The organism is Allorhizobium sp. Av2 (assembly GCF_021462805.2).
Taxonomy (GTDB): domain Bacteria; phylum Pseudomonadota; class Alphaproteobacteria; order Rhizobiales; family Rhizobiaceae; genus Allorhizobium; species Allorhizobium vitis_G.
In genome coordinates, this window is record NZ_CP192698.1 from 229,835 (window position 1) to 287,505 (window position 57,671).

The following is a 57,671-nucleotide window of genomic DNA, read 5'->3' on the forward strand; positions in this document are numbered from 1 at the left end:
GCCGCCGCGCCGGTCTGTCCGGTAAAGGTGAAGACGCCCCCAGTATCACGTCCAAACTTGTCTCGGAGTAGAAGCTATGCCCTTATCCAAGCCAGCCATTGAAAAGCAGCAAACCATCACGCTGTCCAAGGTTCGCAAGAGCTATGGCAATTACGAGGTGCTAAAAGGCATTGATGCCCATGTCAACCGGGGCGAGGTTGTGGTGATTTGCGGGCCGTCTGGATCGGGCAAATCAACGCTGATCCGCACCATAAATCGCCTTGAAGAAATCAGCAGCGGCTCGATCTCCTTCGAGGGGCAGGAAGTGCATGTGCCGATGCGCACAAAGCAGCTCAATGCTTTGCGTAGCCAGATTGGCTTTGTGTTCCAAAGCTTTAACCTGTTTCCACACCTGTCCGTTGTCGATAACGTCGCCATGTCACCCGTGCGGGTCAAAGGCGTGGCCCCGGATGTGGCCCATGATAAGGCCATTCGGTTGCTGGACCGGGTTGGCCTTGCCGACAAAGCAAATGCCTATCCGGCGCAATTGTCTGGTGGCCAGCAGCAGCGCGTGGCCATTGCCCGCGCGCTTGCCATGGAGCCGCCGGTGATGCTGTTTGATGAGCCAACCAGCGCGCTGGACCCGGAAATGGTCGGCGAAGTCTTGGCGGTGATGAAAAGCCTTGCCGCCGACGGCATGACCATGATGTGCGTGACCCATGAAATGGGCTTTGCCCGCGATGTGGCCGACCACATCTGGTTTATCGATGCCGGGCAAATTCTGGAAATGGCCCCGCCGGAAACCTTCTTCACCAATCCAACCCATCCTCGCGCCCAGCGTTTTCTCTCAGAACTGCGCCACTAAGACGTGATCTCGGAAACGGGCAAACAGGACCAAATCACCACAATAATAACCAAGGAGAACAGCAATGAACATGAAATGCATCACTCTAGGTCTGGCGCTTGTCGCCACCACCGCCATTGCAGCCCCAGCAAGCGCCGATCAGCTGGCCGATATCATGGCCGCCAAGACCCTGCGTTGCGCCACCTTCGCGGATGTTCCTCCCTTTGCCTCTCCAGACCCAAAAACCCGCGAAATGGCTGGCTTTGACGTTGATCTGTGCAACGCCATTGCAGCCAAACTGGGCGTGAAGGCCGAAATCAAGCCGGTATCAGTCGAAGCCCGCGTGCCAGAAGTCAAGCTTGGCCGCGTAGACATTACCGTTGCCAATCTCGCTTACACCCTGAGCCGCGCCGAGCAGATTCAATTCAGCGATCCTTACTACCTTGCCAAGGAAATGCTGATTGTTCCTGCTGACACTGCCGGCAAGACCAAGGCCGATTTCTCCGGCAAGCGTTTGGCCTCCACCAAGGGTTCTACATCCGAGATGTCGATCAAGCTCAACAAGTCCGACCCGTTGACGTTTCAGGATACGGCATCGGCCTATCTCGCCGTTCAGCAGGGCAAGGCTGAAGGCATGGTTGCCAACACCATGACCACCACAAAATTCGTCAACGAATCCCAGACCAAGGGCAAGAAGATGCGGATGATCGATGATCCGATGCTCTATCAGCCCATCGGTGTTGGCATGAAAAAGGACGAGCCAGCCCTGACCGCCAAGATCAACGATACGCTGCGCGCACTTGATGCGGATGGCGAAATCAACAAAATCTGGAACAAATGGCTTGGCCCGGACACCGAATATAAAATGACCCGCACCGACAAGGTTGTGAAACTGAGCGAATTGAAGTTCGATCCAATTCCATAACCAATAACCTTAAACTTGATTGGGGATATAGTTCTCATTCACCGGCATGACGAATGTCATGCCGGTGAATGATCACCGTAAAGTTAACCTGTCGGCTATCAGATGAGCAGGAGTGCTATACGGCGGAATTGCTATCAAATCCGCCGTAACTCTCTTTGGTTGATAAGGGCCGCGCATGATTTCAGACTATTGTTGTTCCAACCCCATGGAGCTCCATCCCTGGCTTTTGACTTTCAGCGAAGAGGGCCAATGGCGGTTTCGACCACATTCAAAACCTTGCGCTCGGTGACCATGGCAAAGGCTGGTTTGATCTGCTTTTGCATATAGCCATCTCCGTCCTGTAGCGGGATGACGGCGGCCAGCGCATCATAAAGTGGTTGTGTGCCACGTCCGAGCTTGAAGCTGCCCAGTGCATGGCGGGTGAGGAAAATTGCCTTGGTGGCCAACAGGCATTCAACGCCAATAATTTTCGGCAGGTTATCCAACACCTGCTGCGCCTTGCGGCACGACCATGCGGCCATGGAGACATGGTCTTCCTGACTGCTTTTGGTGGGAATGGTATCGGCGACAGATGGGAAGGCTAAGGTCTTGTTTTCTGAAGCGACAGCGGCGGCGGCTGTGGAGATAATTCCGTATCCATAGTTAAGCCCGATGGGCTTTCCAGCCAGGTTTGGCGGCAGACCATAATTCAGCGTGGTGTCACACAGGGCAAACAGGCGACGCTCGGAAATATTGCCGATTTCAATCAGTGCGATGGCGAGAAGATCCATGGCAAAGGCAATCGGCTCGCAATGGAAATTGCCGCCAGAGAGGAATTCCAAGGCACCGTTTTCATTCCAGAACACCAGTGGATTGTCGGTGGCGGCATTCAACTCACGCGTCAGCACTGTTTTGGCATGTTCAAGCTGGTCACGGCAACTGCCGTGCACTTGCGGCAAGCAGCGGAAGGAATATTGGTCCTGCACGCGCGGGTGATAGGTCGGGTGCAGGATATCATCTTCGAGATGAACGGCACGGGCTGACTCTGAGGCCCGGCGAGAACCCTCAACCATGCGGCGGATGTTTTCAGCCGTCAGTATTTGGCCCGGCTGCTTACGAACTTCGTGAATACGGGCATCAAACGCCGCCTGTTCACCACGGATGGCTTCAAGGCTGAGTGCGCCGATGGCATCTGCGGTTTTCATCAGTTCTTCGGCATCATTCAGTGTCAATGCGCCCATGCCCGCGCAAAGGCTGTTGCCGTTGATGAGCGCCAAACAATCCTTGGCCTTCAGCTCAAAAGATACCGGGCTGATGCCTGCCAGTTCAAGCGCCTTGGGGGCAGACATGCGTTCACCCTTGTAGATTGCTTCCGCATCCTCATAACCGATCAGCACAGACACCATATGGGCAAGCGGTGCCAAGTCACCGGAGGCCCCAACAGAGCCTTGGATCGGCACCACCGGATGAACGCCGCTGTTGAGCATCTGTACAAGCCGATCAACCACCTCAATGCGCAGGCCCGACACGCCAACACAAAAGGCGTTGATCCGCACGGCCATCATGGCGCGAACGATTTCCTCAGATGCCGGTTCGCCAATGCCGGAGCAATGGGACAGCACGATGTTGAGCTGAAACTGCTCATTATCGGCCTGATTGATCTTGTAATCCTTGAGTTTGCCGACGCCGGTGTTGAAGCCATAGGTGGGTGGCGCATTTTCCGTCAGCCAGTTTTCTTCGATGTAGGCGCGCTTTTTGACGATTTCGGCCCTTGCAGCGGCTCCAATCTCGACCTGTGCATTTTCTCGTGCAATCTGCACCGTTTGCTTGATGGTGAGGCTGTCGCCGTCCAGTATGATCGTTGTCATAGGTCAGTCCTTCATTTGAAAATAGGCATTGATCTGGCACCGCAGCGTCAGAGGTTAAGGCGTGTTGCTATCCAGATGGACAAGGGCGCGAACGAGCACATCGGCGGCAAGCGCGATGGCTTCGTTATCCGTCCACTCATCTGGGGTGTGGCTTTTGCCATCGCGCGACGGCACAAAGATCATTGCGGATTTGGTGATCTGGGCCATAAACGCCGCATCATGGCCTGCACCAGAGGCAAGAGACAGGGTTGGCAAATTGAGATCGCTGGCAGCGCTTTCCAAAATGCTTCTGAGCGAGGGATCGCAGGCAACGGCCCGCGTCTTGCTCAAGCGCTCAAACAGTGCAACCTGGCATTTTTCATCAGTAGCCGCCTTGCTGGCCAGCCCTTCCAGCGCCTCGATGAACCTATCCATCATGCCATCATCCTCGGCACGGATATCAACGATGGCCTCGGATGCGCCCGGCACCACATTGGCCCCGCCCGGTTCAATGGTGAGCACGCCGATGGTGGCGGTAAAATGCCCTTTGTCCTGCACGGCACAAGCTGCATCCCGAACGGAGAGCGCAAACCGCGCCATGGCCAAAGCCGCATCAGCCCGCATATCCATGGGCGAGGTCCCGGCATGGCCCGCGATGCCCTCAAAACGCACTTTGACACGCCCAATACCGGCAATGGCGGTCACAACGCCAATCGGGATGTGCTTTGCCTCCAGCACCGGCCCTTGTTCGATGTGGATTTCCAGATAGCTGGAAATGTCTTCACGGCGGGCGCTGGAAAGCTGTGAGACATTGCCGCCAATCCGGTCTATCGCCTCGCGCAATGGTTCGTCATTGGGCCCAAGCAAAGCAAGATGATGGTCGGTCAAGGCCCCCGCCATACCGCGGCTGCCGATGCAGGATAGGCCCCAATCACTTGGTTCTTCGGCAAGGAAATCGACCAGTTCAATGGGGTGTTGCGGCCTATAACCGGCAAGCCGCAGCGCCCGAATGGCTGCAAGCCCGGATAATACACCGGCCACACCATCGAACCGCCCGCCGCTGGGCACGGTGTCGCTGTGCGAGCCAGTCATCAACACGGGCGCATCAAGTTGAGCGCCCTCCCATCGTCCGATCAGATTGCCAGCGGCATCCAGACGAACACTCAGACCTTCTTCCGCAAAGCGGATTTTGAGATAAGCGCGGCCGTCAAGAAACAGGGGCGTGAAAGAGCGGCGTGTCCAAGGGCGGCCCGGCTCTGTGAGGGCTGCCAGCGCATCAAAATCAGCTTGCAGGTTTGTGCGGTCAACAGCGGGGACGGATTGCATATTGGCCATCGGATCAAGCCACTTTTGATAGGGCGCGGGTGGGCTTGATAAAGCGGCCCGTTCCGGGTGCTGCCAGAACATCCTTGCCGTCATAAATCATCTGGCCGCGCAGGAAGGTTGCAATGGCCGTGTGGCGGATACGCTTGCCCTCATAGGGGCTCCAACCCACCACGTTATGGCCGCTGGCCGTCGCATCGTAAATTCTTGGCCGCTCTGCAAAGACGGCAATATCGGCATCCAGCCCTATAGCCAGCGCGCCTTTTTGCGCCGTCAGGCGAAACAGCCGGGCCGGATTGCCGCTCAGCAGTTTTGCTGCAAAGGTGAGTGGCAGGCCACGATCTGTCAGCCCGTCCAGCAGCAGGCTGGAGAGCACTTCAAGACCCGGCATGCCGGAAGAATTTTCCAACATCACCTGTGAGGATTTTGCCGCAAGGCTCCATGATACATGATCGGTGGAAACGATGGTGATATGGCCCGCGGCCAAATGCTGCCAGAGCTTCTCGCGCTCTTTGGCGGATCGAATGGGCGGATTGCATTTTGCGCGACCCAGCAGACGCGACACGTCTTCTTCTTCACTGCAAACGAGGTAATGGATGCAGGCCTCAATGGTCGCGTCTACGCCTTGAGCACGGTAGGCTTGCGCCAGCTCATAACCGCGCCCAACCGAGCAATGGACAATATGGGCCGGGCATGCAGTGGCGGCTGCAATCTCGTAAACTTCGGCGATGGCCAGTGTTTCGGCAATCGGCGGGCGGCTTTCTCCGTGGGTCAAATAATCAGTGCGGCCTGTGGCCTTCACCGCCTCGCTCCACACCTTGACGCATTCGTCATTTTCGTTGTGAACACCGGCAATCAACCCGGTCTTGGCGACTTCAGCAAAAGCCGCATAGAGCAGTGGCGTTGGAATGCGCGGAAAACGGTTTGGATCGGTCTCGAAGGTTGAAAACTTGAAGCCAGCGGCCCCGGCATCTGCCATCTCAGCAATATGCTTTGGGCCATCAGAGGGGCGAATGGTTCCGTAGAGCGCAAAATCCACACGGGCCTGTTCGGCAGCACTTTCGGCCTTTTCTGTCAAAAGCTCTGCCGTGCAGATCAATTTTCCGCCTGCGTCATAGGGCATATCGACGATTGTGGTGACGCCACCTGCCGCAGCGGACCGGGTGGACCAGATAAAATCCTCCTGATCTTTTTGCGAGCGGGAATGAACCTGTCCATCAATGATACCGGGCAAAATCAGGGCCTCGCCGAAATCATCAACCTCTCTGGCTGCTGGAGCAGAACCGCTTCCGAGGGCTGCGATGATACCGTCGCGGATGGCCACAAAGCCATTTTCAGTGATCCCGTCCTCAGTCACGAGGGTTCCGCGCACCACTCTGTCGAAATCACTCATAGCAGCCTTCTTCCTTGGTCATGATTTTGAATATGTGCGCCATGGGCAGCGGCTTGAAAAAACAGAAGCGCTGCCCCACGCTGCCCCTCAGGCACACCGCAGCTTTTCAAATAGGTTTCGGTTGCCTGGCTCTCATCTGTTGGTTTTGCATGGGACATAAAACTGCGGGCGAGGCGTGAGACGTGTACTTGTTCCGCCCGCAATTCCAGTGCCTTGACCGTCTCACGGAGCTGAACCTCATCATGCTCCGTGTAGCGGCCCTTCATGCCCTGACGTATGGTCCGCAGCGGCTTCACAACATCCTCACGCCATGAAGCCGCATCCGTCAGGAATGCATTCAAATCTTGGATATCCGTGCCGATTCCTTGCTGATCGGCATAAAACAGCAGCAACAACAGCGGCACATCAATGCCGTAAGCATCCTGCAAGCGAACACAAAACTGCGCGACTTTCGGTGCGCGATAGAGATTGCACATGGCTGTCCAGGCATTGTTTGCAAAATCATCAGCATTTTTCATCACCGCCACCTCATGCTGATACTGATACCGGTTGATCATGCGGGTGGTGACAGGCAACCATCTGCCCCCGAAGTGCCAAACGCAGCACCGGCTCTTTATTGGTGCAAAGCTCCGTGGCACGCGGGCATCGGGTCCTAAAAGCGCAGCCACTGAGCGGCTGGTTTCTGGATGGCACTTCCATACGCTTGCGCTCTGGCGTCACTTTCCTGCTGGCATCAACGACGGGCACCGCCTCCAGCAACGTTCGCGTATAGGGATGGGCCGGGAGCGCATAGATCGCCTCACCCAAGCCGATCTCAACGATCCTGCCGCGATAAAGCACCGCCACGCGGTCGCTGACATTCTTCACCACGGCCAGATCATGAGAGATGAAGATCAGCGCAAGCTTTCGGGTTTCGCGGATGTCCTGCAACAGGTTGATCACTTGCGCCTGAACCGAAACATCCAGTGACGCCACGGGCTCGTCGCAGACAATCAGTTCCGGTTCCACGGCCAGTGCCCGGGCAATAGCGATACGCTGGCACTGGCCGCCGGAGAACTGATGCGGGGTGCGGCCCGCAACAGCATCCAAATCAAAGCCCACATCCTTGAGCGCGGCACGCACGCGTCTGTCGCGCTCAGGCCTTGCAACGCCCTGAATTACCAACCCTTCGGCCACAATATCCTCAACCCGGCGACGTGGATTGAAGGAGGAGAGCGGGTCTTGAAAGATCATTTGCAGCTTGCCGCGCATGCGCCGCATGTCTCCGCTGGAGAGCTTGGCAAGGTCAGCGCCTTGATAGTCTACAGCACCAGACCATTGCGTGTCGGCCTGCGGCAAGAGCCTGAGCAGCGCGCGGCCGATGGTGGTTTTGCCACTACCGCTTTCGCCGACTAAGCCCAATGTTTCGCCCGGTGCCAAGGAGAAAGACACGTTATCAACGGCCTTCATCATCTTAGCCCCACGCGAAAAATCGACGGACAGGCCGGAGACGTTCAACAGCGGATCAACCATGGGAAACCTCCCGCAAGGCAGAGGTGTCGTTCAGCGGAAAATGACAGGCAAAGTGATGATCACCATCCGTGGTCATTGGCGGCATGGTGTCATGGCAAGGCCCCTGCGCGGACGGACAACGCGGTGCAAACGGACACCCCTTTGGCTGATTGGCAAGGCTGGGCGGCTGGCCGGGAATAGTGTGCAGCCGCGCATGGGCTGGCTGGTCCATCCTTGGCATGGCCGAAAGCAGTGCCCCGGTATAGGGATGGCGCGGATTGCGAAACACCTCTGCTGTCGGCCCCGTTTCCACGATATGGCCACCGTAGAGCACCAGAATGGTATCGGTACGCCCAGCCACAACGCCCAGATTATGGGAGACCAGAATCATCGACATCTGCCGCTCTTCCTGAAGGATTTGCAAAAGATCGAGAACTTCCTTTTGCACGGTCACATCAAGGGCGGTGGTGGCTTCATCGGCAATCAGCAGATCGGGATGGCACATCAAGGCCGTGGCAATCATGATGCGTTGCTTCATGCCACCGGAGAATTGGTGCGGGAAATATCCGTAGCAATCCATGGCGTCGGCAATGCCAACCACCGTCAAAAGCTCAATGGCCCGTTCCTGCGCCTGCGACCGGCTGAGGCCCAGATGAAACCGGCCTGCTTCTTCAATCTGCCGTCCAATGGCAGCAAAGGGATTGAGCGAGGTCATCGGATTTTGAAAGACGATGCCAACCTTGCGGCCAATCATCTGGCTGCGGGCTTTGGGCTTCAAGGTTGAGAGATCAATTCCATCCAGAATAATGCGCCCTTCAACCCGCACAGGTGTTGGTGCAATGCCCATGATGGATTTGATCAACATGGATTTTCCAGCACCGGACTCACCGACAATGCCCAGTGTTGCGCGCCGGGGGACAGAGAAATTGATATCGTGCAGCACCTGCAAGGGGGTTGGTTTTGCCGCTATTGTACAGGACATGCGCTCGCACGACAGGATGGGAAGTTGGCTGATGTCACTGGCCATATCAGCTCTCCCTCTCGCGGCTGTTGAGACGCTGGGCGAAATAATCCCCCACGGTGTTCAGCGCATAGACTGTCAGCACAATGGCCATCACGGGACCAAGGATCAGCAGCGGAAAGCGGCTCAACAGATCGGTGGAGCTGGCAATCATGCCGCCCCAACTAGGGGCCGGGGCTGGAATGCCGTAGCCAAGAAAGCTCAAGGAACCTTCGGTGATGATCAGGCCCGCCATCAGGGTGGGCATGACGGCGGTAAGCGCCGGGACCAGATTGGGCAGAATTTCCTTCAGCAGAATCCGGCTATCTCTTGCCCCCATGGCGCGGGCGGCGAGAACATAATCCCGGTTGCTCTGGGAAATCACACCCGCTTTGGCAACGCGGGCATAGGTGCCGATATCGAGAATGCCAAGGGTGAGCATAATCGTCAGCACTGAGGGCCCGGTGGCGGTGACAAAAGCCAGCACCACCAGAATGGACGGCAGAGCCGACATTGTGTTGGCGTAGAGATCAACCATGCGCTCAAAAATGCCGCGATAGAAGCCTGCGAGCATGCCCAGCAGCAGGCCAGCGGAGACGGAAATACAGGTGGAGACGCCGACAATCATCAAGGATGCCCGCGCCCCATAGAGCACGCGCGACAGGATGCTGCGGCCAATATCATCGGTTCCCAGCAACCCATTCAGTGACCATTCGGGTGGCTGGGAAAAGTCGCCGTAGGGGAATCTGGGGCTGACAAGTCCCGGAATGAAATTGACAAAAATCGCGGTCAGCACCAGCAGGATCAGAAAGCCGAGCGCAACCAGCTCAAAGGGGCTTGCGCCCGGCAACCGCAATCTGGCTGACCATGGCATATTGGCTCGCACAATCGCGCTCAGGTCGCTGTTCTTATCTGCCATTGATGGTGAAGGAGTGCCGGGCGTGCTCATGTGACATTAACCCGTGGATCAATGATGGCATAGCCGATATCCACCAGCATGAAGATGGTGACGAAGACCACGACAGTGAGCGACAAAATCGCCTGCACCAGCGGAATATCGTGGCTTTTGACCGCCGTGAGCACAGTCCAGCCAATGCCCGGTACGGCAAAATAGCTCTCAACTACGAAGGAACCCGCCAGCATATAGGTGAGCGACAGGCCCATCACGGTAAGAATCTGCGGCATGGATGGGCGCAGCACGTGGCGAAACAGGATATAGCCAAGCGGCAGGCCCTTGGCCCGCGCCACCTGAATGAAATCCTCCTGAAGGGTGGTGATGAATTCATTGCGGGCGACACGGTAGAGATAGGCCGTCTGGTGCAGGCTGAGGCACAGCACTGGAAGGGCCACATACCACAGATTGGCCAGCGGATTTTCAGAGAAATTGACCCAACCCGTTGCAGGCAGCCAGCGCAGCACGATGGCAAACAGGTAGCTCAACAGCACCACAATCACAAACGTTGGAACGGCCAGCACCACGGAGGCCAAAGAGCGCAAGGCCCGGTCTGTGAGCTTGCCGGGATGGCTTGCGGTGAACATGGCAAGCGGGATGCCAAGCATGGACACCAGCATGGCAAGGGCTGCGATTTCAAAGGTGACAGCAGCGCGATCCATCACGACGCGCAGCACCGGCTGCTGGGAAAACAAGGTTTGCCCAAGATCACCGTGAAACAGATCGCCAAGCCATTTCAGATAGCGTTCCCACACAGGCAGGTCATAGCCATAGGTCTGGTTGAGGGCTGCCACCTGTTCAGCCGTGGCATTATCGCCCAATATTAATTGCGCCGGTGATCCCGGTGCAAGGCTGGACAGGGCTGTCGCACCAAAGGTGACGAGGAGGAAAACCGGAATTCCGGCCAAAAGCCGCGTCGAGATGGCTTTTACATAGGGTATGGCTTGCATGGTCACGTCGTCACCTCCTTTCAGCGGCTCTGTTTCAACAAACGGTCAGATTTTCTTCCACTCTTCCTCGGCGTCCATCCAGCCGATGTCGCGCTCCAGCATCTGGCGCTGCTCTTGCGTGGAATAGCCGCCCATGGTGTGCTCGTCGGAATAGCGGGTGCTGCGATCAGCAAAAACGCGACGGCCAAAATCCATCATGCCGTACATCGAACCCTTCTCGAGATAATGCATGGTGACCATGTTGAAGCCGAGGGCGGCAATATCTTCCAGCTCGACAAAGGCCTTGCCGCCGACCGTTGCCACATCGCCAAACATCTTCCAGCCGGGCAGAGCTTTGGCCACTTTCTGGCATTCTTCCAAGGTGCGCAGGCCATGCACATAGGTCATTTCAGCGCCGAGTTCTTCAGCGCGCACGCAGCGCTCAATCGCATCATCCAGACCCTTTTCCAGCTTGGATTCGGTGCGGGCAATCACCACACACTCGGTGCCTGCGCAGGCATCAAGGGCTGCCTTGATCTTGGCCAACCATAATTCTTGCGACACCACGGGATGATCGACATTGCCATCCACCTTACCCGCAAGCGTCGCGGCTTCCATGGCGCGGCCAAAGCGGGCATAGCCGCGCTCATTGGGGGTATCTTCCAGCAGAATGGCGGCGGCTCCGGCCTTTGCCAGCCTGCGGCATGTCCGGTAAGCCTGCGCGACATCGCCAAAGCAATCATCGGCATCAATGATCAGCGGCAGGGGTGAATAATCAGCGATACGGTCGGTGGCCCAGATCAGTTCTTCCTGATTGTGCAGCCCCATGTCGGGAACACCAGACATGCTGAAACCCAGCGATGCACCACTGAGCAGAATGGCCTTGAACCCTGCCATTTCTGCCGCCTTGGCCGAATAGCAATCCCAAACGCAGGGGGTGAAAACCTGCTCTTTGGAGAAGAGCTCGCGAAATGTGGTTCTGGGCCGTTTATCAAACATGGATCAACACCTTGAGGAGGAAATTGGCGAACCGAACGTGCGGTTCGCCGATAGGGGAGTGTGTTACTTTGAGGCGTTTGACGCGCAGGCGTCTTTGCAGACGTAGAGATATTGTTTTTGCAAAATGCCGCCGTTGGAAGGCACGATGCCGCCTGTGGTATCGCGCAGCAGCAGGAAGCGGGTCTCAGCACCGAAAATGTAAAGCGGAAGGTCTGTGGCAACCCGCTTTTGCACCTTGGCATAGGCAGCCTTTACCGCAGCCGCGTCCATGGTGGCGTTGGCTTCTGCCAGCTCTTTATCCATGTCCGTGCTGTTGTATTTGCCCCAATTATCATTGCCGTTTGAGCTCAGGAGGTTGGAAATGATCGGTTCCGCACCATTGGCCACCAGAACGCCGCCATCGACACAGAAATCGAAATTCATTTGCCCCTTGCAGGTCGGGCTGAGCATGGCCTGATCAACCAGCTGAAGCGTGACCGTTACATTCTCATAAGCACTCAAAGCCTGTTGCAGGTAAGAGGCAAGACGCTTCAAGTCCGAGTTGGAATAAGTCACAAGCTTGATATTGAATGGTTTTCCATCCTTGGCGAGCTGGTCGAACAATTCCTGAGCGTGTTTGGGATTGTAGGTTGGAAGCTTATAGGTCGGATCATAGAAAGGTGACGACTTGGTGAAATAATTGGTCGGAATGTCGTAACCACTGACCTGCGTATAGGCCTGCATCAGCTTTGATGGATTGATGGCCTCATAGAAAGCCTCCCGCGCCCGATGATCGGTGAAAGAACCGCTCTTCTGGTTAAAGTAGGCGCGATAAAGACCCGGGATCGGGATTTCATGGGTGGTAACGCCTGCGGCCTTGGCGTTTGATCCGAACTGATAGGGATAGCCCGCCATCATTGTCGCGCCACCCTGTACCACGGTGGCGATGCGGCTGTTGGTTTCAGGAATAATGGCAAATTTCAACGTGTCGAGGTAGGGGCGCGGCTGATCCCAATATTGCGGGTTGCGCTTCATGGTCATTGAAACGCCTTGGTTCCAGCTATCCAGCACAAAGGCACCGGCACCAACCGGCTTGATATCGGTTTTGGTCTTGGCGGCTTTCAGCGCTTGCGGCGAGGCGATAAACGGAGCCAGCTGCGCCAGCGAAGAGCCAAAATTGCGATCCGGCTTGGGCAGTGTGATCTCAATGGTCAAAGGATCAACAATCTTCACGCCGCCAATCCAGGAGGCAACAAAGCCTTGCGAGGGAGACAGGGTGTCGGGGCTGGCCTGACGTTCCCAGTTGAATTTCACCGCCTCGGCATCGTAAGAGCCGCCATCGGTAAACTTCACGCCATCGCGCAGTGTCAGCGTCCAGACTTTGGCATCCGTGCTGGTCAGGCTATTGGCCATGCCACCCTGCACCTTGCCATCCACATCGACATAGACGAGAAAGCCATAGATGGCATCGAGCATATCCATAGGGCCGCCCGGATAGGTGCCGCCAATAATGGCCGGGTCCCAGCTCTTGATGTCCGAACCATTGATAATGGTCATTTCGCCACCCTTGACGGGTTGCTCTTCGGCGACGGCTGATTGGGCGTTGAAGCCGTAAATTGCAGCACTTGCCACAAGCAAGGCCAGCGTAACAGCAACAGAGCGCACCGATTTTGATGCGACGTCTTCACAATGTTTCAATACATTAGCCATGGTTTTCTCCGTTTTACGGCAGTTCATACGAACCACCGCAGTTCCCCTTGTTTTTTGAACGGCGAAAAACATCTGCCCCAAAAGCGTTGGGGCCAATGTTTCAATGGATCAAGTATCACCCTCCTGCTTCCAGCGACGAACGGACGGGTGGTCAATGTCAAACAGATCAAGTGCCCGGCCAACGGTCTGGCTGACAAGATCAGCCAGTGTTTTGGGCTGGGTGTAGAAGCCCGGTACCGGCGGCATAATGATTGCCCCATTGCGTGTCGCCTGATCCATCAGTGCGATATGACCGGCATGCAAGGGCGTCTCGCGCACCATCAACACAACGCGCCGCCTTTCTTTGAGGCAGACATCTGCGGCACGGGTAATCAGATCATCGTTGTAGCAATGGGCAATGCTGCTGAGGGTCTTGATCGAGCACGGTGCCACCAGCATGCCATGCGCCCGAAACGAGCCCGATGCGATAGAGGCTCCAATATCCTTGTGGCTGTGAACGACATCCGCCAGTTGACGGATCTGGTCAGCGCTCTCCACCGCCTCTTCTTCAATCGCCGTGCGCAGCCCTGCGGGCGAGACAATCAAATGGCTCTCAATGCCATCGATGTCGCGCAGCATCTCCAAAGCGCGAACCCCATAGCAGGCACCGGATGCTCCGGTTATCGCGATGATCAGGCGTTTCAAGCCACATACTCCGGCTTGATCGCCGCGATAACACGGCTCATGCGCTCATAAGACGCTTGCGGCGGCAATGCCTTGTCATAGCCTTCCTTGCGGTCTCCGGCTTTGCAGGTGGCATCATAGCCAATCTTGGCCACCATGCCTGCCTCTTCCTGCGGCTCGGAACGATCAGCAGGCATGCCCGGAATGATCAGAATATCCCGATCCACCCGCATGCGCGTCGATTTTGCCAGTTCAACAGCGTTGATGTCCCATGGATCAACATCGCAATCCACAATCGTCACCGATTTTACAATGGAAACGGCACCCCAGCAGATGGCCATAGCGCGGCGGGCTTGCCCGGGCCGAGGCTTGTCGATCTGCACCACAACATTGGTGCGGCCACAGCCAGACGCCGTCACCGCCACTTCACCAATATTCATGATCACACGGGCAAGTTGAGCCTTGAGGCTGACGGCGATGGGAACGGCGGCAATATAGATGTGCTCGGCATGATAACCGGGCAAAATCACCTGAAACATTGCATCCTTGCGGGCTGACATGCTCTCAAACGTTGCCAGCACGCCGCTGCCATAATCCTCGTACATGCCGTGATATTCCGAGACCAGACCCTCGACAATCGGCGTATTGGCATGGATATGCCCTTCAATCACAATCTCGGCCTCGGCGGGCACAAGAATATCACTGTTGCGGCAGCGGGCCATGCGCACAGGCTCGCCCAAGAGTGCGCCGGCGCAGTGCATCTCGTCGTCACCAAGGCCCAGATAGAGGCAGGCGGCCAGCTGGATGGCCGGATGCGCGCCCAGAACAACCGCAAACGGCAAGGCTTCACCCTTGTCCGCAGCCTTGCGCGCCATGATGGCCAGATGATGGTTCGGCGCAATACCAATCAGCGCTTCAGTCGGACTCAGAATTTTCAGGCGTGCGTAAGAGGCATTGCCAAGGCCCGTTTCAGGATCGCGGGCAATCATCATACCCGCGCTGATATAGGGGCCGGTTTCCTTGTCGAAAAACGTAGGGACCGGGAGATGTGCCAGCACGCCCTCTTCAAAACATTGCTGCTGAACCGGGGCATTCTCGACTATTACCGGCGCAACCGGCTTTTGCACCGACGCCAGCAAGGTAGACTGGATCGATGCGCGTGGAACATTCAGCGCCAAAGCAATACGATCAAGGCTTGAAAGAAGGTTGCCGAACGCCGGAAACGCTGATCCCTTCACCTTGTTGATGCGCACCGCATGCGTCTCATGGGTCAGCGACAATAGGGCTGAAAGGTCATAAACAGGATCGATTTCTTCATCGACAATGAGCAACTCGCCCTGCTTTTGCAACGCAGCCATCATGGCCCGGCATGATTGGTCGCTCACACCTTCATACGGTTTGTTTTCTGGCTGGCAGATGTTTGGACGAGCATTGTGTGCCACGGGAACCACTTTCGGAGAACAGTGAAATGCCCGTGAACTATGGGGTTGAGTTCATACGTTGTATACCTGCACTCACTTTAACTGGCCCATCGGAAAAATAGAATTGCACGTTTGGCGACAAGAGCAACAAGGCATCCCAAGCAGAATAGGCATGTATTCCCGCTAGGATTGAAACAATGTGAAATTTGCCCAACGTTCTCTCGGAAATCGTTGATACGTCACTTGAGAGCCACGCAGCGTAACCCTATGCTCGGCGAATGGACCATTACGGCATTGAACTCAAGCCTCTCGCGAAATTCGTTCTGGCGTGCCAGAATCCCAGCATTTCCAATTCGTCCCGCGCGCTTGGAATAGCTCCATCCGTTTTGAGCGCTGCTTTACACGGCTTGGAAGATCGCCTGCATATGAAGCTTTTCGAGCGCAAAGGGCGCTACCTCGCCCTTTTGCCATCAGCCTTCTGGCTTTATCGAAATGCGGCAGTGCTTCTGCATCTGGAGGAATTTTCAAGACGCAGTCTGGCTATCCATGCAAACCGGATGGAAAAGCTGTCCGTTCGGATAGACCTGAATTTTTCCATCGGCAGAATGACGAAGGCGGTGAGCTGCGCCATTCAGCAAATGGGCCTACAACACCCCGAGACCTTTATAGCCTGCCAGTTTCTCGACACAGCCAGTGCAGCAAGCGGTGGCTTCATCAGAGAATCGATGGATCACATTCCAGCCGAACATTGCGCCACGATTGAGATCGGCTGCCATAGTGAGCACTCTTTCCGGGAAGAGCCTGGGACTGAATTGTTGTATCGCGACCCGTGGATAGCCGTCAGCGCCACGGATCCGGTGACAGATATTAAAGCCGATGCGGATATTCTAGCCGTTGTCAGGATGAGCGCGCATCAGATGCAGGTCGTTGCCCATTATGCGGATCAGCATGGTTTATCCGCGCGGCTGAAATTCGTTGATGCCGGACCGGCAGAACTTGGGCGTCTTCTCTCGGATTTTCCCCATATGCGGTTTTTGTTGCCCTCCAGCATGGTGGCCAATCGGCTGGGAATCAGCCGCATTTATCGCGAATCTCTGGTGCCGCCTCTGGTGTCTATGGTGCGTGTCGGCACAAGCGGCGCATTGGAGACAAAAGCACGACGTTTTATAGGGCTGCTGCGGGAAAATATGGAAGGCGAAGAGCAAAATGTTGTATTTGATCCGCAACTGACGGCGCGCCAGATGCATTATTTCAATCTTGTCCACCGCTGCGGCGGCATTTCAGCGGCAGCGCGGGTGGCTAATCTCGCCCAGTCTTCGGTGTCAGCACAGCTTCATTCTATGGAAGCTGTTCTGGGAACACCTCTCTTTGAGCGCAGCAAGGAGGGTGCCACACCCACCGATGCAGGCATTCATCTTTGGCCCCTGATGGCAGAGGTAGAAAAGCGGCAGGATCGGCTGTCGCGGCAATCCGGCGATATTGCAGCCCATACCCAGCACCGCGTCTCGATTGGCATGTTGCCCAGCTCCGGCCACGATAGCGCCTTGACCGAAAAGATTGCTGAAGCGCTGACAACCATCAGCATTCAGCATCCCTCGCTGAAAATGGAAATCACGGAAGCATCAAACACGGTCCTTCATGACAAAGTTCGTTCTGGTGAGCTGAATCTTGCTATTGTCGGGGTGGTGCAGCCGCAGTTTCCACGCGTGCTGCTTGGCCCCAGCGAGCCATTGTCGGTGGTTGCCAATCCGCGATTTAGTTTTGGCGGGCGCGGTGAGATCAGTCTGGCCGAAGTTTGCGAACTGCCGCTTGTGCTGGGCGCGCGCCATCTCAGCATTCACCAGAGTTTTGCTGCCGCCACCCACGCACGTAATCTGGAGCCGCATTCCAAGATCGAAGTCGGCTCTCTTGCACTGGCCATCGCCATGGTTCGCCGCGCCAGCCTCTGCACGATTCTGCCGGCCTCTTCGGTTCAAAAAGACCTCGAAACCGGGCGTTTGGTGGCGGTGAAGATCAATCAGGAGGAAATCTCCGGCACGCTCTCCATCATTTTTTCCGCTGATCGGGAGCTGTCCGGCGCTGAGCGCGCCGTGATGAAAACGTTGGTGGATGTGTTTGGCAAGAAACTACATTGAGGGCCTATGCGCCATGCATTTCAGCGTGTGATGCACACAACCGCCTCGACAAAACTGTCGATCTGCTCGTGGCGCAACCCTGCAATGTTGATGCGACTGTCCTCAACCATGTAAATTGCAAACTCGTTACGCAATCGCTCGACCTGTTGCGGTGTCACGCCCAGCTGAGAAAACATACCCTTGTTGGCGATGAGGAAATCATAGTGGTTGCTCTGGCTTCGAAGCTGGAACACCTTGGCAAGCGCCTGACGCAGGCTGATGATATTGTTGCGCATATCTTCCAGTTCTGCCCGCCAGTCTGAGGACAGATCCGCGTCCTGGAGGATGGTGCTGACAATTCTGGAACCATGATCGGGGGGCATGGAATAGGCAATACGGGCCCTGACAACCATCTGGGCTGCGGCAATTTCAGCCTGCTTCGGTGTCTTGCCCATGACAAAGGCCACGCCGGTGCGATCACGGTAAATCCCGAAATTCTTGGAGCATGACGAGGCAACCAGCATTTCGGGAACGACGGTGGCGAGGTATCGCACGCCAAATGCATCCTCATCAAGGCCATCACCGAAACCCTGGTAGGCAATATCAATAAACGGCACCACGCCCTTATCAACCAACAGCGCGCCGACCTCACGCCATTGCGCCTGATTGAGATCGGTGCCGGAGGGGTTATGACAGCAGCCATGCAGCAAAATCACGTCACCCGCCTTAGCCGAGCGCACGACCTGTTTCAATGCTTCGAAATCGACACCGCCCGTGGTGGGATCAAGATAGGGCCAGCGTTTCACCGCCAAACCATGATCCTCGATGATTGACAGGTGATTGACCCATGTCGGATCGGGCACCAGCAGGGTTGCGTCTGGCGCAGACTTGGCAATCAGGCCACAGATGACCGTCAGCGCGCCAGCCCCGCCCGGGGTCTGTATGGCACGGATGCGCTCAAATGGTGCGTGATCTGCAAAGACTAGTTTTGTCATGAGATCGCAATAGGTCGCATCACCCGCAGGACCAATATAAGCCTTCGTGGTCTGGTCTCGCAAAATCCGTGCTTCAGCCTCTCGAACAGCCCGCAGCACAGGGGTTATACCCGATGCATCACGATAGACGCCAACACCGAGATCAAGCTTGTGACTGCGGCTATCCTGCCGAAAGATCGGCATCAAGGCGAGTATCTTGTCTGGTGGCGGCATTGTGAGCGTATCAAGCACGATATCTGTCCTCTGCTGTGCACATGATGGCACCGTGTGCCATGTCTGAGACCGTTTACGTTGATTATGCAGTTCTGCTAGACATGATGGCAAGCTGCTGTGTGGTTTTGGCCTACGCTGCGTAACTCGGGGACGATTTCCTTGCATTCGGCTGTGGCCTGCGCACAGCGTGGATGAAACGGACAGCCGGACGGCTTGTTCATCGGGCTTGGCACTTCGCCGCGAAGCACAATCCGTTCGCGCTTTTGCTCGGCATAATAATCGGTAATCGGAATGGCCGATAACAGCGCCTTGGTATAGGGATGGCGGGCATCCGAATAGAGCTGTTCGGCATCCGTCACTTCCACCAGACGTCCCAGATACATCACCCCGATATGGTGGCTGATATGCCTGACCACCGCCAAATCATGGGCGACAAACAGGTAGGTTATGCCAAGCTCTTTCTGGATGGATTTGAAAAGATTGATAATCTGCGCTTGAATGGACACATCAAGCGCCGAAACCGGCTCGTCGCACACAATCAATTCGGGCTTGCAGGCCAGCGCGCGGGCTATGCCTAGCCGCTGTCTTTGACCGCCACTCATTTCATGCGGATAGCGTCGCCCCATGGCGTTTCCAAGTTCAACAATGTCCAGAAGTTCATGGACCCTTGCGCGCAATCCTCCTGCCGCAAGGCCCGCGCCACCGGATTGAATGGCTTCTTCAAGAATGGATGCGGCGGATTGCCGAGGGTCGAGTGAGCCGTACGGGTCTTGGAAAATAAGCTGCAATTCACGGCGATAGGGGCGGAATTCGCGCTCGCTCAACCGCGCGAGATCCTTTCCTTTATAAAGTATTTTTCCCTCGACCGGATTGTTGATGCCGAGCACGCTTTTGCCCGTCGTGGTCTTGCCGCAGCCACTTTCTCCCACAAGACCAAAGGTTTGCCCTTTGTGGATGCTGAACGACACATCATCAACCGCCTTGATGTCTCCGATTTTTTCACGGGTAAAGCCTTGGCGGATTGGAAAATACTTTCGAAGGTTTTCCACGACAAGCAGCGGATCATCCGGCATCACTTGCTCTTTCATGTCCGCACTCCGGCAATCAGGGCGCCTGCATCCATTTCAGCAAGGTGGCAAGCCGCAATATGGCCTTGCGCTCCGACTGTTCGCAGGGGCGGAAAAGGACTGTCAGTACATCGGCTTTGCGCGGCCGGGCATCTGGGCAAAAACGCGCATTGATCCGGCAGGCCGTTCAAGTGCGGTGGAGCGCCCTTAATGGGAACAAGATCATCATTCTTGTTGCCTTCCAGTTTTGGCATCGAGTTGAGAAGCCCTTGGGTATAGGGATGTTTCGGCGCGGTAAGCAATTGTTCGGTTGTGCCGGATTCAACAATCTTTCCGGCATACATCACATAAACCCGCTTGGCATAGCGCGACACCAACCCGAGATTATGGGTAATGATGATCAGCGATTTTCCGTGGCTATCGACCAGATCCAGCAACAGTTCCATCACTTGTGCTTGCGTGGTCACGTCCAGCGCCGTTGTCGGCTCATCCGCAATCAACACCTTGGAATTGCAGGCAACGGCAGTCGCGATCATGACACGTTGCCGCATGCCGCCGCTCATCTCAAAAGGATAGTTTTTCATGCGCGCCGCAGGATCGGGAATGCCCACCGCTTCAAGCGCCTTGATTCCCCGTTGCCAGGCTTGTTTCTTGCTCACACGGGCATGAACCATGATCACCTCTGATAGCTGCTGGCCAACGGTGAGCACAGGGTTCAGGGATGTCATGGGCTCCTGGAAAATCATGGCAATTCCCGCCCCGCGCACGGCGCGCATTTCCTTGGACTTCGGCTTGTATTGCAGCAGGGACTGTCCGTCGAAAATGACCTCTCCACCCAATATTCTGCCGGGAGGAGACTGAACAAGCTGGATCACAGAAAGCTGGGTTATAGACTTTCCACAGCCGCTTTCTCCAACAATTGCAATCACTTCCCCTTGGTCAAGGTGATAGGAAACATCATTGACGGCTTTCACTTCACCATCCTCGGTGAAGAAGGATGTTCTGAGGTTTTTCACCTCCAGCAAATGAGGGGTCTGGGTCATCACAATTTCCCCTTTAAGCGAGGATCAAGCGCATCGCGCAGGCTGTCACCCACCACATTGAAGGCAATAATCACCAGGATGATGCAAAGTGCAGGGCTGACGACCAGCCATGGGGCACCCATGAGATAGGGATAGACATCCGACACCATGCTGCCCCAGGAAGCGGTTGGCGGACCTATGCCTACACCAAGGTAGCTGAGGGTCGATTCCGTCAGCACGCCATTGCCCAGATTGATGGTAAACAGCACAATCAAGGTCGGAAAACTGTTGGGCAACAGATGCCTGAGAAGAATGGAATGCGGCTTTTGGCCTATCAGCCGCGCGGCCAGAATATAATCATGCTCGCGCAACGATAAGACCAACCCGTTGACCATGCGGATGTAGGTGGGAATGAATCCGATGCCAATGGCAAGCACAACGCTCAAAACCCCGCTGCCCAGAATGGCCACAAGAATGAGGGAAAAAACCAGATTGGGCACACTGAGCAGCACATCGGTACAGCCCATGATAAAACGGCTGGTTTTGCCACCCACATAGCCCGCGTACAAGCCAAAACCAATGCCTGCAATGGCTGCCAGAATGCCTGCCATGACACTGACGGCCATGGAAATACGGCCGCCATAGATGATGCGGCTCAACACATCACGGCCTAGGCTGTCTTGCCCCAGCCAATGGGCCGAGGACGGCGTGTGCAGCGCTGCCACCAGATCCTGCGCGTTCGGGTCATACGGCGCGACAAGATCGGCGAACAGGGCCAAAAGCCCAAACAGGACAAGAATGGCAAAGCAGACCTGAACGATCAAACCACGGGCGAAAAGACGGCCCGCCAGCATTCTGCCAGCACTGCGTTGGATAGGCTTGTTTGCTGTTGCACTTGTTTTGGTCATATCGGCATCACCATGACATTCTTTTGATGCGCGGATCGATCAGGGCGTAGGTCAGGTCCACGATCAGGTTGGACGCAATCGTCGCCATGGAAATGACCAGCACGGCCGCCTGCACAACCAGATAATCCCGGTTTAAAACGCCATTGAGCACCAGTTGTCCCACGCCGGGGATGTTGAAGATGGACTCGATAATCACCGCGCCTGCAATGATTTGTGGCATCTGCAACCCGATGATTGTCACAACCGGGATCAGACCGTTTTTCAGGGCATGGCGGAAAATAACCCGCGTTTCGGACAGGCCGTTGGCGCGCGCTGTTCGGATATAGTCCTGCGTCATCACCTCAAGCAGGTTGGAGCGGGTGTAGCGCGCCAGAACCGCGAAAATATAGATGCTGTTGATAAAGACAGGCCATATCGCCTTGTGCGCATAGGCTGCAAAGTCCACCCACGGCGGTGTGTAGCCCTGAAGAGGAATAAGCCTCAGCTTGAAGGCGAGAATGAACACACCAAAAATCGCCACCAGAAACCGCGGCGTTCCCAGAAAAGCGTTCACAATCAGGGTGAAGCTCTGGTCGATCCATGTGCCTCTGGTGATTGCGCTCAAAATGCCGATTGGCAGGCCAAGAATGATCCCCAAAATGATCGAGGGAATGCCAATCGTCAGCGTATTGGGCAGCCTTTGGCTGATCATGACCGAGACATTCTGCTCGTTCAGCACTGACTTGCCGAAATCCCACCGCAGCAAGATGCCGGTTATCCAATGAACATACTGCACAATCAAGGGATCGTTGAGCCCCATGCGGTTGCGATAGGCCTCAATGGCATCTGCTGATGCGGAATCACCAAGCGCAATCATCGCAGGATCTCCCGGTAATCCGCGCATCAGCATAAAGACCAGCGCGGATACCAGCAGCATCAGGAAGCCAGCAATAGCCAGCCGTTTCGACAGATAAGTAATCACGTGTCGAGATACGCGCTGGAGAGAGAGGCAACGGAGAAAAACGTTGCGCCGATGCCCGATGCCTTCACGCGTTTGCTGAGAACGTAAATCGTCGAATATTGTGCAATCGGCACGTAGAGTGCGTAGGTGTCGATCATCATCTTGTTGGCTTCACCAACCGCTTTGACCGATTCCGCATCCGAGGTGGATGATACGGCCCGTGCAAGCGCATCACTCACGTCATCAGGGCGCAGCATGGTGGTCAGGCCAAGAACACCACCGGTGAGACCCTTTGGAAACATGCTGGACATTTGCATGGCCACATCCACATAGACGCTGGATGTGTGATACCACATGCCGCTTCCCCAGCCGGTTTCAGCCTTGTTGGAGGCGGCACCCGTCAGTAACTCGATCTTGGCTTGTATGCCCACCTTGGCCAGATCGGCCTGCATGATTTGCAGGACGATCTTGTTGGTATCGCTGGCGGCGGCCTGGATTTTTGTCGAAAAACCTTGGGGGAAGCCTGCTTTGGCAAGCAGTTCCTTCGCCTTGGCAACATTGTAATCGTAACCAACAATGTCCTTGTTGACGAAATGACTGCCAATGCCAAACTGGCTGGCAACATCAGCATAGCCCAGAAACGCCGCCTCTATGATCGATTTTCGGTTGATGGCATGGCTGATGGCTTGGCGAACCAGCAAATTGCCCATGGGATCGTCATTGCTGGTGTTGAGGGAGTTGAATACCAGCAGAGAAGCATGGTCTTGCAATGGCTCAATGGGGGCATCAAAGCCGTTGGCCGCGAGCGTTTTGACACCATTCAGGCCCAGACCAATCATCACGTCGATTTCATCCGACATCAGGGCCGCCTGCCCCACCAGCGAGTCATTGTAAATCGTATATTGAACGGCTTCGAGAAGAACCTTGCCACCCCAATAGTGTTCATTGCGCACGAATGACTTGCTGACATCGCGCACCCATTCCTTCAACACGAAGGGGCCTGTTCCAACCGGGTGCTGCTGGCAATAGTCATCGCCGTATTTTTCATAGTGCTGTTGTGAAAACATATAGCCACACTCACGCGACAGTGCGGCGGGAATGAAGGAACTCCATTTTGAGAGCACCAACCGCACAGTATAGTCGTCCACGACATCGACCGACGTGATCGAGCCGAGCAAAGCGACGCGCTTTGCTCCGACTTTCAGGTAGTGATCGAGATTCCATTTCACGACAGTGGCATTCAGGACCGATCCATCGGAAAATGTTACGCCACGCCGGATATGGATGGCGTAGGTGAGCGCTTTGGCATCACTTTCCACCGATTCCGCAAGCCAGGGATCAATGGTGCCATTCGCATTTGGCTTGAAAAGCGATTCATAAATGGGCCAGGAATAGACATAGTCATACGGCCCACCCGTCATTGCGAAGCACAGCATGTTGTAATTCAGCTCATTGCTGGTGCCGATTTTTAATGTGCCCCCCTCGACACTTTTCGCCATTGCCTGGTTTGCGAAATCACCCAACAGGCCGAATGCGGCCAGCGATGCACCCGCTTTGATAAAGTTTCTGCGTTTGATAGCCGTTTTCATGACGATCTCGTTCCCCATTTTTTTGATTGCGATTGCGGCATTTTGGCTTTTTATCGAACGGTAAAAATGCTCCTTCTTGCCACCTTCAATGGATGGCTTCTCACCTGTTTGCAGGCATTCAGGCATGCGCAAGCGGCCTTCAATCCCGCTCCATTGAAGGGAACACCCCTGTAACGGCGCTGAAGGAGGTCTTTACTCAGCCGAAGGCACTGTCATGTCGTCAGAACTTGTCAGTCGGACCCGTGAAGTGTTTTTCAAGGCGCACCGCCAAAGCCTCTTCCGGGTTCGACAGATATTGGCTTTCGCGGTTGACCCACTCGCCACCCCTGAAAAACGCACTCATCGGCGAATAATGAAACTTGTAGCCCGTGTGATCATGCGCCGTTGCGATATACTCGTTGGTACCGCTCTCAAATACGTGCCGACCAGCGTCCAGAATAGCCAGCATAGCTGCGCGAAAGGCATAATGGACGCCGGCAAATTTATAGCCGTACTCCCGCAGGCTAGCGATGTCTTCGGCCTTTTCCTTTTCCATGTTTGGATACCAGAAGGGGGCTTTGACGTGTTCGGCCACTTTCTTGGCCGCAGCAATCTTGCTGCCGTATTTTTGCGAGCGATTAAGCTCCAGCGGGCAGATGATGTCCGCGCCCACTTCGAGGTAACGATTGCAGCGCTCTACAAATTCGTCAAAGTCGTTATCAACGCTGTGGTCGCAGCGGGCCAACAGCAAGCAATCCGTACCCGCAAGCCCGTCCTTGGCGGCGCGGAACCGGTAGACGGCCTCTTCAATCGGCAACAATCCCGGCCTGCCATTGGCGGCAAGATCCGTTATCAAAATCGCCTGCGCACCCGCCTTAGCCAGCCGACGACATCCTTGAAATGTCTGCAACGGACGCCCAAACCCCTCATCGGCATCAATGAACAGCGGCATATCCGTCATATTGGTAATGCGTTCCGCCATGCCAGCATATTCGTCAACCGTCAGAAGCTTGAGGTCTGGAATGCCGGTGTAAGCACAGGAGAAGTCACTGCTGGATATCATCACCATTTTAAAGCCGTTTATTTCGGCGGCTTTGGTTGACATGCAGTCAAATATTTCAGGGACATAGTACAAATTTTCATCAGACAAATATTCTGATAATTTTTTGGAGGACATGGACAATCTCCCGGTAAGATTTTACCCGAATGTACTGCTCGACGGTGGGGTAAAATTCATAATTCATTCGGCAGGATGATTGTGAAGTCTGATATTGTATAGTCGGAAAAATCATAAATGGGGCATAGGTTTTTTAGAAGAGTGGGTGCCTTGAATTACTGAATTTTTGAGTAACAACGAAACGATTTGAAGCCGACGACCAATAGGCTCTTTAATCGTAGAGATTTTGGCGTGTCCACCCGCTTGCGTGGCAGCCTGCACCTGCGACGGCACGGCGGCCTTCTTAGAAGACGTATCGGAGGTATTGCCAAGTTGGTGTTGTCACGTTAAGCGGGCTGGGAGTTGTCTGCCCGACGTGTTGCGCATAAATTTCGGCGATGGAGACATCCGATATCAGTTTCAGGCGTCACCGTTTTCCGCCACAGGTCGTTGCTCATTCGGTCTGGCTTTATCTGCGGTTAAACCTGAGCCTGCGTTTAGTCGAGGAAGTATTGCTCGAGCGCGGTATTGACGTGTCATATGAGACGGTCCGCCGTTGGATCGCCAAGTTCGGACCCCCGATCGCCCGCAACCTGCGGAGACGGCAGGCGCGCCCTGGCAATATTTGGTATCTAGACGAGGTCGTTGTGAAATGCGTTGGAGAGACGTTCGGGCTCTGGCGCGGGGTCGATCAGCATGGCACCGTTCTCGAAGAAATATTGCAGAAGCGGCGTGATAAAAGTGCGGCCAAGCGCCTGCTGGTGGCGTTGATGAAGCGCTATGGCTTTGTTCCCAAACGGATCATCACCGACAAGCTCCGTTCCTATGGCGCAGCAAAGGCGCAGGTGGCACCCTGCCTTGACCATTGGTCCCACAAGGGTCTCAATAATCGGGCTGAAAACAGCCATCTGCCGTTTCGAAAACGAGAACGAACCATGCAAGGCCACCGAGCTCCAGGAGCGTTGCAACGGTTCGTCGCCATGCATTCAGCGACCTGCAATTGCTTTTTGGTTCCCTCCATCCGCCGTGCCGCACAAACAATTGGCTATCATCGCCTCGAAGCTTTCGGCGAATGGAAAATTGCGGCATGCCTCGCCTGAAAACTTAACGTGACAACACCGCCTCGAGAGCAAATGTCGGAATCTTAAGGACCACTAGAAGGTGGGCGGGGTATTAATCCAGATCAACGTGGCCTGGACGTCCGCCGGATTGCGCCAGGAATGCGGACGGCTGCTCTCAAAGTAAAAACTGTCGCCGGTACGAAGATCATAAAACTGGTCTCCGTCGAGAACGATCTGCAGCGCGCCCGCAAGAACGAAGATAAATTCCTCGCCCTCATGCCGATAAGCCCCTTCGCTGGACGCGCCGGGCGCCAGATCAAACCGATGACATTCCATCTGCCGCGCCCCGGCGGCAAGGGAATGGATGGAAACACCCATCGATGTCGTCGGCCATGTCATCCACTCGCCGTCACGCACCACTGAAACGCTCTGCTGCTGGGTTGGATGACCGTTCAGATCGGCAACCGTGGTGCCGAAGTGCTTGGCCAGGTCGTGAAGAACGGTGATGGAAATACCCTGGGAGGTGCGCTCGAACGTCGAAAGCTGCGAGACGGAGGCTCCTGTCGCCCGGGCCACCGCCTCCAGGGTTTGATGTGACAGCCTGCGCATTTGCCGGACCCTCGCGCCAATCGCCGCCAGGTCGGTCGCCGGCTCAACCACCTCGAGTCCCTTCTGCCCCGTTTCAGGATTCCCCAGTTCCTCTTTGATTGCAGCCGGGTTCAGCCCTCTTTCGCTGCGCAACCAGGCAATCTTGGCAATGCGCTCCAGAACCGTGGAATCGTAAAGCCTCTGCCCCGATAGCGTGCGGGCTGGCTCGATCAGCCCCTGCTGTTCCCAAAGCCTCAGAGTCGATTGCGAAACACCGGACATCCGGGCAGCTTCGGCGATTTTAAGGCGGGTGTTTTGCATCCTATTTCCAGCATGGCTTAAGTGCGTTGTTTTTTTTCTAGCGGCTGTGTGATGGGCATTGCAAGTCTACCGAAAAAATGTAGATATTTTTCGACATCATCCTTGCAACTTCCGATAACCCCAGGCTCGAAGGTGTTTTCAATGCAGAATTTGGAACTCGCGGCACGCCGCACGAATGCCATCTCGCGCGGCGTCGGCGTGACAACCCAGGTCTATGCCGAGCGGGCCGAAAATGCCGAGATCTGGGACGTCGAGGGCCGCCGTTATATTGACTTTGCGGCCGGGATCGCCGTCGTCAATACCGGTCATCGCCACCCGAAGGTGATTGCTGCTGTGAAGGCTCAACTCGATTGCTTCACGCATACCTGCCATCAGGTCATCCCCTACGAGAACTATGTGCGCCTTGCCGAGCGCCTCAACCAGGCCGTGCCGGGAAATTTCGAGAAGAAGACGATTTTTGTGACGACCGGCGCCGAGGCGGTCGAGAACGCCGTCAAGATCGCCCGGGCAGCAACCAACCGTTCTGCCGTCATCGCCTTCACCGGCGCCTTCCACGGCCGCACCTTCATGGGCATGACGTTGACGGGCAAGGTTACCCCCTACAAGGTCGGCTTCGGGGCGATGATGCCGGATGTCTTCCATGTCCCCTTCCCGGTCGAACTGCACGGCCAGACGATAGAGGATTCGTTGGCTGTGCTCGACAAGCTCTTTAAGGCCGACGTCGATCCGGAGCGCGTTGCAGCCTTCATCATCGAACCCGTGCAGGGCGAAGGCGGATTTTACGAAGTACCCCGGCTTTTCATGCAGAAGCTGCGCCAGATTGCCGACAAGCACGGAATCCTGCTGATCGCGGATGAAGTCCAGACAGGCTTTGCGCGCACCGGCAAGCTTTTCGCCATGGAGCATTTCGGCGTCGTTGCCGATATCACCACAATGGCCAAGGGCCTCGGTGGCGGCTTCCCCATCGCGGCTGTTACCGGCCGGGCGGAGATCATGGACGCGCCAGGCCCAGGTGGTCTGGGCGGCACCTATGGCGGCAATCCGATCGGCATCGCCGCCGGCAATGCCGTCCTCGATGTGATTGAGGAAGAGCAATTGGCAGATCGCGCCATGTCGCTCGGCAACCGCCTTAAGCAAAGACTTCATTCGCTGTCGGATGCCGTGCCTGAAATCGCCGACATCCGCGGTCTCGGTTTCATGAACGCCGTGGAATTCAACCTGCCCGGTTCCAAGACACCGGATGCCGAATTCACCAACAAGGTGCGGACCATGGCCCTGGAAAAGGGGCTGATTCTTCTGACCTGCGGCGTCTATGGCAATGTCATCCGCTTTTTGGCTCCCCTGACGATCGATGAGAAAACCTTCAGCGAAGCGCTCGATATCCTCGAAGAGACATTGCGCGCCTGCACCAGGAACACTTGACGCTATGATTTCGGACGGTCTCCTGTCCAAGCTCTAGCGATCAGAACCGACTTGGACATCTGAACAGCCAGCCTATTGATTTGCATGTGTCAGCTGACCGGAAATATCAGGTCAGCTTTCAGTGCAAATCAATAATTGTTGGGCTTGGCGCAAATATAAATAATAGAAAAAGCCCGCCATATTACAAATGCAATCCATCTTTGATGTAAAAGCTGACGCAGAACCTGTTCAATACATCTGCGAGCCGTGTTAACCGGACGCGATAGAGATGGTGGATGCATCGGTTTTTCCGGTTTCACGATGCGGCTCAACGAAAAGGCACTCGAGCACCCAACCTATCCGGCTTGTAATACGATAGCGCCCTGCCTCAATGCAACGCTCCACCGTTCCCCAGGCTCCTGAGAGATCAGCGCGAAGACGCAGAAGAGGGAGTGGCCGACGTCGCTTGCGCCTACGCGCTCACCGCTCTCAGAAGCGAGATTGTCGTTGCCTGCGCCGTTTTCGGGATATCCGCATATCCCTCTCTGTACTGAAGTTTCCTCATAACCGCGCGCGCGAAGCCTGGATCCATTCGCTCCGCCACTGCCAAGGCAGCGGTGGCCTTGTTCTTGAATGGCAGGAGAGCTTCGATAACGTAAGTGTCGCCATATGCCTTGGCGACGCAAGCAATATCGAACATGTCGCGTGGTCGAAGAGGCTTTCCCATTGGCTCATCAGCACAGCCCTCAAGCGGCGAGAGCAAGCGGGTATCCGGCGAGCTGCGAGAATTTCTGGGCGATCTCGGATGCAACCCCGTGATCGATGTTCATCTCATCCAGAAACTGTTGCTGGAGATCTGCTTTCACTTCGGAATAGAATGAGAATGCCGAAGCATCGAAAGTCTCAACACTCGCGAAATCGGCAATCTTGGACGCGAGTTGCGCAGCCGAAAGGTCCGTCCCGTAAGGGGCGTTCAAAGTCGACAATACCTTAAACGCAACGCTCGACATCGTTATCACCACCATTTCCAATCAACTATATAAGACCTACCCGTTAAAAACGCAAGAAACACCGCAGGCGCAGGGCCTTCAGGCTATCATCCGTGCCGGGACGCGGACAGAGCCTCCTTCTAGGAGATCGAACTGTAGACTGCGCAAATATTGACAGACACGATTAGAACATTTAGTGAACATTGTATGAAAAAGTCACTCAAAGAACGCCTCGCCATTCTGTCGGATGCCGCAAAATACGATGCGTCTTGCGCCTCCAGCGGAACGACAAAGCGGAACGCGGCAGCTGCGGGCGGGCTGGGATCGACGGAGGGCTCCGGGATCTGCCATGCCTATGCGCCAGACGGGCGATGCATTTCTCTTCTCAAAATCCTGATGACGAATTTCTGTATTTACGACTGTGCGTATTGTATCAACCGGTCGTCCAGCAACGTTGAGCGGGCGCGGTTTTCGGTTGAGGACGTCATCTGGCTGACACTCGAATTCTACCGCCGCAATTACATTGAGGGTCTCTTTCTGTCCTCTGGCATCATCCGCTCTTCCGATTACACAATGGAGGAGATGGTCCGCATCGCTCGCGAATTGCGCACGACACATAATTTCCATGGCTATATTCATCTCAAATCTATTCCCGAGGCATCGCCGCAACTGATTGAAGAGGCCGGGCTCTACGCCGATCGCCTTTCGATCAATATCGAATTGCCGACCGATGCGGGCATCGGGAAATTCGCCCCGGAAAAGCGGCCCGACAACATTCGTCAGTCGATGGGCAATTTGCGCTTGAAGATCGAAGAAATGGCCGACCCGACCCTACAGACCAAGCGGCGAAAGAGGTTCGCACCCGCCGGGCAAAGCACCCAGATGATCGTCGGCGCCGACGCTGCCGACGATGCGACCATCCTTGGCACCAGTGCGAGGCTCTATGGAAGCTATGGCTTGAAGCGTGTCTATTATTCCGCCTTCAGCCCGATCCCGGATTCGTCGAAAAACCTTCCGCTGATCAAGCCGCCGCTGATGCGGGAGCATCGACTGTATCAGGCAGACTGGCTCTATCGATTCTACGGGTTCGACATCGCAGAGATCACGGCGGCACGGCCAGACGGCATGCTCGATCTCGACCTCGATCCGAAACTGGCCTGGGCGCTTGGCCATCGGGATCGATTTCCAGTCGACATCAATCTCGCCGACAAGGAAGCGCTTCTGCGTGTGCCTGGCTTCGGCACAAAGACCGTCACATCCATTCTCTCAACACGGCGGTTCAAGCGGCTGCGGCTCGAGGATATCGGGCGTCTCGGCGTGTCCTTCAAAAAAGTCCAGCCGTTCATCATTGCTGAGGGTTGGACGCCGCATCGCTTGATCGATCGCGCCGACTTGCGGGCGATGTTCATGCCGAAGCCCGAACAATTATCGTTATTATGACTGAGACCTGCTTTCTCGAAGGTCGCGGTGATCTGTCTGAATGGCGCGAGGCCGCGCGACGATGCCTACAGGCCGGGATCGAACCAAAGGCAATCGACTGGCGGCTTATCGGTGATGAACAGGGCTTGTTTGGTGCTGATGCAAGCCAATCCAAAGAGGGCAGCACGCCAAGCCCGGCAGAACCCACAGGTGGAACGGCGCAGATGTCCGTCCCAGCAGCCTTCCTTCAGCTTGCAGAAGCCGTTGTGTGTCATTCCGATCCCGGCCGCTTCGCATTGCTGTATCGCCTTCTCTTTCGGTTGAGGCAGGAAAGGCAGCTTCTTGAGGTGAAGACGGATGCCGATGTGGCGCTGGCGTACCGGATGCAGAAGTCCGTGGGGCGCGATTATCATAAGATGACAGCCTTCCTGCGCTTCAAGGAAGTGCCATTGCCTGTTGGTGTTGCAGGCCGGCGGCGCTTTGTCGCCTGGTTTGAGCCTGACCACTTTATCGTTGCGCGCGTCGCGCCGTTTTTCCAACGTCGGTTCAATGACATGGATTGGATTATCCTGACGCCCCACGGGTCCGCGTCCTGGGATGGCCAGACACTTCTGACGTCGACCGAACCGGCGGTAAAGCCTGATATACGCGATGAAACCGACGATCTCTGGCGCATATATTATGCATCCATCTTCAATCCCGCCCGCTTGAAGGTGAAGATGATGATGACGGAGATGCCGAAGAAATATTGGAAGAACCTGCCGGAGGCAGAGCTTATTCCCGGCCTGATTGCCGGGGCGGAAGCCAAGCTGATGGATATGGCCCGTCGCCAAGCAAGCGAGCCGCTCCCTTTCCATCATCGCCTCCAGGACGCCGCCGCGCGTGTGCCCGCAGCGCCAGCGGCTGAAGCGGACACGATAGACGCGCTGCGCCAGGAAGCCCGACGCTGCAATCGATGTGATCTCTCCTGCCGGGCAACACAGACCGTGTTTGGCGAAGGGCCTGTCGATGCAGAGATCATGATCGTTGGAGAGCAGCCGGGGGACCAGGAGGATCTCGCAGGCAGGCCGTTCGTCGGACCGGCGGGCCGCGTGTTCGACGAGGCTCTGGCGCAGGTCGGCCTGGACCGGCAGGCGCTCTACGTCACCAACGCGGTGAAGCATTTCAAGTATGAGCCACGGGGAAAGCGCCGTATCCATCAGCGCCCGAATATCGCAGAGGTGCAGCACTGCAGGTGGTGGCTCACCAAAGAGATCGATATGGTGAAACCGAAACTGATTGTCGCCATGGGCGCGGTCGCGCTGTTTTCGCTCACCGATCGAAAGGACCGTTTGGAGGATGTCCGCAGCCGGCCAATTGTCATGGACGAAACGCGACATCTATTCGTCACCGTTCATCCCTCCTACCTGCTGCGTATTCCAGACGAGATCAAGAGAAACGAAGAACTCGCGCGCTTTCGAGACGACATAAGCCAGATCGGTAGACTTGTTGCATAAGGGGATCGCTTCTTTCCTCTGAGAAGTTTCCGCATCAGTCGTTTGGCGGCCTTGGTATTGCGGTGGCTCTGCACCGCCCGTCGATAACGAAGCCATCTTGATCGACAGCGCGCCACAGCCAGTGTTTCTTGGCGCCAATCGAGATGACGACCCTATCGAGCTGTCAGTTGTCGCCAAGCCGGTCGGCGGATCGTCTCCGGATATCGTTCGCAAAGTGACGGCCGAATTGCTCCACCCAGAGACGCACTGTCTGGTGCGAAACGATGATGCCATGCGCCGCCAGCAGATCTTCGACCATGCGCAGATTGGGTGGAAAATGAAGATAGAGCCACACGGCGTGGGCAATCACTTCAGCTGGAAACCGATGGCGACGATAAAGGCGTTCACGAGGGACTTGGGTCATACTGAAAGATCGCACAGGTCTACCGCCGACAGGTTAACTCTAGGGTGCCGACAGAACACATCGGATGTTGTTCAGCGGCATTACGCACGCTTCCTACCGCAGGACAAGGCGGCGCTTGCGGTGAAAATCCTCAATCAGGTTTAGGAAGCTGCATAGCGGGTCGGATGAATAGCTGATCCGCATCTGCCTGGACGTCTGTCATCTTCGCCTTGAACGGACACGAGCCGTCACCTGTGTTTGGCAGATTCCATAAATAATAAGGCGACCATAAGGAAGCCACATAATATCTTGTATTTGATAAAATTACGTGGTTTTATGCGGATATGGATATCATAGACCGCAAAATAATCAGTCTTCTTGCCGAAGACGCCCGCCGCTCGCTTGCCGATATAGGCAGTATCGTCGAGCTTTCCGCGTCGGCCGTGAACGAGCGCATCAGACGCCTGACCGCGAGTGGGGCGATCCGCCGTGTCACCGTTGATGCAGATCCATCCGCATTCGATTTGCCGGTGATCGCCTTCGTGTGGATCGCATTGGCGGCGGATGCGGACGAAGCCAGCTTTCGTACCTATGCAGCCTCTCAGTCCGCTATTGCGGAATGTCACCATGTAACCGGGCAATGGTCCTATCTGATCAAGGTTCATGTTGCGTCGCTGGTGGAAATCGAAGCCTTTCTGGCGGCAATGAAACAGAACAGATTCCTTGCACGTAGCGAGACAATCATCGCTCTCTCATCCGTGGTGCCAGGACCATTCATACCGAAGGGAAGTTTGGACTGATGGAACTGACACTCATTTTGAAAAGCATTGTGCTTGGTCTTGCTGTCGCAGCCCCGCTCGGCCCCATCGGCGCCTTGTGCATCAACCGGACCCTTGAACGTGGGTTCTGGGCCGGGGTGGCGGGCGGCTTTGGGACTGCTCTGGCGGATGCCGTCTACGCCAGTCTCGCAGCGCTTGGTTTTTCCGCTTTCGCGGCGACCCTCGCGACAATCGATACGCCGCTCAAAATCATCGGTGGACTTTTCATGGTGTGGCTCGGCTGGAAAAGCCTGAAGCCCAAACCTCTCGCGGACGCGGCCAAGGTTGGAGCGCGCGATCTTTTCGGTACCATCGCTGCAACCTTTTTCCTGACGATCACCAACCCCGTAACCATTCTGTCCTTTGCAGCAATTTTCGCGGGTCTTGGCCTTGCTGACGCATCGGGGGCGACAAATGCATTTTTCGTGGTCGCAGGCGTTTTCCTTGGCTCGTTGCTGTGGTGGTTCCTATTGAGTGGCGGCATTGCATTGGCGCAACAGCGCCTTCCCTCGAGTTTTGCCCGCTGGGTGTCCCGTTTGTCCGGACTGATATTGATCTCGTTCGGGCTTTTTGCCCTCGGTTCAATTGCTTGGGGCATGATTGCTCGATGAAGATGCACGACGTTAGCGATTGGTGTCCGTCAACACATTCACCGGAGCTGATGGTAAAGATAAGACGACTGAACTTTGATTGACACAGATGCGCGATCTGTCACCGTGCATTCCCGCGATTAGCGCGATACCAGGCGTTGCAATCATCAGTCCGTCTTGCGTGCCGCAGCGATAATGGCGGCAAACAGATCGAGATCAGCCATGGAATCCGATGGTGGCGTTCGGTTCTCGCCACCTTGCGTTACTGCCGCATAAAAGGCTCTCAGCTCGACATCAAATGGGTCTTGATAAAAGGGACCAAACCGGGTGAGGCTGTTATCGTGATCCGTGGAGTTCTGAACATCCAGCATCATCGGCAGATTGCGGATATAAGGGGTTGGATATTCAAAGGCCAGGCGATTGTAGCGGGAGTTGATCTCGAAACCGGCTTCAAAGCGCACGACATCGCCGATCATGCATTCATAAATTGCGGTAAAATGGCCGTAATCAAAGAGGGCTGTGATCTGGCTACCACCCTGCTTGATCTCGGCGGCAATCACACGCTTGGGACTGCCCAGCAGATCACGCATGGCCGAGAGGGAATGAGAGGACAGCCCTGTCAGGACTGAATACGCCGTCTGAAGTTCTGCGGATGCATTCGGGCCAAGCACGCTGTCCATCATCGCGCCGCGCAACTGGCGACTTTCCTCTATCAGGCTTGCCTCAATATCGCCGTTGGGTGTGACAACCGTATCTGTTTGGCGAAAATACCAGGGGCCTTCGCAGATGACGTCCCGGACACGAACATAGGTGATATCGGCAAAGGCCGGTAACCGCTTTTTCGCCTCCACAAACGCCGGTGCAAATCGGCGCATATAGCCAACCATGGCAACGCAATCCGTCTGCTCCATCACATCACTGAGTGCGGCGAGGTCTTCCATCGCCAAACAGCAGGGCTTTTCGATCAAAACATGCTTATGAGCCTTCAGGGCCGCACGCGCGTGGCGGCCATGGTATTGATCCGGGCTCATGATCAGAATTGCATCAATATCCGGTGACGCAATCATCGCATCGACACTGTCAAATACGCGCTCAATGCCCCACCGGGTCGAGATCGACCGAGCCACGCTGGGGGACGGATCGTAAGCGCCCGCAAGTGTGAACATTTCGGTCAGTCTTTGCAAAATCGGCAGATGGATCAACTGCGCCACTTCTCCAAGACCAACAAGACCAAGCTTCACCATAGGATTTCCCGCCTTCAACCAGCTTTCGAGATGCGATGGATAGTTCAGGTTACATTAAATACACAGCAATGATTATATCAAGAGATGTTTTGCGCAAAATGAGCTGTCTCGACACCAGATTCTGAAAGCGGAAATGGCTTACTGATTGAATTCGCTTTCTTTTGCCTGATTTCCAAGAAGATGGCATTTTTAACGCAATGCTCTTTTGCTTTCAAGCCAGATCAATTAAGGTGCCGCTGTAGATTTAATGATCGATGGAGTCGACTATGAAGCTTGCGACAGCGCCCGACGCCTGGGGCGTCTGGTATGCGGACGATCCGCGACAGACACCTTGGGAGCGCTATCTGGACGAGATGCGAGACTCCGGCTTCACGTCGACGGAGACCGGGCCTTGGGGCTATCTGCCCACTGATCCATCCCGTTTGACAGATGCTCTCGGCAGTCGTGGGTTGAGCGTATGCGGATCAGCGCTCGTGCATCTGCTTGCTCCCACGGACGCAATGGAAACCCTTCGACCCAGACTGGAGCAGACCTGCGGCCTGCTGAAGGCCATGAAGGCTGAGTGGGTGGTGCTGATGGATGATTCAGACCTGCCCCTCCCCGGCAAAAGCCGCGAGCTTTCCCCGCAGGACTGGGCATCGATGATCCGCAACGTCAAGGAAGCCGCGCATTATGTCACTGAAGAGCATGGACTATCCTTTGTTTTTCATCCGCATGTCGGCTCCGGCGTGGAAACGGAAGCCGAAGTCATTCGCCTGCTGGAAGAAACGCCAGAAGATAGCGTCGGCCTTTGCTTCGATTTTGGTCATCACGCCTATACGGGTGCCGATGCCGTGGCCTTTATGAAGCGCTATGCGGACCGTATTCCCTATTACCACTTCAAGAACGTTGATCCCGTTTTGCTGGCGCACATACGCCAAAACAACATCAACTTCATTGAGGGCTTCCAGTCGGGCGTTATGTGCGAACTCGACAAGGGCATGGTAGATTTTGTAGAGGTGAGGGATTTTCTTGCAACCCGTGGGTTTGATGGCTATGCCGTTTATGAACAGGATATGTATCCCTGCCCTCCGGAGAAGCCTTTTCCGATTGCTTGCCACAACCGACAGGTCTTGCGTGAGCTAGGGATTTAACATCCATACTGAGAGTGGCGTGCGACAATAGGACGAAGGAACAGCCGTGACACTTCTGGATCGGTTTGATGGAGGCTTTGCCCGCGACGGTGAGGACATCATTGCGGGCAGCCGGATTGAAGATGCCCGCATTCACAATCGTCGTCTGGTGTTTGAAACCATTTTTCAACGCGGCCCCATCAGCCGGGTGGAGATTTCAGCCATTGTCGGGCTGAAACCCCAAACCATTTCGTCCATCACCCGCGAACTGCTCGAGCAGGAATTGATTGTCGAAGCTGGGCGTTCCTCCGGTCTGCGCGGGCAGCCGCAAATCTATCTGGAGGCCAATGCCGAAGCGGGCTTTTCAATCGGTGTCCATCTCGATCGCAACCAGTGTCATATTCTGGTATTTGACCTGAAACGTCAGGAACGCGCCCGCAAATCAATGCGGTGCGATACGGCAGACCCAGACGTGACCGTGCGGATGCTGGCGCAAACCATAACAACATTGCTGCAAGACAATGCTTTGCCTGCAGAACGGATCTGGGGCCTTGGTCTGGTGTTGCCCACATTCGGCTCCGATGTCTATGATTTCGATTTTTCCATGCAGCATTGGGAGGCATGGCGCGATGCATCCTTTGCCGAAGACCTGCAACGCCTGACCGGATTTGCCGTATTGGTCGAGAATGACGGAACAGCGGCAGCCATTGGTGAGCGCCTTCATCGCCACGATGCACAGGAGGCGTCGTTTGCCTATTTCTACATCGGCCATGGCGCCGGTGCTGGGCTGATTATTGATGGCTATCCCTTCAAGGGTGTGGGCGGAAATGCGGGCGAAATCGGGCTGTTGCCAATCCTTGGCCTTGGCGCAAACCCGGTCTGGCCAGATAATCCCGGCAGCCCTGTTCCCAGTAACCCAGTTCAAGGTGGGGTTCTGTCGATTGGTGGGCTTGCTAGCGCCTGCGGTCTATCGGAGCTCTCCATGGACGAGCAGAGCATTTTGCAGCTGCTTGAGCGACGTGATCATCGTTTGATGGATTGGCTGGCGTCTGCGGCCAGTGTGCTGCGTGATGTCTGCGCGGTGATTGAAGTGATGTTCGATCCCGGCTTTATTGCCGTGGGCGGCGCCCTTCCCCGTGCGCTGGTAGAGCGGCTTGTGGATCGTGCCTATCCGCTGCGCCCCACGCCATCCGCTCGGCGTGACCGGGCCTTGCCACGGCTTTTGCCTGCAACGCTGATTGAGGATGCGGCGGTGACGGGGGCGGCGATGCTGCCGATTTTTGTCACCACCAGCCATAATTTCCGCCATCTCTATTTCCGGCAAATTCTCGCAGACGATAAGTAATCGTTATGCAGGCCCTGCATGATGCACCGCCTTGTTATCGCGAAACACCGTGTAGCGGGCCACCACAGGTGTGTAGAACACACCTTCTTTGATGTTGGCATCTTTCGGTGTTTGAACTTTCCAGACGGTGCCATCCTGCGCTTGCGCCTCGATCTTGAGGAAAGAGCCGTAATTGACAATGCGCCGCACGCACGCGCCTTGGCCGTCATCTGATGGCAAAAGGACAATATCCTCAGGACGCACAGTTAACAGCGCCTCGCCCGCCCCTATCGGCGCATCAATAACAACGCCACCCAGATGCGCGCGACCTTGGTTGATCTGCATGACCTGAGAATTCATGTCGCCAATGAAGCTGGCAACGAAGGGCGAATTGGGCGTTGAGTAAATCTCACGCGGCGTGCCCACCTGCTCAATTCTCCCCATGCTCATCACCACAATCCGGTCGGCAACAGAGAGCGCTTCATCCTGACCATGGGTGACAAACACGGTGGTAATGCCGAGTTTCTTCTGGATTTGCCGCACCTCTTCGCGCAATCGGTCGCGCAGGTGTTGATCAAGGCTGGCAAAAGGCTCATCCATCAGCAAGATTTTCGGCTCCAGCACCACGCAGCGGGCAATGGCAACACGCTGGCGCTGGCCACCGGACAGGTGTGCCGGGAGGCGCTTGCCATAATCCGCCAGTCCCACCATGGCCAAGGCATCGGAGACCTTGCGGGCAATCTCGGCCTTGGGCAGTCCGCGCAGCGTCAGGCCAAAGGCAATGTTTTCAAACACGGTCATGTGCTGCCACAGGGCGTGGCTTTGGAAGACCATGGCGGTTGGGCGTTTTTCCGGCGGTGTGCGCGCAACATCAACGCCATCAATCAGCACCTTGCCGCCGGATGGCGTCTCGAACCCGCCAATAATGCGCAGCAATGTTGATTTTCCCGAGCCGGATGGGCCGAGAAGGCAAACCAGTTCACCGTCATCAATCGTGAGCGACAAAGGCTCAATCGCCGTGACGATGGAATAGTTTTTCGAGACGTTTTCGAGGGCGAGTGTGGACATGCGTTCAGCGTCTTTCTCGAAAATAGGTTTGAATCATCATCATCCGCCCAGTCCCTTGGCAAAAGCCTCGCCGCCAATCACCCGCCGCGCCATCAGGATGGCGGCCAGAGACGGCACCCAGAGCATGACCGACAGCACAGCCCCATATTGCACCACCAACTGGTTGTTGATCATCGACATCATCAACAGCGGCATGGTGCGAATGCGCGGTGCACCCACCAGCCACGCGCCTTCCGTCTCATAAAAGGTCCAAACGAAGGTCATCAGCAAGGCGGCAGCAATGGTGGGAAAGGCCTGCGGCAGGGTGATGTGGCGAAACACCTGCCAGCGGTTTGCACCGACATCGCGGGCGGCTTCTTCCATATCCCGACTGACGGCTCTGAACGCGGCGGTTGGCAACCAGATCATCAACAGCAACGTGTTCAGCAACTGGATAATCACCACACCGGTAAAGGTGCCCACCAGATTGAAGGATAAAAACAGCACCGCGATGGAGATAATTAAAGCAAAGCGCGGAAAGGCATTGGCCATCAAAAACGATAGCATGAACACGGATTTTCCTGGAAAATCCATGCGGGCGAAAGCATAGGCCGCAGGCAGGCAGATGATAGCAGACAGCAATGTCACGGTCAGCGACAGCTCAATCGATGTCCAAAGGGCCGCCCAGACATCGGGGCGGGCCAAGACCGCAGACCAGAAGCGAAAGCCCCATTTGGTGGGCAGAACGGAGGGATAAAACCATTGTTCGGCAAAGGCCCAGAGAAAGACTGTCAGCACCGGCAGAACGATAAAGACAATCAGAAACAGCAGAATGATCAAGCCAAAGACATCATGGCGACGACTCGATAGGATCATCATCACTCTCCATCTTGGGGCTTGCGGGCAATCGAGCGGACATAGGCAATGCCGGCAAGAGAGCAGATGAGAAAGGTGATGGTCGCCTGTGTTGAGGCTTGCAGCGGATCACGGACGCTTGCAAATGTGCGCAGCATGAACGGTCCCATCATCTCCGGGCTTGTAGGCCCCAGCATAAAGGGCATAAGGGCCTGACCAAAAAAGCCCAGAAAATTTAAAGCTGATACGATCAGCAGGGAATGCATGATCTGCGGAATGATGATGCGGACCAGAATCCGCAGCCGCCCCGCCCCCACATCACGGGCCGCTTCAATCGAAGCGTCCGATATGCCGGAAAGCCCGGAAATCAGGATCAGCAACGTTAAAGGCATGCCATCCCAAAGCAGGCCGATCACCGGCCCCCAGGGTGTCAGATAGGGCGATGCATAATGATGAAAACCGATCAAGGATAGCAGGCTTTGCAGCCAGCCATTTGGTCCCAGATAGCGGATCAGCGCGTAGCAGATGATAATGCCGGGAACAAACATGGGAAACAGCGCCAAGCCTTGAATGAGGCTGGCCAGCGGGCCACGAGTAAAGCGCATGTAGAGTGCAATCGGCAGATTTATGGCAATCAGCAACGCAAGGCTGACGAAGGTGGTCCAGAGCGTTATGCCAAGATTGGCAAGGCTATACGCATCCGTGAAGAAGAAAACATAGCTGTCAAAATTCAGCGCATGGACACCATCACGGCCTTCACGCCAGAAGGTGCTGACAATGGTCAGCGCCGCTGGATAGAACAGAAAAATAACGATGGACAGAACCGGAATGGCCACAAAGGCCAATCCGGTCCAGCGCGATCCTTCCGAGAGGCCGTGCGTTTGCATCACTATGCCTCAGCGTTTGATGTTCGATGCGACGTTACGATACCAGCCCTCAAACAGTGCAGGCTCCCATGTGCCGGGGAAAAGCGGAATGGACTTGGGCGCGACCTTTGCGAATTTATCCTGAAGTTCCTTGGACATGAACTCCCACTTGATACCGGGGAAGCCGCCGAGATCGGTCACAACATGGTTCTGAATGTCCGGTGTGATCAGGTAATCGGCAAGCTTGAGCACCATATCCTTGTTGGCCGCCACGGTTGGCACGACAATGCCGGAAAAGCCGCCGGTAAACGCCAGATCCTGCAACTGCGCAACAGCAGTGGTTGGGGGCACAACGCCCTGGCTCATCGCCTGCAAGGCCATGTCTGACCAAGCAACGGTCATGGAAACAGCGCCGCTGGCCAGCATCTGGATGGAGGCTGTGTTGCCGGATGTGTATTCACCGCCATTGAACATCGATGGCTGAATGTCCTTGAGCAGAGGCCAGAGCTTGGAAAACAGCGGATCGGCATAGGCCGGGGTAAAATTGTCCGGCAGGAACAGGTCGGGGTTCAGGCCAGTGACTTCCTGAAGCGCACGCTCGATAAAGCAGGCACCGGAATCGCCAAGATCAGGACGGGCATAGGCAAACTGGCCGGGATTGGCCTTGATCCAGGCCACAAGTTCCTTGAATGTGGTCGGGACGGTTTTGACCTTGTCGGAATTATACATCATCACGACTTGCGAGCCGCGATAGGGCAAAAGCGCCGGGCTTTGCACCACGACCGGGTTGACCTTATCGTAATTGGACAGGCCAGCCTTGGAAAAATCCACCCAGAGACCCGCTTCCAGCGACCCCGTAGGATAAAACGGTGTCACGGCCTCCAGCATATCGACTTGCGGGTCTTTCTTGGCCTTGAAAGCTGCCATGGCGCGATCAGCCAAAGAATTCATCGCCGAACCGCCACCGCCCGGAACAAGATTGAGCGTAACCCCGGAATTGGCCGCCTCAAAACCCGGCTTGATCACCTGGGTCCAAAAATCAATGACATTGGTATCGCTGTTGAAGAATATGTCGAGAACGCCGGGGACCGCAAAGGCGGGCCTTGCACCAGCCACGGCCAGACCAACACCCGTCGCAGAATATTTCAGGAATTCACGTCGTTGCATGCGCATTGACACCTCCATCGGCAAGTCGGACAGGCGACTGCCATTTGTTTGGCCAAGGATAAGGCCAGGTTCCCACTCCAGGTTGGCGACCGCGCTTTGCATGCATCTATATCCGCCAATATTTAAATTCTTAGCACGAATTATATCGTTCCTGTCAAGCATACAATTCAGCGAGTGATGGTTTTCACACTGCATCACGACCAATTTTATGTCGTCCGGATGTCACTTGAAGTGGCGTCTCGCAAGACCGTCAATCTAGTGCAGTGCGAAGTGAAATCCAATATTATTGAGAGATATTGGTCGATTTCACGCGGAAATTCGTTATTATCATGCCAATTGCGGCGAAAGAATCGCGAGCCGATTTTTCAAAAATATTATATCATCAACGATGATTAAATGCTGCAGTGCCAAACAAAGCCAACCCGGGAGATTCCCATGCGTGCCTATCGAGACCGCCAGCGTAGCCTTGAACAGCTCTCGCGTCACATCGAAGTCTGGGCCGATGAGCTGGAGGCTTATGAGCTGCACGAGCGCATGCCACTTAGTGCTTTTCTTGCCAGCACGCCGGACGGGCTGACGACGCGCATGGGCGTTGGTGATGTCTGGCCAAATCGCCATGGCATTCACACGTTTCTGCTGGAAGACGCAATTGTGGTACCGGAAGGCCCAGATGTGGAGCTGCGGCTTGATTTTGGTGGTGAAAGCCTTGTGCGCCTGATTGGTCTGGATGGCGAAATTCTTGAGAGTTTTGCGGCCAACCCCTGTCATCGCAGGTTTGACGTGCCACGCGGCATTCCCTTCAAAATCAAAGCGGAATCCGCCGCGCGCAGTCTGTTTGGTGTGCCCAATCGCAACCCCATGCTCTCTATGGCCGAGATTTATGGGTATTATCCCGAAATTCGCGCCTTGCGCCGTCGCCTGCTGATTTTGCGCAACACCGCCGATACAGTGAAGGACAAGGAGCTTGCCCGCACGCTCTATGAAGCGGCGGAAATTGCCCTTTCAGGCTTGCGGCTGCCAACAGCAACGAAGGATGTCGGACCGCGTCTGGCCAGCCGCACCTGGGCGCGTGATATATGGGAGCGCAGTTTTGAGCCCACCGACGCCCCGCAAGCCCTGACACAGGAAGCCCTTGCTTCTGTTGAGACGGCAACCGTCAAGCTTGATGCCATGCTGACCGAGCTTCGAAACACCTACCCGAAACAGGGACGTGTGCTGGTGACCGGTCACGCCCATATTGATTATGCCTGGCTTTGGCCGCAGCCGGAAACGGTGCGAAAGATCGTGAGAACCTTCAATAGCGTCAACGCATTGCTGAAGCGCCACGATGATTTTCGTTTTCTACAATCGTCCTCCCTTTACTATCAGCATGTTGAGCAAGAAGACCCGGCGCTGTTTGAAGAGATCAAGCAGCGCGTGTCGGAAGGCCGTTGGGAAGTCATCGGCGGCATGCTGGTGGAGTGTGATACCAACATGCCCTCGGCAGAAGCGTTTTTGCGGCAGTTTCTGCATGGGCAGCGCTATTTTCAAAAACACTTCGGCATCACCAGCCGCACGGCGTGGCTGCCCGATACGTTTGGCTTTACCGCCGCCATGCCGCAGATCATGCGGCACGCGGGCATCGACACATTGGTGACAATCAAAGTGTCATGGAATGAGACCAACAGCCTGCCGGATAATCTTTTCCGCTGGCAGGGCAATGATGGCTCGCGAGTGTTGGTTCACACCTTCGACGCCTATGACAATGACGGCTACAATATGCTGATGACACCCGCTGCCCTTTGTGAAGTATGGGGCAAGCATGCCGCCAAGGATATGACGGACACCGTCATTGCCTCCTACGGCTGGGGCGATGGTGGCGGCGGGCCGGACCCGGATCAGATCGAAACCCTGCCGCTTCTCAATCTGATGCCTGCCATTCCAACCGTCGAACATGGAGCCATAGAGCCGCATATTCAGGCCTTGGCGAAGGATCTTGAAGCGGCAGCCCTGCCCATCTGGCGTGGCGAGCTTTATCTGGAATACCACCGGGCAACATTGACCACGCAGGCGCGCACCAAGCAACTGAACAGACAGGCGGAAGCCGCTCTGGTGGCTGCGGAAGCCATCTCCGTTCTGGATGCATTGGAGGGCGGAGCGCCTGCCGTGAACAACCTCAAACCGCAATGGGAATTGCTGCTTCGAAACCAGTTTCACGACATTTTGCCGGGTTCGTCCATCCGCGAGGTCTATCAGCAAACCGAGCCGGAGCTGGAAGGCGTAATCCATGACGCCACAACGCTGATCCAGACCCGCCTGCAAGCCATTGCGGCACGCTATAGCGGTGATCTTGACGGATTGCTGGTGGCCAATCTGTCAGGCTCCGGAAAAACCGCATTCCAGATTGAAAGCGCAAGCCCCCTGCCCGCCGCCTTGCAAGCTCAGAAGCTGAACGGGCACTATGTTGCCGCCATTGAGCGTGACCTGAAGCCACTCAGTCTCGGTTTTGTCAGAAGTTCAAGCCAGCGCCGTGTAACAACGGACGGCAAAACCATGGAAAATGATTTTGTCCGGCTGACGCTGGATGGAGCAGGCCGGATGGTCAGCCTGATTGATAAGAGATCAGACCGCGAGTTGATGGACGGCCCCGGCAATCAACTGCTGCTGTATCGCAATGATCTGCCCCGCAATTTTGACGCCTGGGATATTGAACCCGGCTTTGAGCTTGGTGAAGAGGAATGGCTGTCGCTTGAAACGCTGGAGGTGACGGCCAATGGCCCGCATCTGGCGGAAATCACCATCACCAGACGCTTTTCAGCCAGTACGATCCGGCAAAAAATCCGGCTGTGGTCCAACAGTCCACGAGTGGAATTTGTCACTGATCTGGATTGGCACGACCGGCGCACCTATCTGCGCGCCGCCTTCCCCGTAACCGTGCTTGCAGAGGATGCGGTGTTCGATCAGGCTATTGGCATTACCCGGAGGCCTACGCATGACAATACCAGCTGGCAGAAAGCCCAGTTCGAATCCTGCGGCCATCGCTTTGTGTCACTCTCGGAAACAGACTGGGGTGCGGCCCTGCTCTCGGCTGACAAATATGGCTTTTCTGCCAAGGGTAACCGGCTGACCTTAAGCCTTGTTCGTGGCCCAATGTTTCCCGATATGCTGGCCGACGAGGGCAGTCACCATTTCGTTTACGCCCTTTTGCCGCATGATGGCCGCTGGTGGAGCGAAGAGGTTCAGGCGGAGGCTGATCTCGTCAATGCGGGCCTGCATTTCACGCCAGCCACTATCGCTGAAAACTACGATATCGCGCCCATAGGTTTTTCCGGCCAAAGTGTCCGCGTGCATGCCCTCAAGCCTGCGGAGGATGGGGAAGGCCATGTCCTGCGCCTGTCGGAGTCAGCCGGTCGTCGCGGGGTGTTTCGTTTGACACTGCCAGACGGCCGCAAACCAACTCAAATCAACGCCATCGAGGTGCCGCTTGATGACCTGGATGATCCCTTAAGCCGTCCTTTCGGTCTCGCAAGCTTCCTCTTTTGAAGATGAGAGAACTGTAAGCTGGACATGCGGCAAAGAGCTGGTTGATCTTGCGTCATTCTCGCAGAAACCCCGCAAAGGCTTCAGGAAATTAGCTCTTTGGCCAGGCAGCTGATACACCTTTGCTTATGGGCTACCCGCAAACCCGTCTTTGAGATAGCGGCCTGAAATAGGAGAGCTTGTATTGGGGTGGAAAACATCGAAGATCGAATATGTAAACGGATATAAGATTGTGGAGGTCGATGGGCCGTCGTTCAAAGTCTTTAAGGGCGACCAACAGCTCGGGGATGATTTCCCCTATTCCGGTGAAGCTGCTGCTCACGCGAGGTCCTTGCCAAAACTGAATAATTCACAGGGTTAAGCACAAGAGACGCGAGAATTTTCGCATCAGGTGGCAATTTCCCTATGTCCTATTTTGATTTCCCGAGATCTCCGTAGGTCTGATCTTCAGAGATCTCGGTTCAGAGTGTGTGCCATCGCAGTTTATTGATTGCGGAAATAGAAGTGATGGCTGCGATCTCGACCAATTGCCGAGAAGAAGGTGCCAGTGCATCGTGAGTATCGTGTCGCGATGCGTCTTCAGTCTTTGATCCTTAGCTTGCGTGGTGGGATGCAGGGGGCATTCCTTTGTCTTGCAGCGCGTTGCGAAAAGAAAACACGGCAGAATTCAGAACATCTGAATCAATAGTCCTGAGCCTGGCGAGATTCCCCTCCATTTCGGTATCGACCACCAACCGCTTCTTTGTTTTGATATCTCTTGATGGCGATGCATTCGCTACGCGAGCAGGAGCGCCTCTCCAAACTTTTTGCATGACCTAATGTTATATTATTTGCGCATGAAACAATCTAATTACCGATGAAACGCGCATATCATCGATACATTGCATGGGTTTGGCTGTCTGGAGGAGGCCCCCGCGCGCCCGTTGTCGGAAAAAGGAAACGGGGAGTGTTGGTTACCAAAAGGAGATTGCCGTGAAATACTTCGTGGAGGAGGATTCGGTGGCTATCGTGAATGCCCGGATGGGTAACGATACGAATCCGAGATTGGCTGAAATCATGTCGGCGCTGGTCAAGCATCTGCATGCCTTCGTCAAGGAAACCCGGTTGACGTCTGAGGAGTGGGAGATTGCCATTGGCTTTCTGACCAAAACCGGCCAGATCTGTACGCAAGAGCGGCAGGAATTTATTTTGCTGTCCGATGTGCTGGGCTGCTCCATGCTGGTGGATGCCGTCACCAATCGCCGTCCGAAAGGTGCTACGGAAAGCACGGTGCTTGGCCCATTCCATGTCGAGAATGCCCCTATTCGCGACCATGGTGCCGTGATCAGTCTGGATGGCAAGGGTGAGAGCTGCCTGTTCGAAGGCCGTATTCTCGACCTTGATCACCAACCGATTGAGGGGGCCTGTGTTGATGTCTGGTCGGATAACGCCGATGGCTTCTATGACGTCCAGCAGCCCGATATCCAACCGAAATGGAACAATCGCGGTCGCTTCATCACAGGAGCCGATGGCCGCTACAGTTTTGTCGGCATCCGGCCAGTGAGTTACCCGATCCCGGATGATGGGCCAGTTGGCGGACTGCTTGAGCAGCTCGGCCGTCACCCTTGGCGGCCCGCGCATATGCATTACATGATCAGCGCACCCGGCTTTCGCAAGCTGGTCACCCATACTTTTGTCGGCGGCGATGAATATCTTTCCTCCGATGCGGTGTTCGGGGTGAAGGAAACGCTCGTTGCCCCTTACGAGCGACTTCAGGATGCTGAAACCCTATGGCGATCACCTTTTGACTTCGTCCTAACACCTGAATGAAAGCGAGGCGGCGGTGCCGAACCTGAAGATATACGTCGACGAAACCATTTTCGAGGCATCCCGCGCCAGTCTTCACGAGGCGCTGCCGAGGATCCGGGATCTGCTGTGCGAGGCTTTTCAGGTCTTGCCATCGGCCTGCCAGCTGGCCGTCATCCCGGTTGTTGGATTGCCAGACCAGCCTCAACTCAATATCGAACTGCTGATCCTGCCGCACGCCCAGCGCACCGGCGCTGTTATTCGGGCAGCAGCCGAAAAACTGCGTGATTTGCTGAGCGCTGTCACAGGCACACATGGGGCGGTGCGCATCGCCCAACTGGAGCCTGCAACCTATGTTGCCTTAAAATAGCAGCACACGCGCTTAGCCGCGACGGCGCGTTACTTGTTGCTCATGCTCCATGCGGGTGCTGAGATGTTTGAACTTTTCGGTCACAAACGCGACAAACCGCTCCAGTGCTGGCGGCGGCATTCGCTCCGTGGCTGTCAGCAATCCCAACTGGCGATCAGGATGCTCAATGCGCAGCGGCAGCGCCTGGAGAGGGATGACACGCTGGTGGGTAAAGACAACCGAATAGGGCAGGACCGTCAGAGAATCCGACCCCAAAACGACGCTGAAAATCGAAGCCAGCGTTCCACCTGAAAAACTCACTTTGAAATCATCAAGCCCGATTGATTTTAAAGATCGTTGCAAATCACGAAACAGCGGGCTGTCGGGCGGTGGCGCAATCCAGGAATAGGGTTCGATATCAGCCAGCGTGATCGCACCACGCCGCGCCAATGGGTGTGTAGCACTGCCAACAATAACGTTGCGGCCAGCCAGTAAGGGTGTGAACTGCATATCAGACGGGATCATATTGGCGTGCATCGGAAGGATAGCGAGATCAAGCGCGCCGCTGCGCAGACCGGCAGAAAGATCCTCGAAATAGCCATAGGTCTGGGTGATTTGCACATCGGAGTGGCGGCTTTGAAATTCCGCCACCATACCAGCAACCACGCCATCGAAGAAAATTGGCGTTCCGCCCAGACGCAATCGGCCCGCCTGCCCCTGACGATAGCGCTGCACCAGACGACTGGCCTCAAGGTTTTGAGTTCTGATTTTGGCACCAAGCCGCGCCAGTTGATTGCCAAGCTCCGTCGGGCGCAAAGGTCGACGCCCGGCCTCAAACAGCGGCGTGCCAATCCGCTCCTCCAACAGCGCCATGGTGCGCGACACCGATGGCTGCGATTTACCAAGCGCTTCAGCGCCCTCCGTCAGTCCGCCCTTTTCGACGATGACCGCCAGGATTTCGAGATGCTCACTGTCTATCTTCATAACAAAAGATTATATTATATCGTCATCTTCCGATCAATATCCGTCCATGACTAACCTATTGTCATTTTCATAGGAGCCAGACGGCCGGCAGGAGGAGCCCCATGTCATATTTCCGCGAAGAGTTTGCCTCAACCTGGCCTGCGTTGCGTGTGCGTTTTGGCGTTGGCGTGCGTAACGATCTGGTCGCAGAGATTGCACGGTTGGAATGCCATCGCGCTCTGATCCTGACAACGCCGGAGCAGGCACATGTCGCGGAAGAGTTTGCGGCCCTGTGTGGCGACCACGCCGCAGGCATTTTTACCCGTGCCCGGATGCACACACCCGTGGACATCTCAGAGGAAGCAACGGCTTATGCACGCGACATTGGTGCCGATTGTCTGGTCGCCATTGGTGGCGGCTCCACAACAGGCCTTGGCAAGGCCATTGCTTTGCGCAGTGATCTGCCACAAATCGTTGTTCCAACCACCTACGCGGGCAGCGAGGCAACCGCGATCCTTGGCCAGACGGAAAATGGCGTCAAAACCACATTGACCAGCCCCAAGGTTCAGCCCGAAGTTATTCTCTATGATGCCGAACTGGTCCGCAGCCTGCCTGTTGGCATGACCGTAACCAGCGCGTTGAATGCGATGGCCCATGCTGTTGAAGGCCTTTATGCGCAAAACCGCACCCCCTTGACCACGCTGATGGCGCTTGAAGGGTTGCGTGCCTTTCGCGATGCCCTGCCCCGCGTTCTGGAAGATCCGAATGATCTCAAGGCGCGTGGTGAAACGCTCTATGGCGCATGGTTGTGCGGAACGGTGCTGGGTCAGGTGGGCATGGCGTTGCATCACAAGCTATGCCACACGCTGGGTGGTAGCTTTGATTTGCCCCATGCTGAAACGCATGCCGTGATCTTGCCGCATGCAATCGCCTACAACAGCGTTGCTGCGCAGGATGAATTGCGCCCATTGGCTGAGCTTTTCGGGGGGCAAGAACCAGGAGCCGCACTTTATGACTTTGCCCGCACATCGCACGCACCGATGGCGCTGAAAGACCTTGGATTGAAGGAGAGCGACCTTGATCGGGCAGCCGATCTTGCGGCGCAAAATCCATACTGGAATCCGCGCCCTGTGGAGCGGGGCGCGATAAGGCGGCTTTTACAAGCGGCATGGACCGGAGAGCCGCCGGTCGCCTGACATCGTTGAAGAGGGAGGAAATTTAGAAATGGCAGACATTACAACGGATGTGCTGATTATCGGCACTGGACCGGCAGGATCGGCAGCGGCAGCCCTGCTATCGACCTACGGGATCAACAATATGGTCGTCAACCGCTACCGCTGGTTGGCCAATTCGCCACGCGCCCACATTACCAACCAGCGCGCCATGGAAGTGCTGCGTGATCTTGGCCGTGATGTGGAGGACGAGGCCTATCTGTTTGCGACGCATCAGGATTTGATGGGCGAAAACATTTTTTGCGAAAGCTTGGCCGGTGAGGAAATTGGCCGCCTGAAAGCATGGGGCAATCATCCCCTGAGCAAGGCTGAACATCTGATGTCGTCTCCGACGAAGATGAATGACTTGCCGCAAACTTTCATGGAGCCTTTGCTGTTCAAGGTGGCTTGTTCGCGCGGAACGCAAGCGCGCATGTCCACCGAATATCTACGCCACGAACAAAATGCCGAAGGCGTGCTGACCACCTGCAAGGATCGGCTTTCAGGACATGAACTGACCATTCAGTCGAAATATCTGATCGGAGCCGATGGCGCAAAATCGCTGGTGGCCGAGCATGCCGGTCTGCCGTTTGAAGGCAAAATGGGTGTCGGCGGCTCGATGAACATCCTGTTCAAGGCCGACCTCACCAAATATGTCGCGCATCGTCCTTCGGTTCTCTACTGGGTCATGCAGCCGGGTGCCGATGTCGGCGGTATTGGCATGGGGCTGGTGCGCATGGTGCGCCCTTGGAATGAATGGCTGATCGTCTGGGGCTATGACATCAACGGGCCTGAGCCGGAAGTGACAGCGGAACTGGCCACCGGCGTTGCGCGGCAGCTGATCGGCGATCCTGATTTGGAAATTGAACTGTTGGCGGCCAACACCTGGACCGTGAACAATTATTACGCCACCCGCACCTCCAATGGCCGCGTGTTCTGCGTTGGCGATGCCATCCACAGGCACCCGCCATCCAATGGTCTCGGCTCAAACACCTCGATTCAGGATTCCTTCAACCTTGCGTGGAAGCTTGCCATGGTTCTGAAGGGTCAGGCTGGCGAGGGCCTGCTGGACAGTTTCAACGTCGAACGCGCCCCAATCGCCAAGCAGATCGTGAGCCGCGCCAATCAGTCGATTGGCGAAACAGGGCCGATTTTCGCAGCACTTGGCATGAGTGAAGGCGTCGATCCAGAGCAGATGCAGAAAAATCTTGAAGCCCGCACGGATGGAACCGAGGCTGCCGAACAGCAACGCGAGGCCATTCGCAAGGCAATCGCCTTCAAGAAATACGAGTTTGACGCCCATGGCATCGAAATGAACCAGCGTTATCGGTCCGATGCCATCGTCACCGACGGGCAAATCGAACCCGATTTCCTGCTGGATGCCGACCTTCATCACCAACCAACCACTTGGCCGGGTGCACGCCTACCGCATGCGTGGCTCTACAAACACGTTGGGGGTGCCGAAGTATCCACCCTCGACCTGTGCGGCCATGGTAAATTCACGCTGCTGACGGGTCTGGGTGGAAAAGCCTGGGTTGACGCCGCAGCAGCGGTGGGCAGTGAACTGGGCATGGAAATCAACGCCCATATGATCGGCCCGCGCCAAACCTATGTTGACCCCACCGGCGACTGGGCGCGGTTGAGCGAGATCCGAGATACCGGCTGCGTTCTTGTTCGCCCCGACCACCATGTTTGCTGGCGCAGCACGGCAGCCAGCGGCACACCGGCGGACGACTTGCGCCGTGTGCTGAGGCAGATTCTGGCTCTCTAAACCAGCAATGGCACCGAGATGATCGGTGCCATTCGACGGGCATCTTATAACGTGATGACATATTTATCACGAGGATTCAGATCAATTATGTGGTTGCTGGCTGTTAGCTTTTGATCTGGGACGACGGGAATTGGGGGAGGAGACCCATTCCAAAAGGTGCGCGTGCGTGATGCCGACGGCGACCGCATTCAAACAGAGGTCAACGCGCGGGGAGGCGCATGACAATGGGAAGATCGATATTCACCAGACGTGATTTTATCAAGACAACAGCCGTCAGTGGCGCTGTGCTTGCAACCTCGGGCTTGGCAACGCCCGCGATTGCCAAGGACGTGGCCATCAAACTTGGCTATGTCAGCCCCCAGACTGGCCCGCTGGCAGGCTTCGGCGAAGCCGACAAGTTTGTCGTTGATGCGTTTATGACAGCAACCAAAGCCATGGGCCTCAACTATCAGGTGATCGTCAAGGACAGCCAGTCGAACCCAAACCGGGCCGCGCAAGTGGCCAAGGAATTGATCGTCGATGACGAGGTCAATTTGATGCTGGTCTCCTCGACACCCGAAACGACCAATCCTGTCTCAACCACCTGCGAGGGGGAAGGTATTGCGTGTATTTCCACCGTCGCACCTTGGCAATCCTGGTTCATTGGCCAGCAGGGCAACCCCTCTGATCCGACAGGTTGGAAGCCTTTTAAATATGCCTACCATTTCTTCTGGGGGCTGGAAGATATCATCGCGGTTTACACCGGCATGTGGAGCCAGCTTGCGACCGACAAAAAGGTCGGCGGCCTGTTTCCCAATGATGGTGATGGCAATGCCTGGGGTGACAAGGTTGTCGGATTCCCGCCAGTTCTCGAAAAGCTTGGCTATTCACTGACGGACACCGGGCGCTACCAGAACCTGACGGATGATTTTTCCGCCCAGATCAACGCCTTCAAGCAGAAGAACACCGATATTCTGACCGGGGTGATGATCCCGCCGGATCTCACCACCTTCTGGAATCAGGCCAAACAGCAGGGATTGAAGCCGAAAATCGCCTCCATCGGCAAGGCGCTGTTGTTTCCGCAGGCCGTGGAAGCGCTCGGCAATGCCGGGCACAACCTCTCCACGGAAGTCTGGTGGACACCGTCGCATCCGTTTAAATCCTCGCTCACTGGCCAAACGTCGGCTCAGGTCGCGGCGGCCTTCACCAAGGCAACAGGGCGTCCCTGGACGCAGCCTATCGGCTTTGCCCATGCGCTTTTCGAGCTCGCCGTCGACGTCATGAAGCGGGCGGAGGATGTAAGCAACGCCGATGCCGTTGCCAAGGCGATTGGTGCAACCAAACTGGATACACTGGTCGGTCCCATTGCTTGGGGCAGCGACAAGCTGCCACCTTTTGCCAGCAAGAATGTGGCCAAGACACCCCTTGTCGGGGGGCAATGGCGGCTCAAGACCGGCGGCGGCTATGACCTTGTGGTGGTCGAGAACGGCCTCGTTCCGTCTGTGCCGCTCGGCGGCAAGCTCGAACCTCTCGCGTGAGTGCAAGCGCCCCGCTCCCACACTGGAGAGCGGGTTCGTTTTCAACAGGAGCCTTTGGATGCCAATCCTTGAACTGAGTGGCGTGTCGAAATCGTTTGGTGCCATTGTGGTTGCTGACAACATTGATTTTGCCGTGCGGGAGGGCGAGGCGCTGGGCGTGATTGGGCCGAATGGCGCGGGTAAATCCACGCTGTTCAATCTGATCAGCGGCAATCTTTCGGTCGCGTCTGGAACAATCCGGTTTGATGGCCGCGACGTGACGACCATGCCGCCCATGCAGCGTTGTTTTGCCGGAATGGGGCGGACTTTCCAGATTCCCCAGCCCTTTGAGCGGCTCACCGTCTTTGAAAACCTCTTGGTTGCGGGGGCCTTTGGCGCGCAGTCCAATGAAGCAGAAATGACCGATTTCTGCGCCACCATTCTTGTTGAAACCGGCTTGATTGCCAAGGCCAATGCACTTGCAGGCTCCTTGGGCCTGCTGGAGCGCAAGCGGCTGGAACTGGCCCGCGCACTGGCCACAAAGCCAAAACTGCTGCTTCTGGATGAGATCGCGGGTGGATTGACGGAAGGCGAATGTCGTCAACTCGTCGCCACCATCCGAAGCGTTCACCAGCGGGGCGTCGCAGTCATCTGGATAGAACATGTGCTGCACGCGCTGACAGCCGTGGTGGAGCGCATCCTTGTGCTGAACTTCGGCCGGGTGCTGGGAATTGGCGAACCGCAGGCGATCATGGCCTCGCGTGAGGTGCGCGAAATCTATCTGGGTCTGGAGGTATGATGACCAGTCTGCTCGAAACACGTGGCCTTACGGCATTCTACGGCGATTTTCAGGCTCTGTTCGGCGTCGATCTCAGGCTGGACGCCGGAGAAACGATTGCAGTGATTGGGGCCAATGGCGCTGGAAAGTCCACCTTGATGCGTGCCATTGTCGGGGTTCTGACGTCTGAGCCAGACGCCATCCTGCACCAAGGCGTGCCTATCGGTGCCTTGGCGGCACCCGATGTGATGGCGCGCGGCATTGCGCTGGTGCCGGAAGGGCGCAAGCTTTTTCCCTCGCTCACCGTCGAGGAAAATTTGCTGATTGGCCAATATGGCCGCACGGTCAATGGCCCATGGTCGCTTGCCAGCATTTACGAGCTTTTTCCCGTTTTGCAGGAACGCCGCCACCAACCTGCGACAGCGCTTTCCGGTGGTCAACAGCAAATGGTTGCGATTGGCCGGGCGCTGATGTCCAATCCAGAGGTCCTGTTGTGCGATGAGCTGAGCCTCGGCCTTGCCCCGGTGGTGATCAAGGATATCTATGCCGCATTCCCACGCATCCGCGCCGCAGGTGCTGCCATCATCATTGTCGAGCAAGATATTGGCCAGGCGCTGAAACAGGCAGATCGCGTCTATTGCATGATGGAGGGTCGCATCACCCTGACGGGCCGCCCATCCGATCTCGACCGCAACGACATTCATGCCGCGTATTTCGGAGCCGAATCCCATGAACTGGCTTGATACCATTGTGCAAGGCGTGCTGCTGGGCGGCCTCTACGCGCTGTTTGCCGCAGGCCTCAGTCTCGTCTTCGGCATCATGCGACTGGTCAATCTTGCGCATGGCGACCTGATTGTCCTCGCCTCTTTCCTGATCCTGGTGCTCGCCAACACCTTCGGGATCAACCCGTTTCTGGCAGCCCTGATTGCCATCCCGCTGATGTTTTGTCTTGGCTGGCTATTGCAGACCTATCTTTTGAACCGCACACTCGGCAAGGACATCCTGCCGCCACTGCTGGTCACGTTCGGCCTCTCCATCGTGCTCCAAAACGGCCTTCTGGAAGGCTTCACCGCCGATAGCCGCCGTCTTTCAACAGGCGTGCTGGAAACCGCATCGCTGCCTTTGGCAGGACTGAGCATTGGCATCATGCCGCTTTTGACATTCGGATCGGCGATCATCGTCATTATCGCCCTCAACCAGCTGATCTATCGCACCTCGCTTGGTCGGGCTTTTCGGGCCACATCCGATGATCCGGTGACGGCTGGCATGATGGGGGTGCGTCCGCACCGTATCTTTGCCATGGCAACAGGGCTTGCCATGATTGTGGTCACCATCGCGGCTCTCTATCTCAGCACCCGCGCCAATTTCGACCCAACGGCAGGGCCATCGCGGCTGATCTATGCCTTCGAGGCTGTCATTATTGGTGGCCTCGGATCACTGTGGGGCACGCTGGCGGGCGGCGTTGTTTTGGGTATCGCCCAAACGCTAGGTGCCGCCATCAATCCCGAATGGCAGATTTTGGCGGGCCACATCGCCTTCTTGATCGTGCTTCTGGTCAGGCCACGCGGCCTGTTTCCACGCGCCAATGATTGAGGATCAGCAGATGACATCCACCAACATCGCGCCAACCCAAAAGAATGGTTCAAGCGGCTGGCGCATTCAAACCCGAACACGGCTGTCTTCGGCCTTTACGATCGGACTCGTGCTGGTGTTTGCAGTGCTGGCCTTCGCGCCGTTTTTCGTGTCGCGTGGCACAGTGCAAAATCTGTTTTACATCCTCACAATGCTGACATTGGCGCAGAGCTGGAACCTGCTTGCCGGATATGCAGGATTGATTTCGGTTGGGCAGCAATTGTTTGTCGGTTGTGGAGCCTATGCGCTGTTCGCAATGGTCATTCTGCTTGGCGTCAATCCGCTGATTGCCATTCCACTGGCGGGCGTTTTCGCCATGATCGTCGCGCTGCCCACCGCTCTCTTCACCTTCCGTCTCCACGGCTCCTATTTCGCCATCGGCACCTGGGTGATTGCAGAAGTGGGGCGGCTGGTATTTGCCCAATGGAAAACGCTGGGCGGCGGCACGGGCGCATCGCTGCCGCGCGAGGCAACCCGCGATATGTTTGGCGTTTCCACCATCAGCACAGTGTTCGGCATGAAACCGGCTGTTGCACTGGATTCACTGGCCTATTGGCTCGCCCTGTTGCTGACGGGTTTCACCATCGTTTTTGTCTATCGGCTTTTGCGCAGCAAGCAGGGACTTGGACTTGCTGCTGTGCGCGACAATGAAACAGCGGCAACGGCACTCGGCGTGGACGCCCTTCGTCTGAAACTGACAATTTATCTTCTCACGGCAGCTCTAACCGGCATGACTGGCGCACTGATCTATCTTCAGAAAGCCCGAATCTCGCCGGATGCTGCCTTCTCCCTCACCGATTGGACAGCCTATGTGTTGTTTATCGTCGTGGTGGGGGGAATCGGTACCATCGAAGGGCCTATCGTTGGTGTGATCATTTTGTTTTTCCTGCAAAATCTCCTGTCAGATTTTGGCTCATGGTATCTTTTGTTGCTGGGAGCGCTTGCAATTGTGACGATGCTGTTTGCTCCACGCGGCATCTGGGGTCTGTTCTCAGAGCGTACCGGCATTGAGTTTTTCCCGGTTCGCCGGTTGTTGCGCGGTGGAACGAAAAACAAAAACTGACCGCACCAACAAGCCGTGCAAGGATCAGTTCACCGCAAGTCTCCAGACCCCTCTTCTGCCCCGATCTCAAAGGCATTGAGGGTCATAGCAACAAACGTGTAGTAGCCAACAACACCCACGAGTTCTGCTAGGCCCGCTTGCCCCAGCGCCGTCACAGCCTCGTCATGGAGTGGGCTTGGGATGAAGCGGGTCTCCAACAATGTCTTGGTATAACAATAGACGATGCGGGCTTTATCGCTTGGAAAGGCGGGCGTTGTGCGTGTTCGGATTGCCTCGATAACATGCGGTTCAATGCCCGCTTTCAACGCTTCCCGTTTATGCGCATCCCATTCGAAAATAGCACCCCAATCTCGCGCAACCACAAGAATCGCAAGTTCGGACAGATCAGCACCAAGCTCTGTGTTATAGCGAACGAATTCACCAAGACGTTGCGCCCTTGCGCCCAATTCAGGGCTGTGGATCCAAGCCCTGAGCGGTGCCGGAATGTGACCACGTCGGCCAGATTTTGCTTCCTCGGCCACACTTTGCTGTGCCGGAGACATGTCTTCCAATTGTAGATCGGTCAAACGCATGCGCGTATTTCCTGATTTTCACGACAGCAGGAGGGCTTTCGCCTGAACTTCACGGTTGCCGCGCATGGATGTTTCGATCTGCCGGGCCGCATTCATCGCCATATCGATCAGCAGTGCTTTTTCCATAAGATCAAAACGCGAGCGCGTTGTTAAAATCACCAGAGCCGCCGGGTCGAGTGCGTCACCGACAGGGACCGGAACCGCGATGCCTGCGGCATTCGGGTCAAGCTCGCCGATCGAGACAACATGGCCGTCATTTCGATATTTCAGCATTTGCTTGCGAAATTCTGGCCATGTGGCTCCAAGCCCCGCCTCGGCTATTTCCGCCCCATAGAGATCATAGAGCTTCTTGAGTTGCGAAGCTGTCATGGACGCCAGCAGAACCTTTGATCCGCCACCGCGAAACAGCGGCATCGGCCGTCCCCGACCAAAAGC

General features: G+C 55.9%; 52 protein-coding genes and 1 pseudogene (2 of these 53 running past the window's edge). 22 read left to right on the forward strand and 31 right to left on the reverse strand.

The annotated features are described in order from the left end of the window. From FS819_RS24745 to FS819_RS24755, 3 genes are all read left to right on the forward strand, one after another. Positions 1-71, forward strand: the 3' portion of a protein-coding gene (locus FS819_RS24745; protein WP_156550161.1) for an amino acid ABC transporter permease. Its footprint begins 682 nt before the window's first position; 71 of the gene's 753 nt are visible here — the last part of the coding sequence; its start codon lies off the left edge, out of view; it ends in the stop codon at positions 69-71. Positions 72-76: 5 nt separating this feature from the next. Then, on the forward strand, positions 77-844 hold the full coding sequence (locus FS819_RS24750; RefSeq protein WP_156550162.1) for an amino acid ABC transporter ATP-binding protein: 768 nt from the start codon (positions 77-79) through the stop codon (positions 842-844). Between the two features lie 64 nt (positions 845-908). Next, complete coding sequence (locus FS819_RS24755; RefSeq protein WP_156550163.1) at positions 909-1,748, forward strand: ABC transporter substrate-binding protein; 840 nt, start codon at positions 909-911, stop codon at positions 1,746-1,748. Positions 1,749-1,981: 233 nt separating this feature from the next. Here FS819_RS24755 and FS819_RS24760 read toward each other — a convergent pair whose 3' ends face one another. The 12 genes from FS819_RS24760 to FS819_RS24815 form a co-directional block, all read right to left on the reverse strand. Then, entirely contained in the window at positions 1,982-3,595 is a 1,614-nt protein-coding gene (locus tag FS819_RS24760) for an HAL/PAL/TAL family ammonia-lyase (RefSeq protein WP_156550164.1), read from the reverse strand. A 54-nt stretch (positions 3,596-3,649) separates the two neighbouring features. Beyond that, positions 3,650-4,909 (reverse strand): Zn-dependent hydrolase, encoded by a 1,260-nt coding sequence (locus tag FS819_RS24765; protein ID WP_156550165.1) that lies wholly within the window; start codon positions 4,907-4,909, stop codon positions 3,650-3,652. Positions 4,910-4,913: 4 nt separating this feature from the next. Beyond that, positions 4,914-6,290 (reverse strand): hydantoin-5-propionate amidohydrolase, encoded by a 1,377-nt coding sequence (gene ertD / locus FS819_RS24770; protein WP_156550166.1) that lies wholly within the window; start codon positions 6,288-6,290, stop codon positions 4,914-4,916. Next, positions 6,287-6,865: a TIGR02444 family protein gene (locus FS819_RS24775; RefSeq protein ID WP_234624808.1), complete on the reverse strand. Its 579-nt coding sequence runs from the start codon at positions 6,863-6,865 to the stop codon at positions 6,287-6,289. The genes ertD and FS819_RS24775 overlap by 4 nt, the downstream gene beginning before the upstream one ends. Beyond that, positions 6,819-7,802, reverse strand: coding sequence for an ABC transporter ATP-binding protein (locus FS819_RS24780; protein WP_156550167.1), 984 nt, complete (start codon positions 7,800-7,802; stop codon positions 6,819-6,821). The genes FS819_RS24775 and FS819_RS24780 overlap by 47 nt, the downstream gene beginning before the upstream one ends. Then, the gene (locus FS819_RS24785) at positions 7,795-8,808 is read right to left on the reverse strand and encodes an ABC transporter ATP-binding protein (protein WP_156550168.1); all 1,014 of its coding nucleotides are present in this window, start codon (positions 8,806-8,808) and stop codon (positions 7,795-7,797) included. Before FS819_RS24785 ends, FS819_RS24780 begins: the two co-directional genes overlap by 8 nt. Before the next feature lies 1 nt (position 8,809). Next, positions 8,810-9,730: an ABC transporter permease gene (locus tag FS819_RS24790; protein ID WP_156550169.1), complete on the reverse strand. Its 921-nt coding sequence runs from the start codon at positions 9,728-9,730 to the stop codon at positions 8,810-8,812. After that, a complete protein-coding gene (locus FS819_RS24795) occupies positions 9,727-10,683 on the reverse strand; it encodes an ABC transporter permease (protein ID WP_156550236.1) in 957 nt (318 codons plus the stop codon). The genes FS819_RS24790 and FS819_RS24795 overlap by 4 nt, the downstream gene beginning before the upstream one ends. Positions 10,684-10,728: 45 nt before the next feature. Next, a complete protein-coding gene (locus tag FS819_RS24800; RefSeq protein ID WP_060720084.1) occupies positions 10,729-11,661 on the reverse strand; it encodes an isocitrate lyase/PEP mutase family protein in 933 nt (310 codons plus the stop codon). A gap of 63 nt (positions 11,662-11,724) precedes the next feature. Beyond that, a complete protein-coding gene (locus FS819_RS24805; protein WP_156550170.1) occupies positions 11,725-13,350 on the reverse strand; it encodes an ABC transporter substrate-binding protein in 1,626 nt (541 codons plus the stop codon). 108 nt (positions 13,351-13,458) lie between these two features. After that, positions 13,459-14,034 (reverse strand): UbiX family flavin prenyltransferase, encoded by a 576-nt coding sequence (locus FS819_RS24810; RefSeq protein ID WP_156550171.1) that lies wholly within the window; start codon positions 14,032-14,034, stop codon positions 13,459-13,461. After that, positions 14,031-15,398 carry a UbiD family decarboxylase gene (locus FS819_RS24815; RefSeq protein ID WP_234624806.1) on the reverse strand — a complete coding sequence of 456 codons (1,368 nt, stop codon included), beginning with the start codon at positions 15,396-15,398 and terminating at the stop codon, positions 14,031-14,033. Before FS819_RS24815 ends, FS819_RS24810 begins: the two co-directional genes overlap by 4 nt. Positions 15,399-15,712: 314 nt before the next feature. Between FS819_RS24815 and FS819_RS24820 the strand changes: the two genes are divergently transcribed. Then, entirely contained in the window at positions 15,713-17,569 is a 1,857-nt protein-coding gene (locus tag FS819_RS24820) for a LysR family transcriptional regulator (protein WP_156550172.1), read from the forward strand. Between the two features lie 20 nt (positions 17,570-17,589). Here FS819_RS24820 and FS819_RS24825 read toward each other — a convergent pair whose 3' ends face one another. The 7 genes from FS819_RS24825 to FS819_RS24855 form a co-directional block, all read right to left on the reverse strand. Beyond that, entirely contained in the window at positions 17,590-18,774 is a 1,185-nt protein-coding gene (locus FS819_RS24825) for an amino acid aminotransferase (RefSeq protein WP_234624805.1), read from the reverse strand. 77 nt (positions 18,775-18,851) lie between these two features. Then, positions 18,852-19,844, reverse strand: coding sequence for an ABC transporter ATP-binding protein (locus FS819_RS24830; RefSeq protein WP_156550173.1), 993 nt, complete (start codon positions 19,842-19,844; stop codon positions 18,852-18,854). Next, on the reverse strand, positions 19,841-20,866 hold the full coding sequence (locus FS819_RS24835) for an ABC transporter ATP-binding protein (protein WP_156550174.1): 1,026 nt from the start codon (positions 20,864-20,866) through the stop codon (positions 19,841-19,843). Before FS819_RS24835 ends, FS819_RS24830 begins: the two co-directional genes overlap by 4 nt. Beyond that, complete coding sequence (locus tag FS819_RS24840; RefSeq protein WP_156550175.1) at positions 20,866-21,753, reverse strand: ABC transporter permease; 888 nt, start codon at positions 21,751-21,753, stop codon at positions 20,866-20,868. The genes FS819_RS24835 and FS819_RS24840 overlap by 1 nt, the downstream gene beginning before the upstream one ends. 7 nt (positions 21,754-21,760) lie before the next feature. After that, a complete protein-coding gene (locus FS819_RS24845; RefSeq protein WP_234624804.1) occupies positions 21,761-22,714 on the reverse strand; it encodes an ABC transporter permease in 954 nt (317 codons plus the stop codon). Next, complete coding sequence (locus FS819_RS24850) at positions 22,711-24,282, reverse strand: ABC transporter substrate-binding protein (protein WP_234624803.1); 1,572 nt, start codon at positions 24,280-24,282, stop codon at positions 22,711-22,713. The genes FS819_RS24845 and FS819_RS24850 overlap by 4 nt, the downstream gene beginning before the upstream one ends. A 220-nt stretch (positions 24,283-24,502) precedes the next feature. Beyond that, positions 24,503-25,438 (reverse strand): isocitrate lyase/PEP mutase family protein, encoded by a 936-nt coding sequence (locus FS819_RS24855; protein WP_156550176.1) that lies wholly within the window; start codon positions 25,436-25,438, stop codon positions 24,503-24,505. Positions 25,439-25,815: 377 nt separating this feature from the next. On the opposite strand from FS819_RS24855, the gene FS819_RS24860 reads away from it, so the two are divergent. Further along, positions 25,816-26,517 (forward strand): IS6 family transposase, encoded by a 702-nt coding sequence (locus tag FS819_RS24860; RefSeq protein ID WP_156550177.1) that lies wholly within the window; start codon positions 25,816-25,818, stop codon positions 26,515-26,517. Positions 26,518-26,571: 54 nt separating this feature from the next. Here the strand turns inward: FS819_RS24860 and FS819_RS24865 are convergent, their stop codons facing one another. Next, positions 26,572-27,387: a cupin domain-containing protein gene (locus FS819_RS24865; protein ID WP_156550178.1), complete on the reverse strand. Its 816-nt coding sequence runs from the start codon at positions 27,385-27,387 to the stop codon at positions 26,572-26,574. A 141-nt stretch (positions 27,388-27,528) separates the two neighbouring features. Here FS819_RS24865 and FS819_RS24870 point away from each other — a divergent pair, with 141 nt between their 5' ends. Beyond that, on the forward strand, positions 27,529-28,809 hold the full coding sequence (locus FS819_RS24870; protein ID WP_156550179.1) for a 4-aminobutyrate--2-oxoglutarate transaminase: 1,281 nt from the start codon (positions 27,529-27,531) through the stop codon (positions 28,807-28,809). Positions 28,810-29,260: 451 nt separating this feature from the next. Here the strand turns inward: FS819_RS24870 and FS819_RS24875 are convergent, their stop codons facing one another. Together FS819_RS24875 and FS819_RS24880 are read right to left on the reverse strand one after the other, a co-directional pair. Then, a complete protein-coding gene (locus FS819_RS24875) occupies positions 29,261-29,488 on the reverse strand; it encodes a hypothetical protein (protein WP_234624802.1) in 228 nt (75 codons plus the stop codon). 46 nt (positions 29,489-29,534) lie between these two features. Beyond that, positions 29,535-29,798, reverse strand: a complete 264-nt coding sequence (locus FS819_RS24880; protein WP_156550180.1) for a hypothetical protein — start codon at positions 29,796-29,798, stop codon at positions 29,535-29,537. Between the two features lie 186 nt (positions 29,799-29,984). Here FS819_RS24880 and FS819_RS24885 point away from each other — a divergent pair, with 186 nt between their 5' ends. Together FS819_RS24885 and FS819_RS24890 are read left to right on the forward strand one after the other, a co-directional pair. Further along, on the forward strand, positions 29,985-31,217 hold the full coding sequence (locus FS819_RS24885) for a putative DNA modification/repair radical SAM protein (RefSeq protein WP_156550181.1): 1,233 nt from the start codon (positions 29,985-29,987) through the stop codon (positions 31,215-31,217). Next, a complete protein-coding gene (locus FS819_RS24890) occupies positions 31,214-32,692 on the forward strand; it encodes a UdgX family uracil-DNA binding protein (RefSeq protein WP_156550182.1) in 1,479 nt (492 codons plus the stop codon). The genes FS819_RS24885 and FS819_RS24890 overlap by 4 nt, the downstream gene beginning before the upstream one ends. On the opposite strand, the pseudogene FS819_RS24895 reads toward FS819_RS24890, so the two are convergent. Beyond that, positions 32,692-33,095: pseudogene (locus FS819_RS24895) on the reverse strand (IS6 family transposase); the annotation flags it as partial. The gene FS819_RS24890 and the pseudogene FS819_RS24895 sit on opposite strands and share 1 nt — an antisense overlap. A gap of 323 nt (positions 33,096-33,418) precedes the next feature. Between FS819_RS24895 and FS819_RS24900 the strand changes: the two are divergent. Both FS819_RS24900 and FS819_RS24905 read left to right on the forward strand, forming a co-directional pair. Further along, positions 33,419-33,874, forward strand: coding sequence for an Lrp/AsnC family transcriptional regulator (locus FS819_RS24900; protein WP_156550183.1), 456 nt, complete (start codon positions 33,419-33,421; stop codon positions 33,872-33,874). After that, the gene (locus tag FS819_RS24905; protein ID WP_156550184.1) at positions 33,874-34,503 is read left to right on the forward strand and encodes a LysE family translocator; all 630 of its coding nucleotides are present in this window, start codon (positions 33,874-33,876) and stop codon (positions 34,501-34,503) included. The genes FS819_RS24900 and FS819_RS24905 overlap by 1 nt, the downstream gene beginning before the upstream one ends. A 146-nt stretch (positions 34,504-34,649) precedes the next feature. Here FS819_RS24905 and FS819_RS24910 read toward each other — a convergent pair whose 3' ends face one another. Continuing rightward, positions 34,650-35,726 carry a Gfo/Idh/MocA family protein gene (locus FS819_RS24910; protein WP_156550185.1) on the reverse strand — a complete coding sequence of 359 codons (1,077 nt, stop codon included), beginning with the start codon at positions 35,724-35,726 and terminating at the stop codon, positions 34,650-34,652. 266 nt (positions 35,727-35,992) lie between these two features. On the opposite strand from FS819_RS24910, the gene FS819_RS24915 reads away from it, so the two are divergent. Both FS819_RS24915 and FS819_RS24920 read left to right on the forward strand, forming a co-directional pair. Next, the gene (locus tag FS819_RS24915) at positions 35,993-36,859 is read left to right on the forward strand and encodes a sugar phosphate isomerase/epimerase family protein (RefSeq protein WP_234624801.1); all 867 of its coding nucleotides are present in this window, start codon (positions 35,993-35,995) and stop codon (positions 36,857-36,859) included. Between the two features lie 46 nt (positions 36,860-36,905). Next, positions 36,906-38,183, forward strand: a complete 1,278-nt coding sequence (locus FS819_RS24920) for an ROK family protein (RefSeq protein ID WP_234624800.1) — start codon at positions 36,906-36,908, stop codon at positions 38,181-38,183. Between the two features lie 3 nt (positions 38,184-38,186). On the opposite strand, the gene FS819_RS24925 is transcribed toward FS819_RS24920, so the two are convergent. Genes FS819_RS24925 through FS819_RS24940 form a run of 4 tightly spaced genes read right to left on the reverse strand, consistent with a single transcriptional unit; the run spans position 38,187 to position 42,103 of the window. Then, on the reverse strand, positions 38,187-39,230 hold the full coding sequence (locus FS819_RS24925) for an ABC transporter ATP-binding protein (protein ID WP_156550187.1): 1,044 nt from the start codon (positions 39,228-39,230) through the stop codon (positions 38,187-38,189). Positions 39,231-39,269: 39 nt separating this feature from the next. Beyond that, complete coding sequence (locus FS819_RS24930; protein WP_156550188.1) at positions 39,270-40,085, reverse strand: ABC transporter permease; 816 nt, start codon at positions 40,083-40,085, stop codon at positions 39,270-39,272. A 2-nt stretch (positions 40,086-40,087) separates the two neighbouring features. After that, on the reverse strand, positions 40,088-40,951 hold the full coding sequence (locus FS819_RS24935; RefSeq protein ID WP_156550189.1) for an ABC transporter permease: 864 nt from the start codon (positions 40,949-40,951) through the stop codon (positions 40,088-40,090). Between the two features lie 9 nt (positions 40,952-40,960). Then, entirely contained in the window at positions 40,961-42,103 is a 1,143-nt protein-coding gene (locus FS819_RS24940; protein ID WP_156550190.1) for an extracellular solute-binding protein, read from the reverse strand. Between the two features lie 429 nt (positions 42,104-42,532). Between FS819_RS24940 and FS819_RS24945 the strand changes: the two genes are divergently transcribed. From FS819_RS24945 to FS819_RS24955, 3 genes are all read left to right on the forward strand, one after another. Beyond that, on the forward strand, positions 42,533-45,619 hold the full coding sequence (locus FS819_RS24945) for an alpha-mannosidase (RefSeq protein ID WP_156550191.1): 3,087 nt from the start codon (positions 42,533-42,535) through the stop codon (positions 45,617-45,619). 1,017 nt (positions 45,620-46,636) lie between these two features. Next, the gene (locus FS819_RS24950; protein WP_156550242.1) at positions 46,637-47,425 is read left to right on the forward strand and encodes an intradiol ring-cleavage dioxygenase; all 789 of its coding nucleotides are present in this window, start codon (positions 46,637-46,639) and stop codon (positions 47,423-47,425) included. 13 nt (positions 47,426-47,438) lie between these two features. Beyond that, positions 47,439-47,771 carry a hypothetical protein gene (locus FS819_RS24955; protein ID WP_234624799.1) on the forward strand — a complete coding sequence of 111 codons (333 nt, stop codon included), beginning with the start codon at positions 47,439-47,441 and terminating at the stop codon, positions 47,769-47,771. A gap of 12 nt (positions 47,772-47,783) precedes the next feature. Here FS819_RS24955 and FS819_RS24960 read toward each other — a convergent pair whose 3' ends face one another. Beyond that, positions 47,784-48,734: a LysR family transcriptional regulator gene (locus FS819_RS24960; RefSeq protein ID WP_156550193.1), complete on the reverse strand. Its 951-nt coding sequence runs from the start codon at positions 48,732-48,734 to the stop codon at positions 47,784-47,786. A 101-nt stretch (positions 48,735-48,835) separates the two neighbouring features. Here FS819_RS24960 and FS819_RS24965 point away from each other — a divergent pair, with 101 nt between their 5' ends. From FS819_RS24965 to FS819_RS24995, 7 genes are all read left to right on the forward strand, one after another. Beyond that, positions 48,836-49,909 (forward strand): maleylacetate reductase, encoded by a 1,074-nt coding sequence (locus FS819_RS24965; protein ID WP_156550194.1) that lies wholly within the window; start codon positions 48,836-48,838, stop codon positions 49,907-49,909. A gap of 28 nt (positions 49,910-49,937) precedes the next feature. Further along, entirely contained in the window at positions 49,938-51,695 is a 1,758-nt protein-coding gene (locus FS819_RS24970) for an FAD-dependent monooxygenase (RefSeq protein ID WP_156550195.1), read from the forward strand. A 236-nt stretch (positions 51,696-51,931) separates the two neighbouring features. Continuing rightward, positions 51,932-53,212: an ABC transporter substrate-binding protein gene (locus FS819_RS24975; RefSeq protein ID WP_234624823.1), complete on the forward strand. Its 1,281-nt coding sequence runs from the start codon at positions 51,932-51,934 to the stop codon at positions 53,210-53,212. A gap of 58 nt (positions 53,213-53,270) precedes the next feature. Continuing rightward, positions 53,271-53,990, forward strand: a complete 720-nt coding sequence (locus tag FS819_RS24980) for an ABC transporter ATP-binding protein (protein WP_156550197.1) — start codon at positions 53,271-53,273, stop codon at positions 53,988-53,990. After that, on the forward strand, positions 53,990-54,712 hold the full coding sequence (locus FS819_RS24985; protein WP_156550198.1) for an ABC transporter ATP-binding protein: 723 nt from the start codon (positions 53,990-53,992) through the stop codon (positions 54,710-54,712). The genes FS819_RS24980 and FS819_RS24985 overlap by 1 nt, the downstream gene beginning before the upstream one ends. Further along, positions 54,699-55,562, forward strand: coding sequence for a branched-chain amino acid ABC transporter permease (locus tag FS819_RS24990; RefSeq protein WP_156550199.1), 864 nt, complete (start codon positions 54,699-54,701; stop codon positions 55,560-55,562). The genes FS819_RS24985 and FS819_RS24990 overlap by 14 nt, the downstream gene beginning before the upstream one ends. Before the next feature lie 10 nt (positions 55,563-55,572). Further along, a complete protein-coding gene (locus FS819_RS24995; protein WP_156550200.1) occupies positions 55,573-56,664 on the forward strand; it encodes a branched-chain amino acid ABC transporter permease in 1,092 nt (363 codons plus the stop codon). A 29-nt stretch (positions 56,665-56,693) separates the two neighbouring features. Here FS819_RS24995 and FS819_RS25000 read toward each other — a convergent pair whose 3' ends face one another. Both FS819_RS25000 and FS819_RS25005 read right to left on the reverse strand, forming a co-directional pair. Then, the gene (locus tag FS819_RS25000) at positions 56,694-57,236 is read right to left on the reverse strand and encodes a carboxymuconolactone decarboxylase family protein (RefSeq protein ID WP_156550201.1); all 543 of its coding nucleotides are present in this window, start codon (positions 57,234-57,236) and stop codon (positions 56,694-56,696) included. A gap of 18 nt (positions 57,237-57,254) precedes the next feature. Further along, a protein-coding gene (locus FS819_RS25005) for an IclR family transcriptional regulator (protein ID WP_156534761.1) crosses the window boundary here: on the reverse strand, positions 57,255-57,671 show its 3' portion. 357 nt of this gene lie beyond the right edge of the window; only the last 417 of its 774 coding nucleotides appear in the window; its start codon lies beyond the right edge, outside the window; its stop codon occupies positions 57,255-57,257.

Bases quoted from the DNA above. Each gene is read 5' to 3' on its own strand.
- FS819_RS24750 (WP_156550162.1), top strand. From the start codon at position 77: ATGCCCTTATCCAAGCCAGCCATTGAAAAGCAGCAAACCATCACGCTG.
- FS819_RS24755 (WP_156550163.1), top strand. From the start codon at position 909: ATGAACATGAAATGCATCACTCTAGGTCTGGCGCTTGTCGCCACCACC.
- FS819_RS24760 (WP_156550164.1), bottom strand. From the start codon at position 3,595: ATGACAACGATCATACTGGACGGCGACAGCCTCACCATCAAGCAAACG.
- FS819_RS24765 (WP_156550165.1), bottom strand. From the start codon at position 4,909: ATGGCCAATATGCAATCCGTCCCCGCTGTTGACCGCACAAACCTGCAA.
- ertD (WP_156550166.1), bottom strand. From the start codon at position 6,290: ATGAGTGATTTCGACAGAGTGGTGCGCGGAACCCTCGTGACTGAGGAC.
- FS819_RS24780 (WP_156550167.1), bottom strand. From the start codon at position 7,802: ATGGTTGATCCGCTGTTGAACGTCTCCGGCCTGTCCGTCGATTTTTCG.
- FS819_RS24785 (WP_156550168.1), bottom strand. From the start codon at position 8,808: ATGGCCAGTGACATCAGCCAACTTCCCATCCTGTCGTGCGAGCGCATG.
- FS819_RS24790 (WP_156550169.1), bottom strand. From the start codon at position 9,730: ATGAGCACGCCCGGCACTCCTTCACCATCAATGGCAGATAAGAACAGC.
- FS819_RS24795 (WP_156550236.1), bottom strand. From the start codon at position 10,683: ATGCAAGCCATACCCTATGTAAAAGCCATCTCGACGCGGCTTTTGGCC.
- FS819_RS24800 (WP_060720084.1), bottom strand. From the start codon at position 11,661: ATGTTTGATAAACGGCCCAGAACCACATTTCGCGAGCTCTTCTCCAAA.
- FS819_RS24805 (WP_156550170.1), bottom strand. From the start codon at position 13,350: ATGGCTAATGTATTGAAACATTGTGAAGACGTCGCATCAAAATCGGTG.
- FS819_RS24820 (WP_156550172.1), top strand. From the start codon at position 15,713: ATGGACCATTACGGCATTGAACTCAAGCCTCTCGCGAAATTCGTTCTG.
- FS819_RS24830 (WP_156550173.1), bottom strand. From the start codon at position 19,844: ATGAAAGAGCAAGTGATGCCGGATGATCCGCTGCTTGTCGTGGAAAAC.
- FS819_RS24835 (WP_156550174.1), bottom strand. From the start codon at position 20,866: ATGACCCAGACCCCTCATTTGCTGGAGGTGAAAAACCTCAGAACATCC.
- FS819_RS24840 (WP_156550175.1), bottom strand. From the start codon at position 21,753: ATGACCAAAACAAGTGCAACAGCAAACAAGCCTATCCAACGCAGTGCT.
- FS819_RS24850 (WP_234624803.1), bottom strand. From the start codon at position 24,282: ATGAAAACGGCTATCAAACGCAGAAACTTTATCAAAGCGGGTGCATCG.
- FS819_RS24855 (WP_156550176.1), bottom strand. From the start codon at position 25,438: ATGTCCTCCAAAAAATTATCAGAATATTTGTCTGATGAAAATTTGTAC.
- FS819_RS24860 (WP_156550177.1), top strand. From the start codon at position 25,816: ATGGAGACATCCGATATCAGTTTCAGGCGTCACCGTTTTCCGCCACAG.
- FS819_RS24865 (WP_156550178.1), bottom strand. From the start codon at position 27,387: ATGCAAAACACCCGCCTTAAAATCGCCGAAGCTGCCCGGATGTCCGGT.
- FS819_RS24870 (WP_156550179.1), top strand. From the start codon at position 27,529: ATGCAGAATTTGGAACTCGCGGCACGCCGCACGAATGCCATCTCGCGC.
- FS819_RS24875 (WP_234624802.1), bottom strand. From the start codon at position 29,488: ATGTTCGATATTGCTTGCGTCGCCAAGGCATATGGCGACACTTACGTT.
- FS819_RS24880 (WP_156550180.1), bottom strand. From the start codon at position 29,798: ATGTCGAGCGTTGCGTTTAAGGTATTGTCGACTTTGAACGCCCCTTAC.
- FS819_RS24885 (WP_156550181.1), top strand. From the start codon at position 29,985: ATGAAAAAGTCACTCAAAGAACGCCTCGCCATTCTGTCGGATGCCGCA.
- FS819_RS24890 (WP_156550182.1), top strand. From the start codon at position 31,214: ATGACTGAGACCTGCTTTCTCGAAGGTCGCGGTGATCTGTCTGAATGG.
- FS819_RS24900 (WP_156550183.1), top strand. From the start codon at position 33,419: ATGGATATCATAGACCGCAAAATAATCAGTCTTCTTGCCGAAGACGCC.
- FS819_RS24905 (WP_156550184.1), top strand. From the start codon at position 33,874: ATGGAACTGACACTCATTTTGAAAAGCATTGTGCTTGGTCTTGCTGTC.
- FS819_RS24910 (WP_156550185.1), bottom strand. From the start codon at position 35,726: ATGGTGAAGCTTGGTCTTGTTGGTCTTGGAGAAGTGGCGCAGTTGATC.
- FS819_RS24915 (WP_234624801.1), top strand. From the start codon at position 35,993: ATGAAGCTTGCGACAGCGCCCGACGCCTGGGGCGTCTGGTATGCGGAC.
- FS819_RS24925 (WP_156550187.1), bottom strand. From the start codon at position 39,230: ATGTCCACACTCGCCCTCGAAAACGTCTCGAAAAACTATTCCATCGTC.
- FS819_RS24930 (WP_156550188.1), bottom strand. From the start codon at position 40,085: ATGATCCTATCGAGTCGTCGCCATGATGTCTTTGGCTTGATCATTCTG.
- FS819_RS24935 (WP_156550189.1), bottom strand. From the start codon at position 40,951: ATGCAAACGCACGGCCTCTCGGAAGGATCGCGCTGGACCGGATTGGCC.
- FS819_RS24940 (WP_156550190.1), bottom strand. From the start codon at position 42,103: ATGCGCATGCAACGACGTGAATTCCTGAAATATTCTGCGACGGGTGTT.
- FS819_RS24945 (WP_156550191.1), top strand. From the start codon at position 42,533: ATGCGTGCCTATCGAGACCGCCAGCGTAGCCTTGAACAGCTCTCGCGT.
- FS819_RS24950 (WP_156550242.1), top strand. From the start codon at position 46,637: ATGGGTAACGATACGAATCCGAGATTGGCTGAAATCATGTCGGCGCTG.
- FS819_RS24960 (WP_156550193.1), bottom strand. From the start codon at position 48,734: ATGAAGATAGACAGTGAGCATCTCGAAATCCTGGCGGTCATCGTCGAA.
- FS819_RS24965 (WP_156550194.1), top strand. From the start codon at position 48,836: ATGTCATATTTCCGCGAAGAGTTTGCCTCAACCTGGCCTGCGTTGCGT.
- FS819_RS24970 (WP_156550195.1), top strand. From the start codon at position 49,938: ATGGCAGACATTACAACGGATGTGCTGATTATCGGCACTGGACCGGCA.
- FS819_RS24980 (WP_156550197.1), top strand. From the start codon at position 53,271: ATGCCAATCCTTGAACTGAGTGGCGTGTCGAAATCGTTTGGTGCCATT.
- FS819_RS24985 (WP_156550198.1), top strand. From the start codon at position 53,990: ATGACCAGTCTGCTCGAAACACGTGGCCTTACGGCATTCTACGGCGAT.
- FS819_RS24990 (WP_156550199.1), top strand. From the start codon at position 54,699: ATGAACTGGCTTGATACCATTGTGCAAGGCGTGCTGCTGGGCGGCCTC.
- FS819_RS24995 (WP_156550200.1), top strand. From the start codon at position 55,573: ATGACATCCACCAACATCGCGCCAACCCAAAAGAATGGTTCAAGCGGC.
- FS819_RS25000 (WP_156550201.1), bottom strand. From the start codon at position 57,236: ATGCGTTTGACCGATCTACAATTGGAAGACATGTCTCCGGCACAGCAA.